The organism is Gilliamella sp. B2887, from assembly GCF_026537015.1.
GTDB lineage: Bacteria > Pseudomonadota > Gammaproteobacteria > Enterobacterales > Orbaceae > Gilliamella.
On record NZ_JAFNMX010000010.1, the window covers coordinates 1 to 57671 of the forward strand.

Below are 57671 nucleotides of genomic sequence, written 5' to 3' on the forward strand. Positions count from 1 at the left end.
TCCAATGGATTGATCAGATGGGTTAATCCTTTATCCATGTTATCCTCTTTTAGTATTTCATGCTTACGAAATATAGATTATTGTTGTTATTGTTGTTGCTATTGTTATGAACAATTATTTAACTTTACTTTGACAACAAAAGGTTGATTTTTTTATTGAGAAACATCATTCAAATCTGAAGCGAATTCGTGTTAAAAAATAACCTAAAAAAGAATATAAAATACCCTGTTTCGTGTATTTTGCAACCTTTTTTTGAAAAATACTTTAATTTTAATTTAAGAAGATAACTTACAGATATAATTAATAAATAATCAAAAAAAATAACGATTTGTCATTTAAACATTGTAAGAAAAGAATTTACATCAACGATCCATACGTGAATGAAATTTTTTATAAAAACATCTCAATTTTTATTGTTCAATGAAAAATCAGATAATTAACTTTTGTTTTTTATTTTCGAATTATTTACATTTATTGCCATATTTTTTACTAAATAGACACTTAATTACCCTGTAAATTATATAAACATTGGTATTAACGGTTTAGCTATCAATTTCAATATTTTGAAATTTTTTTTACGATTTCTTTTCAGATCAAATTTGACAAAATAAGATTAAAAATTCTATTATTTAACAACTTTCTCGTTATATGCGTCATCCCTTGCATATGATCCTCTGGTGTTGATCACCGGAGGAATTTTTTCTTCTTAACCCCTTATTTTTTAATTTTATATTCTTTTTTCATAACTTTTTACTACACAATAAGTTCCATTTTCCCGTACAGTTTTTTATTAACGTTTTAAAAATTAATTATAAAATAAGAAAGAAAGTTAGATTTTAAATTCTTTTAATGATAATTAATCCACCATAATTTGTGTGCTTTTAGTGTAAAAAAATTAACTAAAGCAAATTGAAGTTGCTAATCAGCTTTAATAGCTATATTTGCTTTATCATACTAGTTTTTAATTAAATAATTTTATTTAATATTAATCGGATATTATACAAATTTATGGTTATTACTAATCATTGTTTAGCCGAGACTTCTAATATTTAGTAAATGGATTTTTATGTAAAAATGATTTTTAATAATTGATAGGTTTTATTTTAACCTATATTGTGACGTTAACTCTATAGCAATTAAGACATAATCCTTTTATTTTTTTCAAAAAAAACAATAAATAATTTTGTCTATAAGCTCATTTGGGCTTAAAATGGAGAAGGTAAAGTAGATTACTAAAAAATTTCAACTATTCAAAATGTTAATCTTTATTTTTAATGCTATTTTTCATAAAATGCGATTATTTAGCTTACTTCTTCCTTTAAGGAACAATGATAATTTGCACTTAATGAGTTTAAACCTTTTTTAAAGATCTTTTTACGTCATGCAATTATTTACTTTATAAATATTCTTAAAATTGCACATTATTTATAGACCAATCTATTAAATTGAAGAATCTAATAAAGTAATAAATCCTCAGTAGGTTAAATAAATAGCGTTTTATTTTTGAATGAGATAAAAATACTATTTATAAAATATCTATTATTTGATTGATAGAAATAAAAAATGATTTAAATAAAATGGATACGATATTAAACACTTCGACCCCAGCAGGAATCGAACCTGCAATTAGCCCTTAGGAGGGGCTCGTTATATCCATTTAACTATGAGGTCATAGAAGCATGCATTTTAATAAATTTTAACAAACATTGCTATTCAAATCATGAAAAATTTTCTATTTTGAGTAAACATGATACAATCATGTTCATTCAATACTTTACCATTTTTATTCGATAATTCGGTAACATTATGAAAAAAAAAATAATAGGTATGATGTTTACGGTTTTGGCACTGACAAGTTGTGCAACTTATCAGCCTGAGACAAATAGTTATTCTGATCCGTTATCTGGGTTCAATAGAACTATGTTTAATGTTAATTATTATGCACTCGATCCTTACATTTTGCGACCTGCCGCAGTTGTTTGGAAAGATTATGTACCCACACCGATACGTAAAGGAGTCGTTAATTTTTCATCTAACCTTTCAGAACCCGCATCAATGGTCAATAGTGCTCTACAAGGTGAAGGTCATGAAGCAGGTAAACATTTAGCTCGATTCTTTTTAAATACCATTTTTGGTGTAGCCGGTTTATTTGATGTTGCAGGTATGGCTGATCCACAATTACAAAAAGGTTCTAAACGTAGTTTTGGTGATGTATTAGGTCATTATGATACACCTTATGGTCCCTATGTTGTGTTACCTTTCTATGGTTCTGCAACAATCCGCCAAGAAGGTGGTGATATTGTCGATACTTTATATCCGCCACTTGTTTGGTTAGATTGGGAATGGGCATTAGTCCGAAGCGTATTTGATGGTATTGAAGCTCGCGCTATGGCAATTGAGTATGAAGATTTGCTTAAAAATAGTGATGATCCTTATAACTTTATGCGTAATGCTTACTTCCAACGTAATGATTTTAATGCGTCTGGTGGTAAAGTTGATGAGCAAAAACAGCAGCAACGGCAAGAAAGCATTAATAGCATAATTAATGACATAGATTCTCAATAAGCTCAATTAATTATATTTTTAAAAGCCGCCTTGTTTGGCGGTTTTTTATGTATTTTATAAAATTTTTTTCTAATTATCATTGCAATCTTTTACTGCGAGTTTCATTTCGGGTAAATATCGCCAAAACCGACTTGGCATATGTTGGCGTTGTAATTTGAGATTCATACGTTCTTTTATAGTTATCGCATTGCAATACTTTAGCCACATTGTTTGAAACAGCACCTCATCTTCGGTGAGATAATTTTGATTAACTTGACTATTAATAATTAAATCATCTTTATCTACCAATGATACCTGTTCAATGCTATTCAAATCATAGACATAACCATATTGGCGCTTTTCATCATATATTGCCCATTTTTGATCTGCAAAACGATCTTTAAAAAAAGTGAGTACTAGAGGTAGTACATTATAAATAGGACCAATCACAGAAAAATAGATTTTTTCGCATACTTCATTTTCGTCGTCATCTGATGCTTGCTTATGCATTTTTTTCAGTGGATTTTTTATGGCATTAAAACGAATAAACTCAAGCATACGATGACGTTCGTTACTCACTTTTTTCGCAATTTCGCGCACCGTTAGTACATCGGGATCGGCAAAATCAGTTTCGATAGATTTTGTGGCTTTAAACACTTTGCAAATATATCGAAAGATAATTAAGTCACTATCTGGTAATTCAGATAACCATACATACATTAATTGTCGTAAAGCAGTTTTACTCAATTTATTGATTAATGCTACGCGCACACGTTCATACTTAAATTCTCGAAATTCGACATGATGTCTATCGGTCACCAGTAATGGTTCCACCTGTCCTGCTGCTAATAAACATTCGGGCATTTTTTTGAGTTTAAAAGCATCAAATACCGCACATAGCACACCTTCAAACGTCTTTTCGTAATAAAATGCTAACATACTCTACCACCCCATTACGAGTTGATGCGGTTGATGAATTATTTGATCTTCCAACAAAGGGGGATCTTGCAAAGACAATTTAATATATTCTGCTGATGAGCCGAGTATTTTAAATTTTTTCATATCATGACAAATAATAAAAAACTGCGCACGCTTTAACACTACACCAATCCGTTTGAGTGCATCAAATGTTAAACGGCGATGACGCCTTGCCATGACAATTAATTTGGCTGATTTAACGCCGATACCAGGTACTCTCAATATTTTTTGGTAACTATCACGATTTATATCAATTGGGAAAAACTGCGGATTACGGATCGCCCAAGACAGTTTGGGATCAATGGTTAAATCAAGGTCAGGATATCTATCGTTAACAATTTCATCAACATTGAAGTCATAAAACCGTAATAACCAATCGGCTTGATAAAGTCTATTTTCACGCACGCGTGGTACATCTTGCACAACAGGCAAACGTTTATCATAACCATTTACAGGAACAAATCCTGAATAATAAACTCGTTTCATGCTCGGTCGCTTATAAAGCTTGGCAGTGAGTTGTAATATTTGTTTGTCAGATTCATCCGTTGCACCAATAATCATTTGTGTGCTCTGCCCTGCTGGTACAAATTTAGGCGTAGATCTAAATTTTTTACGATCTTCTATATTCTCAAGCAAATTTTGATGAATTTGGCGCATAGGTTGGTAAATGCTTTTATGATCTTTATCTGGCGCAAGTAATTTGAGATTTTCTTCGGTTGGAATTTCCAAATTAACGCTCATTCTATCAACCAACAATCCAGCTTGATTAATCAGTTCATCACTGGCACCAGGGATCGCTTTCATATGAATATAGCCATTAAAATGGTGCTCACTACGTAAAATTTTCACTACGCGGATCATGCGCTCCATAGTATGATCAGGACTGCGTACAATGCCCGAACTTATAAATAACCCTTCAATATAGTTTCGGCGATAAAATTCAATGGTCAGCTCAGCCAGTTCGCGCGGAGTAAAACCTGCTCTAGGAATATCGTTACTTTGCCGGTTAATACAATAAGCACAATCAAACATGCAGTAGTTAGTTAACATAATTTTAAGTAACGATACACATCGCCCGTCGGCAGTAAATGTGTGGCAAATACCACTCTTGCTTGCACTACCAATACCCTTATTTTTATTGCGACGCGTTGATCCACTCGATGAACACGAGACATCATATTTTGCCGATTCGGCTAATATCTCAAGTTTCGCAATCATTTTTTCATTCATTTAGCATCACCATAAAACTGTGTTTATATACAGTATATCGTAACTGCATCACACTCTGCAAGTGTGTGGCTATTTAATCGGTATTAATTTGCCAAACTGAAGCCATCACTCTATCAATAACTTGAAGATTCTTAATCAATTCAATGTCGCATTCTTTTAATTAATATATTAATAATCAATTTATTAACAAAAAAATAAAGATAAAAGAATTACTCAGGTATTGTTGAGCTTACAAGTGTACGCTATAATCACATCAATTTTTGTTAGAAGCAGATAATTTAGGAGCAGAATATTGTATGAAACGCGTTGTTATAACAGGATTAGGAATTCTTTCAAGTATTGGAAATAATACCAAAGAAGTTTTAGAATCTTTAAAAATTGGCCGTAGTGGTATTACTTTTTCACAAGAAATGAAAGATAGCGGAATGCGTAGTCATATCTGCGGAAATGTTAAATTAGATACTAAAGGTCTCATTGACCGTAAAATAGTTCGCTTTATGAACGATGCTTCTATTTATGGTTATCTCGCTTTACAACAAGCTATTGAAGACGCTAAGTTAACTCCAGAACAAGTTTCTAATCCACGTACTGGTTTAATTGCAGGTTACGGTGGTTCAACTAAAACTCAATATAATGTTGTAGCTGGTATGAAAGAGAAAGGATTACGTGGCGTTGGTCCTTATGCAGTGACGAAATCAATGTCATCTGCAATTTCAGCTTGTTTAGCTACACCATTTAAAATTAAAGGTGTGAGTTATTCTATGACATCAGCTTGTGCTACGTCTGTGCACTGTATTGGTCACGCTGCTGAACTTATTCAGCTGGGCAAACAGGATATCGTTTTTGCTGGTGGTGGTGAAGAGCTTTGTTGGGAAATGTCTTGTGAATTTGACGCAATGGGTGCGTTATCAACGAAATATAACGACTGTCCAGAAAAAGCATCACGAGCTTATGATGCCAATCGTGATGGTTTTGTTATTGCTGGCGGAGCTGGTATGGTTGTTGTAGAAGAGTTAGAACATGCATTAGCGCGTGGCGCTCATATTTATGGTGAATTAGTCGGTTATGGTGCAACATCAGATGGTTATGATATGGTTGCTCCATCAGGTGAAGGTGCAATGCGTTGTATGCAACTTGCTATTCAAGATTTAGATGTGCCAGTTGATTATATCAACACTCATGGTACATCAACACCAGTAGGTGATGTAAAAGAGTTATGGGCAATCAAACAAGTATTTGGTGACAATATTCCAGCAATCTCATCAACTAAGTCTATGACGGGCCATTCATTAAGTGCAACAGGTGCGCAAGAGCTTATCTATTCATTATTGATGCTTGAACATGGCTTTATTACACCAAGTATTAATATCGATGAATTAGACGAAGCAGCAGTTGGCATGAATATTATTACAAAACCAACCGAACGTGAATTAACAACCGTTATGTCAAATAGCTTTGGCTTTGGTGGTACGAATGCCTCAATTGTGATGAAAAAATACAAAGCTTAATTGAACAATTTTTTTATCTGTAAATAAAAACCGTTCTATTAAGAACGGTTTTTTTCAAATCATTAACTAAATGAATAACTAGAGCACTTTACTTAAAAATAACTGTGTCCGTTCATTTTGTGGATTTTTGAAAATCTGATCTGGTGATCCTTGTTCTTGAATAATTCCTTGATCAATAAAAATCACTCGACTTGACATCTCTCTGGCAAAGCCCATTTCATGAGTTACAACCACCATTGTCATACCTTCTTGAGCTAATGATTTCATGACAGCTAGAACTTCACCAACCAATTCGGGATCGAGTGCAGAAGTTGGTTCATCAAATAACATTACTTTAGGATCCATCATTAAAGCTCTAGCAATGGCAACACGCTGTTGTTGACCACCTGAAAGCTGACTTGGGTAAGCATCAATCTTATCAATTAATCCGACTTTAATTAATAAACTTTCTGCTTTGGTAATAGCTTCGGATTTAGCCATTTTTTTGACATCACGAGGTGCTAAAATCAAATTATCTAACACTGTCATATGCGGAAATAGATTAAAGCGTTGAAACACCATACCCACAGATTCTCGCAAGCGATTAATAGGAATTCTTGGATCATGTACTTTAAAGCCATTCACTTCAATTTCACCTGCGGTGATATCCTCTAACCCATTAATGCAACGCAAAAAAGTACTTTTACCTGATCCTGAAGGACCGATAATAGAAATAACTTCTTTTTCCTGAAAATCGCATGTTATACCTCTTAATACATGGATATCGCCAAATTGCTTTTGTAGATTATTAATGTGAATCACTTTTGCCTAACCTTTTTTCCATATATTTAACCAGTAGGGATAATAAAAATGTCATAGACCAGTAAACTAAAGAAATGACTAGATAAGGTTCAGTATAAACTGCATTCGCCGCACCAGCCGTTCTTGCTGCATAAGCTAAATCAACCAATCCGATTGCCGAACCTAAGGAAGAATCCTTTAAAATCGCAATCGCATTATTACCTAAAGGAGGAAGCATTCGTCGAAAAGCTTGAGGTAAAATTACTTTACGCATAGTACTACTATAACTCATACCTAAAGATCGTGCAGCTTCCATTTGTCCTTTATCAATAGATTGAATGCCAGCTCTAAAGATTTCTGAAATATAGGCACCTGCATTTAAAGTTATCGCTAAAACACAAGAAATAAATGCACCATATTGCACTCGTAAATAACGCGCGGTTTCAGGCGATATTAAATAATCTGAGACCAAAACACCCTCTCGAGGGTGTAACAAAAATGGCATGATAACAAAATACATAACCATAATTTGAACAAATAAAGGGGTACCGCGAAAGGCGCTTACATAAATTTTAATTGGCCATTTCACTAATATTGATAAAGTGTATTTATAAATACCGTGCTTTACTTGAGCGACTCGACCAAGACCTAAAATTAATCCCCAAAACGTACCAAACACTACACAAACTAGAGTACAGGTAATGGTCATTATTGCGCCATCAATAAACAGAGGCAAATAATCACTAATCACTTCCCAATTAAACTGCATAAATCAAATATCCTATTGCTGTAGATTAATTAATGGGCAAAGTTGGTACATTTTCATCAAACCATTTTGCATAAATGGTAGCATAAGTACCATTAACAATAATTTTTTTAAGTCCTTCATTAATACTATTTAGTAATTTATCATTTCCTTTGGCAACAGCTATACCAAAATATTGAGCTTCGAAATTTTGATCAGCAATTAGATTGAAATCTTTTCCTGGATGCATTTTAATATAAAACTTAACTACCCCAACGTCACTAACCGCAGCATCAATCCCTTCTTCATAAAGATCTTGCAACAAAAGAGGAGTATTATCAAAACGTTTGATCGCTTTGCTATTCATTCCTAAAACTTTTGAAACAACCACATCCCCCGTACTGCCATTTACAACGCCAACCGTTTTTGTTTTTAAATCTTCCAATAAAGTAATACTAGAGTTTGCTTGGGTCACAACTACTTGTTCAGCGGGAAAGTAAGGAAACGAAAAATCGACCGATTTTTTTCGTTTATCGGTAATAGTAATACCTGAAATAATAATATCACGTTCACCATTGTTCAAACTTGCAAAAATACTATCCCAAGGTGTATTAATTAATTTGATGTTAAAATTCTCAACATCAGCAATCGCTTGAATAATATCAATATCGAAGCCTTCTAACTGACGCTGATTATTTTCATATTCAAAAGGTCGGTACGTACCACCGGCGCCTACTACATAAGTTGTTGCATTATCTGCGTAACTTAAATAACTAGAAACTAATAAAAAAGCAGATAAAATTAACGAAAAACAAGACTTAATCATGGTAATTCCTATCTATAAATAAATATGAAAAACATAATAGCTTTTAAGGGAAATAATGCAAATTAATATTTAGATTTCATTATATTATTTACTTTTTTGAGAAGTATTAAAGGATTAACGAGTAAGACAAAATTGAAAAAAGAATTCAATTTTCAATTGAAATAGAGAATTTTGTCATCTTAATAACAAAAAGCAGAGTATTGCTCTGCTTTTTTAAAAAGCATTATTTTTTGATTTTTATGGTTAAACTATAATTGAGTGTTTGTTATAAAAATATGATTTATTGTTGATAAATATTCCAAGCCGCCTGTAATCCAGCGCCTTGAATGGTTTTGAAACCAACACGATTTAATACTGCTTCAAAGGCAGTTAATGTTTGTAAAACACACTGTTTTCTAGCGTTATAACCCATAGTACCAATACGCCAAACATTACCTTTTAGAGGACCAAAAGATGCACCAATTTCAATACCAAAATCATTGAGCATTAAACTACGTACTTCTAGGTCGTTAATATTTTCTGGACGTATAACCCCAACCACATTGTTCATTTTATGTTTAATATCACCAAACAAATCAAGTCCCATTGCTTGTAAACCTGCGACCATAGCCGAACCATTAATGCGATGACGTTCAATGACATTATCCAATCCTTCTTGCAATACTATACGAGCACACTCTCTGGCTGCATAAAGCATAGAGGTAGCTTCAGTATGATGATTAATCCGTTCAGATCCCCAATAACGAATAATCATATCAAGATCAAAATAGTTCGAATATATCATTTCATCACTACCACTGCTATCCCCTTGATCTCGGATACCAAGTTCAACACATTTGCGTGCTTGAATGATTTCAACCATTTTTGGACTTAATGTTAAAGGAGCCACGCCTGGAGGTCCACTCAAGCATTTTTGCAAACTCACTGACACACCATCAAGTTGCCACTTATCGACTTCTAAATCGTTACCAACAATTGAAGCGGTTGCATCAACGTAAGAAAGTACACCATATCTACGACAAATTTCACCAATTTTATTTAATGGTTGAAGTAAAGTAGTTGAAGTATCACCTTGCACACAAAGTAACAAGCGTGGCTTAATTTTTTTTATGGCATCTTCAATTACATTAGGATCGAATACTTCTCCCCATGGCACTTCAATAGTATGCACATCTGCTCTACAACGATGAGCAATTTCACAAAGTAATAAACCAAATCGTCCAAATATTGGCACTAACACTTTATCCCTTGGACGAAGGGTTGACACAAGAACAGCTTCAATGCCAGCTCTGGCGGTGCCATCAATAACAAAAGTTTGTTCATTTTTGGTTTTAAATATGTCACGATAAAGCGCCATCGTTTGATTCATATAATCAGTCATAACAGGATCGAATTGACCAATTAAAGGCGCAGCCATTGCTCGCGTTACACGTGGATCAGCATTAATTGGACCGGGTCCCATCAGTAATCGTGCTGGTGGATTAATTTGATCATAGTTATCTAAATCTAACATGTGATTTTCCTTGAGTTAAGTCTTGTTTATTTGTTAACAATCACGTTTAGTTGTGATGAATTGTTTATCTTTTTACATCGATATTTTTTAAAAAACTACTGGCTAATGGATGGTGGAACTTAAATAAATTAACAATTTCGCTCATCACTCTTCCCATATGCGACTTTTTCCATGCTAAAGATAATGGTGAAGGTTTACGTTCATTAATCACTTGGCATTGAATTAAATCACCCGAATCCAAATACTTTTGACAAACCGAACGTGGTAAAAATCCAATCCCTAGCCCTTTTAAATGACAGGATAATTTGGTTGTAATATTAGGCACAATAATTTCAGATTGACTTGGCAATAGCCACGCAACTCGTTTATTCATATGAATTGATGTATCTTCAATATTTATAGCGGGATATTTACGTAATGTTTCATTTGATAACGGACCTTCTAGATGAGTGATCGGATGATTTTTTGCTGCAACAAAAACCCAATTAATTTCACCTAATGGAAAAATATTAATCATATTATCTAATGATTCAGTTCCTGTTGCCCCAATAGCAAGATGATATTCACCGTATAATAACGAATCCCAAACGCCCATATATACTTGTCGATTAAAGGTAAAATTAGTAAATGGAAATTTTTTTTGCAAATGGCTTAATAGCTCCGTGACCGCATCAACATCATAGAGTAAATTATTAATGGTCAGATTAATTTTGCGTTCGACGCCATTGCGTATTTGATGTAGCTCTTCAGGCATAGTAGTCAACCAAAGTAGCCATTGGCTGCAATGCTCATAGAGATGTTGACCTGCAAGAGTTAATGACACTGTTCGTGTTGTGCGTTCAAACAATTGAGTATTAAGATCCGTTTCCAATGATTTGATACGATAACTAATGGCAGCTGGAGTTTTAAATAACAATTTGGCTGCTTTGGAAAAGCTTTTACACTCAACTACTTTTGTGAAGGTTCGCATAGTTTCTGTATCTAACATTATTCAATCCTTTATAACAAAACGATCAATACCCAACCAGATCCCTAATAAAAGATCGGCTCCTGATGTGTGTCCATAATTTAAAAGATTATGAATTGCACAATGGTTATACCTATGTTGATTCAGGCGTTCAATAACATTTAAAACAGGTAATGAAAATTTACCTTGTAATGCATATTTTAAAAATGTAGCACTAATTGTTGTTGTCAATACCTCTAATGGCAAATTCTGCAATGTCGTTTTTATTCGTTGTATTTTGGGTTTAAAACGATGATCACAGAAAAGTATTGCAATTATTCCGACTATAATATCATCAAAGCTAGGAGTTAAACCCGGACCTAATCCAATAAATTGAGTAATATTTACTCTTTCCCCCAACATTAAACTATTCAACCTATTACATAAACTTATTAGTTCTGGTGCGGGGTTGTTGACAATATTTTCTCGAAGTAACCCAAATAAGCCTGTTGGATAATTTATCTGCATGAATAATTGTCTAATCGCGGTTTTATCTAATTCGGTGTGTGTTCTACTCTTTAATGTCATATTGCAGATATGAGTATTATAACTTAACAAAATATCGCCGAGTAATAAATCACCATTACTCTGTTGTCTTAGAGTTAAATGATCATTAGCTAGCATAGTTTGAATTACATTAAAATCATCGGTTTTAACAACCCAACCCATAGGTGATAAACCACTACCATATTGATGTAATGTGACTAATTGTTGCTGGTGATTGATTAAATTCACTGTATGTTCATGTAAACTAAATAGAGATAATTTTCCCTCTACATTTGGTGCATGGGCACTGATGATTAATGGTTTAAATTGCTGTAAGTGATTTTGGGTTGATGACATGAAAAACTGCCGATTTGCATCGGCAGCAAATGATGTTGCCGTAAGTGAAGTACTTATCGCTTTTGTTTGTAATTTATTCTCTGCATATTTACATTTCATAAATTAAACTTTAAGTTTTTTGGCTAATGCCTCGAGTGCTTTTTCAAAACAGGCTAATGGAGCACGTACCGTTCCTGCACCAATTTGACCCACACCGGCCTTTTTGTGGGCAATGCCAGTATTGATTAAAGGCGTGATACCCGTTTCAACAATGCGGCGAAGATCAAGACCTAAACAGCATCCTTGGAAGTTCCAAGATGGAATTTGTAACAACATATTATGGTCAAGATAGATTTCACTCATCTCTTCTGATACTTCATATGCAATATCTACGCCACCTGCGCCAACGAATCGGGTTACTCCTGGCGCAGCTACCATAGCCGCACCACCAATACCAAAAGTTTCAGTAATAGCGCTATCACCAATATCTGGATTGGCTTCATTTTGTGAATAGCCAGTGAAAAATAGACCTTGCGGAGTATTAACAGGTGCAGTAAACCACTCATCACCTAAACCACTGACCTTGATGCCAAAATCTTTACCATTACGCGTCATAGCTGTAACAATAGTCCCTTTTTGAAGATATGCTGCACTGTCCATGACCGATTTACAAAATGCCATCGCTAGATTTAAAAAGAACTGATCCGTTACACTTAAAAATTCAAATATTTTAGCCAGTTCTGTTTTATTGCGATCAAGCATAATTAATTTAGGTGACAATGTTCTTAGCAATAAAGCTGAAGCCGCAATATTACGTTGATGAAACTCATCACCCATAGTAATGGCTTGTGCCATTAAGGCTGTAAGATCAATTCCATTTTCAAACAGTTTAAGAGCATCATTTAATGCTGGTCCTAACGACTCTTTCATCCAATGGTGACGATTGAGTACTTCTTCACCATATGCACCAAAGCGCATTACTTTGCCAATACCCTCGTTCAAATTACAGTACGCTCGATTACCATGAGTGAGGTTCTCAACAACTAACATTGGCATATTGGCTGAAGTGATACCGCCCATCGGTCCAACCGCATTAACGGAATGACATGGAATGAATTCAACTCCACCATTTTCTAATAAATCCAAAGCTTGTTTTTCATCACTCGCCCATTTTTCAAACAGACAGGCGCCAATGCATGCCCCCTGCATTGGTCCTGTCATATCTTGCCAGACAATAGGAGGACCAGCATGTAATAACTTATAATTTTGTGCTAAAGTCGGTATAGCTTCTTTCGCAGCAACTACCCCAATCCAATGTGGTCTAGCGGCTTTGATTCGCTCCATAATGGCTTGGTTTGCTTCATTAATTACTTTATTCATTCGTCAAAACCTCTTAATTTAATTTTTTCAAAATAGCCGCTAATGTTGGATTTCCGCCAGCTATTGGTGTCCATTGATAATGCACAACAGGGACATTGGATGATTGAAGATCTTCTGCAAAACTACGCAATCCAGCATTGATTACGCTTATATGATTAAGCAAAGGATATGTTTTATGTGAATTTGATGATGTGATTGGTGTAATTAATTTTTTAGCTAATAATATCGCCTCGAACAGATTATCCATCACCACAATATTATTCTCTGTTAAGGTATCAATTTGCTTTCTACGGCATTGTGGATCTTGCTGTGAGCCCGTTACCGTAGCGATAGCAATTAAGGGATTATCCGCTGAGCGCGCTGCACTGGCTGCTTTATATCCGGCAATAATTGATTCAGCAGGATTTGAGTTAGCGCCATAACCAATCACTAAATCAAGTAATACTACCCCAACTGACTTTTGTTCCCCTAGTTTACTAATTTCTTGTTCACGAATAGAAGGATCAATCATTGGATGTGGTCGTCCAACAGTGTAAAAATCATCTCCAAGATCAATAATTTTATGACCGTTTTCATCGAGCAATATGCCTTTATCATGATTTTTTCTGACTGATAAATGTAACTCTTGTGCAAGTAGTATCGCAGCTTCTGAAGCCAGAGTTCCACCGGTATAAAGTCCTGAAATCGTTTTGTTAGCTACCTTATGTAATTGATGTGCAACTATTTCTACTTTGGCTAATAAACACGCTAAACGTGCTGCTTCATCTAATGTTTTGACAAAATAGATATTTTCATCTTGTGCTTTGTCGATAGTTGATCCTAAAAACAGTGCCACAATTGGCTTTTTAATCAGCTTCATGGAAGCAATAACTTTTCCCCTCACATTTTCAGCAGGAGGTTTTGAAATAAACGCAATGACTTGACTTTGCTCATCTGCCGCGAGCATCTTTAATGCGGTTAAAGCGCTTATTCCCTCTACCTCTTGCGATAAATCACGCCCGCCTAAACCAATAGCTTGTGTAATACCTTGGTTTAATAACGCAATTTGTGAGATGACTTCTTGAATACCTGTACCCGATGCACCAATTACCCCAATGTTCCCTTTGGGAATCACATTGGCAAAAGCCAATGGAGCACCAGCAATAATCGCTGTACCACAATCAGGACCCATCACAATCAAATCTTTACTAGAAGCCTTAGTTTTTAATCGAATTTCATCTGTCACAGGCACATTATCTGAAAAGATCATTACATTTTTATTATCATCAATGGCTTGTTCAGCAAGATCTGCGGCGTATTCACCAGCAATCGATATCAACACTAAATTTGCGTCAGGTAGTTTTTGAATTGCGCTAGCATAACGTCTTGCTTTGAGTAATTTACTGCTACCTTGCTGCTGAACGATATTTTTTAACGAGTTTTCAAGCTTTACACTGATTAGATCCACAACATTAATTGAATCATTATGCGTTTTAATGGCAACACAAATATCATTCGGGGAAGCCTCATTAAATATATCACTCCAAAAACCCGTTGCTGTAAGTAAGGATTTATTGGCTGGTGTCCCCATCATGACGGAAACTTCATCAACTTCGTCAAGACTACTCAGCTTTTTTGAAATTAACATTAAACTGACCGAATCTTGAAAGCTTCCTTTTTTTATGAAAGATTGAATCATGCCAATTGCCTCTCAGTTATTTAGTAATTCTTTATTTTTAAATATGCAATAAACGTAACTTGATAAATAACTTAAATAATTATTACCAATGGTATTTGTTAAACGCCGATAAATCGTTATACGTTTATCTATCAAATTTAAAATTTCACACTATTTATATATTACGAAAAAAACTGAGAATAAATAGGTTATATGTCACAAATCAATAACTTATCATACTAAAAAAATTCTTTATAAATCATTATTATAAGATATTGTTAAAAATTTTTTTATAATAGTAACTCATTAAATTAATTAAATTTTATAAAACTAAAAAAGAGTGTTTGATCACATTATTATTTGTTATTAATAGTATGTTACTTATCAAACATAACCAGAATAATTATTAATAATAGAATGATTAAAAATAGGTAGATGCTTATGAAAATCTTACATGATGATGTGGCAAATGCAGTAGAGTGGATATCCAGTTTTGGGGGACTTGAACAAGGAGGAACAACGCGTTTACTTTACACAACTCAATGGCTTGCAGCACAAAATGCATTGAAAGAACGTATGACAAATATTGGTATGCAAAGCTATTTTGATGATGTGGGTAATTTATATGGTCGCTTTGAAGGTAGTAAATTTAAAGATCAAATCATTATGTCAGGTTCGCATGTTGATACTGTTGTCAATGGTGGAAAGCTAGATGGGCAACTCGGTATTATTGCCGCCCTACTTGCCATGCAATACTTGAAAGAAAACTACGGTCAACCACTTCGTTCCTTAGAACTTATCTCAATGGCAGAAGAAGAAGGCAGTCGCTTTCCATATGTATTTTGGGGAAGTAAAAATGTTTTTGCGATTGCAAACAAAAAAGATGTGGAAAATATCACTGATGAAAAAGGAATCAAATTTATTGATGCCATGCAAGCGTGTGGATTTCAATTTAGTACTCAACCTGCACGCAGCGATATTAAAGCTTTTTTAGAAATTCATATTGAACAAGGTGGTGTACTTGAAAAAGAACAAAAAAGTATTGGCATTGTAACCAGTATTGTTGGTCAACGACGCTATAACATCAGACTTATTGGTGAAGCAAACCATGCAGGCACCACACCAATGGGTTATCGTCAAGATGCAGTGTATGCTTTTAGTTGTATCTGTTATGAATCCATTAATAAAGCGCTAAAAGTAGGCGATCCTTTAGTGCTGACTTTTGGTCATGTTGAACCAAAACCTAATGTTGTTAACGTCGTGCCTGGTGAAGTGCTATTTACTATGGATTGTCGCCATACTGATAAAACCGAATTGATTAGATTTACTGAAGAAATCGAAGCGGATATGACACGTATTGCTAAAGAGCTAGGACTTAAAATTGAGATCCACCGCTGGATGGATGAAGACCCAATACCAATGAACAACAAACTGATCCATATGTTAGAAGACATTTGCAAAAAAGAGAAGCTCAGTTATCGTGTAATGCACAGTGGTGCTGGACATGATTCACAAATTTTTGCTCCACGGGTACCTACCGCTATGCTGTTTGTACCTAGTATCAAAGGCATCAGCCACAATACCGCTGAAGATACCAAAACCGTAGACTTAGTTGAAGGTATAAAAGCGCTGACCTATGCCCTTTATAAATTAGCTTACCAAGAATAATGAGGAGTTAGCATGACAACAGTTAACACAATAGCTAAAGCAGGCGGTATTCAATATTGGCATAAAATAGTAGTTTTATTGTGTCTTGGTTGGACTGTAATGTGGATCTATCGTCCAGTCCTTACCGCTATCTTTCCGGAAGTCCAACAAACTATAGGTCCGCAATCCAATACTGAATTAGGTTTAATTGCTAGTTGCTATTTTTTTGCTTACACCGCAATGCAAATTCCAGCAGGAATGTTAGTTGATAAGTTTGGTAAAAAAGCCGTGGTTATTCCCGGTTTCTTATTATTTGCTATCGCCGCTTTAATCATCGGTAATGCGCATTCCATATTAATGATTTATGTTGGAAGTTTATTAGCTGGCTTAGGTTGTGGTTCTTATTATGGTTCAGCCTGGTCACTTTCAGCCGAAAATATCCCAGCAGAACATCGTGGATTTGCTTCGGCAATTATCAATACGGGGTCGGCCTTAGGAATGGGCATAAGTTTGTTGGCTACCAGTTTTTTAGTTAAATCATGGGGTATGCCATGGGAATACATGCTTTATATTATAGCAGCTTTAATACTTTGCTTAGTTGCAGGATTTGCTATTGTTATAAAAGAAAAACATAAATTAAAACAACAAATTATAAATAATACAATCGATAAACAAACGACAATTTCGCCCATTCAGTCTGAGAAAAAACACCGTTTCTTCAGTATTCAAATGATTTCCTCTTACATTATATACTTTGCAACATGTTATGGATACTACATGATTGTCAGTTGGTTACCAAACTTTTTGGAAACTGAACGTGGATTTACTGGTGGAAGTATTGGTTCAGCGTCATCATTGGTAGCCTTCGCAGCAATACCTGGTGCCTTAATCATCAGTAAAATATCTGATAAATTTAGAAGTAAACGTCTACTCTTCATTATCGTATTAGAACTGATTGCTGCTGCAACCTTATTGATTACCGTACAATCTACAACCATTAGTTTTTTACTTGCGGGATTAATGTTTTATGGATTATTTGGCAAACTCACTGTTGAACCGATATTGATTTCACATGTTGCCGAAACAGCGCCAAAATCCAATTACGGCACATCCTTTGGTGTCTTTAATTTTTTTGGCATGAGCTCATCAGTAATTGCACCGCCATTAACTGGTTACTTAGCCGATCTTACTGGTACTAAAATCACTGGATTTTATGTTGCCATCGGCATATTGGTCGTTGCTACACTAATCTTCATGCTGATCAATACGAAAAAAATGTCAAACAACCAATAAACATCATTACCGGCCAAATACCTATGCCGGTTAAACAAATCACTGCTTTTTATAAGTTGGGATTGCTATTACCTAAATAAAAATCAACGAAACATTCAATAAAAAATAGTCAAAAAATCGTCATTTTACAAGGAGAATGAAAATGGGGTATATCAATAACAACACTGGTTATCCAAAAGATTTACTTGCCTCCAGAGCCATTATTAAACGCCATAATTACGCATTAATACCGCCTGATGGATTAGTCAAAAATATCATTCCAGGATTTGAAAACTGTGACATTACCATCCTATCCACGCCAAAATTAGGGGCATCGTTTGTGGATTATCTTGTCACTATGCATCAAGATGGCAAAAATCAACAAGGTTTTGGCGGTAAAGATATTGAAGTTTTTGTTTATGTGATTAGTGGTGAAGTGACAGTAAAAGCCGGTGATCAAACCTATAATCTTAAAACAACTGGCTATGTATACTGTCCTGCAGGAGTTAAACTGTATTTGCAAAATAACGTCCCATTGTCACGACTATTTTTGTATAAACGCCGTTATATATCGCTCGTAGGTCATCAAGCACATATAGTAAGCAACCATGCTCAAAAGCTAGATTACGTCTGTTACGAAGATATGGATAACGTATTTGTGCAAGACCTACTACCTAAAGAGCTCGGTTTTGACATGAACTTCCATATATTAACTTTTAAACCAGGCGCGAGTCATGGGTACATTGAAACACATGTTCAAGAGCACGGTGCATATTTACTTAGTGGTGAGGGTATATATTTGCTTGATAATGAGTGGATACCAGTCAAAAAGGATGATTATATTTTTATGGGTGCTTATGCACTGCAAGCTTGCTACTCTGTTGGCAAAGAGCCATTAAGTTACATCTATTCTAAGGATTGCCATCGAGATATAGAAATATAAATACAAAACTAGCAACCATAAAAAATGATTAAGGAAACAAAATGGAACTTATTGTCATTGCTTTAGGCGGTAATGCCATTGCTAAACGCAAACAACTCTTAACAGTAGATCATCAATATGAAAATATAGATGCAACAACGAAAATTATTGCCAAACTTGCTGGTAGATATCGATTGGTAATTGTACATGGCAATGGACCACAAGTAGGATTATTGGCTCTACAAAATCAGGCTTATACTCAAATAACTGCCTACCCGTTGGATATTTTAGTTGCCCAGACACAAGGCATGTTAGGTTATATGATAGGGCGCAGCTTACAACAATATAAAAGAGTTAATAAAGTTGTGACACTATTAACACAAGTTGAAGTCGATGTGCACGATCCCTCATTTAAGCATCCAACTAAGTACATAGGCCCCGTCTATCAACCCGATTTGAAGCAAAAATTGGAAGCACAATATGGTTGGACATTTAAGAAAGATGGACAATATATTCGTCGAGTTGTCCCATCACCGAAACCGAAGACAATACTTGAAATTGATACCATACAAAAATTACTAACCGATGATACCATTGTGATATGTAACGGTGGTGGAGGTATTCCAGTAATAAAAGACGAAAAGGGTTATAAAGGCATTGAAGCAGTGATAGATAAAGATTATTCAGCTGCAAAACTTGCAACACAACTCAAGGCCGATCATCTGATGATCTTAACCGATGCCGATGCAGTTTATGAAAATTGGGGAACACCTGCCCAAACTGCGTTACGTCATGTCACCCCTAAACAACTAAAACCACTCGCTGTTGACGATGGTGCGATGGGTCCCAAAATAAAATCTGTAATTGAATTTGTCGAAAAGACAGGAAGCAGGGCTTATATTGGCACTTTGACCGATATTGAAGCGTTATTAGATACCAGTAAAGGCACTATTGTCAGCCCATCAAATCAACAATGTAATGAGTAAATAAACATATTGATAAAAGACAGGAGTTTTACTATGAGAGTTGATAGACAAACCTTACACAATTTAATCGCGAAAAAACTGCATAAAGCAGGTTTAACAAATGAACATGCTAATATTGCTGCCGATGCCCTATCCTTTGCTGATGCGCGTGGTATCCATTCACATGGTGCGGTACGAGTTGAATATTACGCCGAACGTATCGCCAAAGGTGGTATGACTCCTAATCCTAATGTCACTTACAAAGAAACTGGGCCTGCCAGTGGGATATTAGATTTTGACAATGGTTGCGGTTTGGTGGCCGCTAAAGTTGGCATGGACAAAGCAATAGCAATGGCGAAAAAAAATGGCATTGCAGTGGTAGGTATTCGTCGTATGTCACACAGTGGTTCACTTTGTTATTTTACTGAAATGGCCGCTGAAGAAAACCTAATTGCGATATCAATGTGCCAATCTGATCCGATGGCTGTACCTTATGGTGGTGCAGAAGAGTTTTTTGGTACTAATCCTATCGCCTTTGCTGCACCAACTGCCGACGATCGCCTTGTTTCCTTCGACATGGCTACCACAGTACAAGCTTGGGGAAAAATACTTTATGCTCGCTCCAAAGGTGTTCCGATTCCGCCAACCTGGGCTGTAGACGAACAGGGAGAACCAACAACCGATCCCCATAAAGTCAACGCTTTGTTACCAATAGCAGATGCTAAAGGTTATGGGTTAATGATGATGGTCGATATATTGTCAGGCATTTTATTGGGCCTTCCATTTGGTAAAAACGTATCATCAATGTATGCCAATTTATCCAAAGGACGCGATCTTGGGCATTTGCATATTGTGATCAATCCCGATTATTTTATCGGTATTGAAGCATTCAAAAAGAATATGTCAGCAATGCTTAACCAACTTAAACAGGTCAAACCAGCTAAAGGAAACAGTGAAATCTTTTTCCCTGGTGAACGAGGCAAAAAACGCGAAGCGAATTACTTAAAAAATGGTATCGATATTGTAGATGAAATCTACAACTACTTAATGAGTGATACTATCCACTACAATCGGTATGATCATAAAAATAAGTTTGCAGAATAAAATATTCCCCCGTGTAAGTAAACAAGGGGGGGGGATGAACATTGCCCCTTCAATAATTTTTATTTAATAATCCCTGTATGAACAGGGAACCTATAGCTTCAATTACTATTCTTTTCGTCTAAACGGTTTATCCCTGTACATACAAGGAACACAAAAAAACTGCGTGATATTATAGTATAAGTGATGAATTGATGTACATACCGATAACATAAACTGTGTTAATTTAAAACATAGAAAAGTCTACTGTTAATATAAAGCGGCAATTTTTTAATAATGTAAAATGAAAATCAATTTGTTGGAATCAAGCCCTTTCGGGCTTTTTTATGGGTGAGGCATTGTAAATTGTTTGGCGTCATCTTTAATGCTATCCGTTACTATTTTGATGATAGCATTCATATCATCTGGGTTATTTTCTAATTTTTTTTCATCTAATCTATTAGGATTCTGAATATCAAATTCTTTAAAACTCAGATAAATCGCTTCAAAAAAATCTTTTGGAACGTCCCCTTCTTTTAGTTGGCTGATATTATTCATTATCCTTTCAAGAAAGTTTTGAAGATAACTGTCAGTAGTGACGCAATTTTCTAACGACGGAAATTTGTTGTCTTTTATACCTAAACAAATTAAGTCTAATTCACTTCCCTTAATAATACTCTGCATATCATCTTTATTTTTCAATTTGATAACAACAAATTCAGATGGATCCTCATCACTTGCAATAATATATGGGTTACCATTTAAATCCGTTTTAACATCTGATGCTTCTGCTATGATATTAACTAACTTCTGATCGTATGTTTTTTCGTAGTTAATCAGGTCATTACTGAATTCTTCATTTAAAGCTGATACAGATACAGTTGGTATTTTTTCACCAATAATTGATTCACCGTCTGTTTTAAAAACAGCAATATCTTCATTTATAAGCAACTCAGTTAATCTTTTTGCATTATCATTGGCAAAAGCATTGAAACTCATTAGAGTGAATATTGAGATAGCAATTAAATTTTTCATTCCTTACTTCCATTTATTATCGAACCAAAACAGATGAAAAAATAATTAAATTTTTTCATACCTTAAATCTTATTTTTTGTAATAGTATTTTATTTAGATGCGTTGAGCAATAAAAAACCGCCAAAGCGGTGAGATGAATTAATTATGAGTCCATCTGAACAGACACACTTCGGCTAAATTATGCAATTAAAACATCATTTAATCGTTCATTAACTATCAAACAATTTTTAATAGTGTTACTTCTCATTGTTAGTGAAATAACCCTGTATTAACGATCTTTATTGCTTCCACTATTGATATTTTGGGTGGCATTCTTATGTAACTTTGTTAAGAAATTTTTTATATGCAAACTAATACACAAGTCTGTTATGCTAAATTTATTAGTTAATATTAAAAGTAAACGGTTATACTGGATCTACAGTATATTTTCCTTTATAACCGTAAAGTTAATTAAAATTATTTATTGATTTTTTACTGAAACGTAAGGTTAACCTGAAAGTTATTTAACAAAATAAACTATCTATCATCGATTAATTAAAAACCATAATTGGTTGAGCAATATTGCTGTTATTTGCATTTAGCTTATTGTACCTTGCAAATTTTTATTTTCTAGTTTACTTTACCTATACAAATTATAAATAATTAGAGACTAAACATGCAGATATCATTTAAAGAACAACAACAAAGAATCAGCTTTGTTAAACAATTTTTTGCCGAGAAGTTGGCTGAAAACTTATCATTAATTGAAGTACAAGCCCCCCTACTAAGTAAAGTTGGTGATGGTGTACAAGATAACCTATCTGGCACTGAAAATGCAGTGCAAGTTAGGGTAAAAACAATCAATAATGCCCAATTTGAAGTGGTACATTCACTCGCTAAATGGAAACGTAAAATTTTAAGTAATCATCATTTTACCATAGGAGAAGGCTTATATGCTAATATGAAAGCACTACGTCCTGATGAAGATTGTCTTTCACCTATTCATTCCGTTTATGTAGATCAGTGGGATTGGGAGAAAGTAATCCGACCAGAAGATCGTACTTTAACCTATTTAAAAAGGACTGTTGAAAAAATTTATTCGGCTATTAAAGCGACCGAAAAAGCAGTATCGGAAAAATATCATCTCTCCCGATTTTTACCTGAATCAATAACGTTTATGGACAGTGAGCAACTTTTAAAACGTTATCCAAATTTATCACCTAAAGAGCGTGAAAACTCCATAACTAAAGAGCTTGGTGCCGTGTTCTTAATTGGTATTGGAGGTAAATTATCAAATAACGAAAAACATGATGTGCGCGCACCGGATTATGATGATTGGAGTACGGATAATGAAATGGGTTCTAAAGGATTAAATGGTGATATTTTAGTTTGGAATCCAGTTTTGAATAGTGCATTTGAAATTTCATCTATGGGTATTCGTGTCGATTCAGAAACATTAAAACGTCAATTGAAAATCACTGGTGACGAGAATCGTTTGCAATTTGCTTGGCACCAAGCCTTAGTCAATGGCGAACTATTACAAACCATTGGTGGCGGAATTGGTCAATCTCGTCTAGTTATGTTGCTTTTACAACAAAAACATATCGGTCAAGTGCAAGCGAGCGTTTGGGATGAATCAACCAAACAAAATTATACAGAACTTCTTTAGTTTGCAATCAACATACTTTACCTTAAATGGTAAAGTATGCTTATTACTAAAAGCTCTTATCCAACCCCATTTGCCAAAAATCAGCTTCAAGTTGAGTAGCATGTTTAAATAGTGTCTTTAACTGTTCTAAGCGGTTTGTATCTATATTTAATAAGCGCTGATCAATCCAAGCAATTTCATTTTGCATTGCTTGTTGAAACTCCTTACTAACATACATTTTGATCCAACTGGAATATGGATTATTTTTCGCATTATACCAATGTTGTTTTTTTAACCAATTGGCAATCATGCCATAACCGATTAAACAAGGAGCCAATACAATGTGTAAGTCTAAAATATCACCTTTTAATCCAACATCAAGCACATACTGTGTATATGCCATATTTGCTCTGGCTTCTGTTAACGTGTTGAGTTCATTTTCAGTTATTCGCCATCTTTTACAATATTCGATATGAAAATCAAGTTCAACTTCAACGATGGTTTTTAAACTATTTAAAGATTGCTTCATTTCAGCAAGATCATGACTTTTATACACAGCAAGCCCCCAAGCTCTAGAAAAATTGAATAAAAATAGATAGTCCTGTTTTAAATAATGTTGAAAACAAGTGATATCTAATGTTCCTTTGCCTAATCGTTGGATAAACTCATGTTGAATATAATGATCCCAATCGGCTTGACATGATTTAATAAGTGAGTAAAACGATGACATAACAGCTCCTTTCTAACAACTCAGTTACTAACGAGTAAAACAGACTTGCACAAAAAGCGTCTTTTAAACTCCCTTAGTCGGTATTAATCAAATCAGGTGCTACGGATAGAGTTTCGGACTATAGCACCATAGATAAATAAAACATTCGGAATAATGAGAAACGTTTACATGAGTAATAATTTATTAAGAAATTTTACTCTTTATTTGTTCTTCTATTTTTTGACTAAAAATGAATCTTTATTTTTATCATTGCCGTTCAGCAGGTTTATTAGAAATCTTTGCAGAGTTAACTTATTGCACTTATTCTATTAACGTCTATATCGATTATTTGAATCAATTTAAGGTTCCTGATTTTTGATAGTTGGTGGGGGGGCAGCTTCTTGTTGAGCTGAGGTATCAGATTGAGTATTTTGGTCTTGTGTAGTTGGTGTTTGTTCGATTGATTCAGTAGTTAAGGAGATATCTTCAAAACGCACATAGACAATTTTTTGTTGACCACCATCACAAGATCCAACAATTTTACCTTCATTTTGTTGATCTGCTTGATCTACTGGTATAAGTTTTAATTGAAATTTAGAAGGAGCAACACCATTATTTTTTATTTTTTCTGCTATATTGGCACTAATGTTCTCACAATTAGATGCTATAGACATCGCGGGTAAACCTAATGAAAGAACCAAAACTAACTTTTTCATTTCCTTTCCTTTAAATATACAACTACTAATATTATAAAATTATTGGTGAATCTGTCTATTTGTGTTAAACATAATTGTTTATAAAAGCAAATAAAGATAAGCCTAATATAAAAAAATGAAATAGCGTTTACAAGTGTTGAATTTCCAATAATTTCAATCTATTCACAATCCAAGAACGAATATCGTTTAACTCATCTTCCGATAAATTATTCACAAAATCCCTTTTTTCGTGCAATTTTTTACGATCATCTTGAGTTAATACTACGCCTTTTAAATTTAACAATACCTCTTTACGATATACGGAGTAGATGAATTCTCTAATCAGGTCATCTGAAAAATTTATCTCAGTCATAATATTCATTCCTTTTGTCTTGTCATTACCTACTTAACAACGATTCGCTTAAATTAGCCAGTCTTTAAGGTTAATATCATCAACTTCTTCGAATAACAAGTTCCATCAATCCTAAAATTTAAATCCTTATCAAAGTATTATTAGCACTTTTACTATAATAGTATATTAAACTCTTTACAATGGACAAATATTAATCATTAATAAAATTTTTTTAATGATATATCCCCAAAATTATTCACTATACTATTTGATAAGTATTTAACAAACCTGTTGATAACTCTTTATCATATTGATTTATAATATTATTTTTTAAAGGCCAAATAGTGACCACTTAAATTTTCAATTACATATCAGGTGAAAAAGCAAGTATTTTTTTCTTATTTTTTTTAAAGAGTCAATCTTTTTATCCTAAAAATTGCAATAAAAAAGCAACAACCACATATTAATATTGATTGTTGATTATAATTATTCTTATTCAAAGTGGTGAAAAATACCATAAAGGCAACAAGAATTCTCAATAGTTAATATTTAAATTAATCAATCCATATCCTTATTGTAATACTTAAATTTGTAGTAAACAGTTAATTGCAACGATTTAATTATTTTTCACTTACTGGGATTGATATGATAAACCTTTTAATTCACGAAAAAAGCAACAAATAAGCGACAATCAATACAAATATTGATTGTCATATTACCTCACCAGAATTTATAACGCGGTTAAAAATGCAATAAAGCCAAATATTACACCAGGAGAATTAGCAATAGCAATTGGCCAATCTTTCTTTTCCCGTAATAATCCATAAAATACCCACAGTAAACAGTTGATCGCAGCAGCTAAGGGTTGCGTAGGATTAGATTTTAATCCATGAAGATTGTCAATAATTTGCGGGATATAAGAAATATACATACATAACGAAGCTGCCGTTGCGATAATACCTAAATAATGGAAAGCTTTTTCTGATAGTTTCAAAATTGTCCCCTTTTTAATTTTCTAAAGATTTTGAAATGATTATAGTCAGGTATAGTATTGCCTGCAATTACACGATCTCGGTCAAAAGAGCTCATTATCGCTAAAACAAATTAACGGGATAATCAGATGAGATTGCATCATCTGTAGAATATTTTAATTATTCATTAAGTTATAAAATGCATTGTGTGGTTTATCGGTTTGTACGATCAAAACCACACAAATCAATTTATTTCAACGATTGGTGATAGTTGTAAAATTAACAATAATTAGTTTAGTTTAGTTTGTTTCGTTTCATAACCTAAAAATACAATACTGATAATTGCTACTAAGATCGATAAACTAAAAAGCCCAAAAATCTGACTAATTGATACATTATTTGCCATTAATAAACCTACCATTAACGGACCTAAAATACCGCCGATACGACCAATTGATGCCGCTATTCCAGCACCCGTCGCACGAATATTGGTTGTGTATTGTTCTGGCGTATAAGCGTACATCGCTCCCCATGCACCTAAATTAAAGAACGAAAGTAATGCACCAAAAACGAATAACTGATGTGCAGATTCGGAAACGCCAAACAGATAAGCGCTTATTAATGTACCAAGTAAATAGGTAACTAATACCCATTTGCGCCCGAAACGTTCAATCAGCCACGCAACGGTGAAATAACCAGGTAACTGAGCAAGAGTCATTAATAAAATATATTTAAAGCTTTTGACCATACCAAACCCTTTTATCATCATAACGCTTGGCAACCATAAAAACATGCCATAGTAAGAAAAGACTACGCAAAACCAAACAATCCATAGCATTAATGTTTGACGAAGGAATTTTGTAGATAACAATGACCGCATTTTATTCAAAATGGAATCTTTTTTGGCATCAGAATTTAACTGTATATAGGTTGGTGAATCAGGTAAGTTAAATCGTAAATAAAGGGCATAAAAAGCAGGAGCAGCACAAATTATCATCGCTCCTCGCCAGCCAACGGTTGGAAGAGGAATAAGAAAATAAGCAATCAATGCCGCAAGTACCCAACCAATAGCCCAAAAACTTTCCAATAAAACAACTACCCTACCGCGTACTTCTGGTGCCACACTTTCACTTACCAGAGTGGATGCAACAGGCAATTCGCCACCTAATCCCATACCAATAAAAAATCGTAATATAAGTAAGCTACCAAGTCCCCATGCAAAGGCACTTAATCCACTGGCAATACTAAACATGAGTAAGGTGAACAAAAAGGCCGATTTTCGCCCTTTTTGATCAGCATAAATACCAAATACAAATGCCCCAACCGCCATGCCGATAGAGTTAACACTGCCGATCCAACCTAATTGAGCAGGGGAAAGCCCCCAATCTTGCTTTAACGCGGCTAAAATAAAAGATAATAACCCAATATCCATTGCATCAAACAGCCAACCTGTGCCAGCAACAAATAACAGTTTATTAATCGATAATGATGATACTTTGAAATTTTCCATGATAATTAACAGATAAAATAATTTGAATTTGCTCATCAAATCAAATTCTGAATAAAATGTCCATAACTCAATCTGACTTTACCTAAGCTATCCCCAAAATCTGAACCTTGTGCAACTATCATACCTTGTGATAACAGTTGATTTAAAAACATTAATTCTTGAACCGGATTTGTCACCGGTAAATTGGCATATAAATGAAATCCACCTAATGACACTTGATAAGTTATCTCACCATTGAATTTCGAGTTTAACCAATCTATTAATTGCTCTGATCGGCATTTTAATTTATGGCGTAACAATTGTTGATGGGCTAGATAATGGTTTTGCAAATATTGTTCTGCCAATAACTGAGGTAAAATACTTAATCCTGAATCTATATGTTGGCGGATTTTAGCTAGGTTTTCAATAACGGTTCTAGGAGCAATCATCCATCCAATTCGAATATTTCGACCGATATATTTAGATAATGAGCCTAAATAAATGACCTGATCACTATTATCAAATTTTTTAATCGGCGAAATCGCTAAATTATTCTTAAAGGCTAAATTACTATAGGCATCATCTTCGACAATACCAATACATTGTGAACGACAAAAATCAAGTATTCTCTTTTTTCGTTTATCACTCATAACAAATCCCATTGGATTTTGAAATACAGGATTTAAAAACAACCATTTAACTTGATGTTGTTCGACTACTTTTGTTAAACTTTCAAGCACTATGCCTTGATGATCACATTCTATACCATATAATCGTAATCCGGCCGCTTGAAATAATGGTAAAGAATAAAAGTATGAAGGAGATTCTATGCCTATCGCATCTCCTGGTTTCAGTAAACCCTGCGTAATTAAAAATAATGATTGCTGAGTACCTGAAGTAATTAGGATCTCATCACGATTAACTTTCATAGCAAAACAGGTTTTCATGTAGTTTGCAATCTGTTCTTTGAGAGAAGGTAAACCCAACTGCATCAAATCACTCTGTTTTTCGTGCATAATTAATTCTTGCGACGAAATGTTGGGTAAATGTAATTTAGGGATTAAATCTGTGGGTAAATCTCCATTAGCAAGATCATATATTTGATTTTTGCTGTTTCGTATTTTGTCAATTTTTTGCTGATACAGTGTTTGTTTGTTTTGATAAAAATGCCTAGGTAAACGCCAATTAATTGTCGAGTAAACTTGTACCCCCCATTTCTGATTATTTATATAAGTACCGCTACCTCGTTTACGAATTAATACACCGCGTTCAGTTAAAAGGTTCAACGCATGTACAATTGTTGAGCGATTAACCTGCAATTGTTTAGCCAGTTCTCGCTCCGAAAGTAATTTCTCACCAGAAATTAAAATCCCCTGTTCAATATAATATTCAATGAGTTGAATAACTTTTTTGAATAATGGACCTTTAAAAGGTTCAAGTTTTTGTTTATGCCACATATTTTGCTCTTTTTGTATCGTGGTGATAAATTTAATTTTTTGAAACGATTATTAATTGTGTTTTTTCTACTGCCATTATGATTTTTATAAGGTTATTTTTTGACGAAGTAAAATGCCTTTTCATATAAAAAAATTTTATTTCGAACAAAGAAACCGATAAGTTGGCTCAAGCGTATAATTCTTTTATTGATGATATAAACTTTGTTGCGATCTGCATTGCAAAACGAAATTATCGTTTTGAGACAAAAGTTATTTAAGTAATGTTTAAAAATGCATTCCAACTGCCTGATTTAAACCGAACACAAAAATAAAATTGGATGGGTTAATTATAGTCCAATTGGCCGTTTATTCCACTCTTATCTTTATGAATAATAAAAACCAACTCACAAACTTTATTATTCAGAACTTTACTAGGAGCAAATATGAATCAAGTGACAGGTACCCAAACGGTTAAACGTGGCATGGCTCGAATGCAAAAAGGAGGGGTAATTATGGATGTTGTTAATGCCGAACAAGCCAAAATTGCCGAGCAAGCAGGAGCTGTTGCTGTAATGGCTTTAGAACGAGTACCATCAGACATACGAGCATCTGGAGGTGTTGCCCGAATGGCGGATCCAACGATAGTAGAGCAGGTAATGAAGGCAGTGACGATTCCTGTCATGGCAAAAGCACGTATTGGGCATATTGTTGAAGCTAGGATGTTAGAATCATTAGGCGTCGATTATATTGATGAAAGTGAAGTATTAACCCCTGCCGATGAACAATATCATTTGCTTAAAAGCCATTTTTCCGTGCCATTTGTTTGTGGTTGTCGTGATTTAGGCGAAGCATTGCGCCGCATTGGTGAAGGAGCATCAATGTTACGAACCAAAGGCGAGCCCGGTACGGGTAATATTGTTGAAGCGGTGCGCCATATGCGTAAAGTTAATGAGCAACTTCGAATAGTTATCAGTAAATCGAACGATGAATTGATGACTTTTGCTAAAGAAATTGGTGCACCCTTTGAGCTTGTCGAACAGATCAAACAACTTGAGAAATTACCAGTTGTCAATTTTGCTGCTGGAGGCATAGCAACTCCTGCCGATGCAGCACTGATGATGCAACTAGGGGCTGATGGCGTATTTGTTGGTTCCGGTATTTTTAAATCACAAAATCCTGAAAAATTTGCTAAAGCAATTGTGCAAGCGACAACCTATTTTGATGATTACCCACGTTTGGTAGAATTATCAAAAGGCTTAGGTGAAGCAATGAAAGGAATAGACATCAGTAAACTTACCGAATCGGAACGTATGCAAGAACGAGGTTGGTAATGACAAAATCGAAAATATCCAATCATTTAAAAAAAATTGGTGTGCTCAATTTACAAGGAGCAGTGAGTGAACACATCACTATGCTAAACAGTTTAGATAACGTGCAAGCGATAGCAGTGAAAAATCCTGAGCAATTAGCTAAACTAAACGGTTTGATTATTCCTGGTGGAGAATCAACTACAATTAGCCGTTTGATAAAACAAAATGGACTGTTTGAGCCCATTAAACAATTTGTTCAACAAGGTAAAGGTATTTTAGGAACATGTGCTGGATTAGTATTATGTGGAAAAACGACCACCCATAATGAAATCGAACAGCTTTCGTTAATCGATATTAATGTTGAACGTAATGGTTTTGGTCGACAAATTAGCAGCTTTGAAACACGGTTAGATGTTAAGTTAATCGGCAAAAAAATTCCAGCAGTTTTTATTCGTGCTCCTTATATTGCCAAAGCAAGTAAACAAGTGGAACAACTTGCTTTTATTGATGGGCGTTGTGTAATGGCTAAGCAAGGTAAAATTTTGGTTTGTGCATTTCATCCTGAATTAACACAAGACAATCGCATTACGCAATATTTTGTAAACAGCTGTTAATAAATCTTAGTAAGATTGAGCATTAATTTAATTCTAACTGAGCATTACCCAGTAAACTAACAGAAAGTTATAATCTGTTAGTTTTGAGTTAAATTTTGTGTCTGTTTAATGTTGGGTAAGGGTATCTGATAATTGAGATTATTTTTAGAAGCAAATTGCTGTTTTACTTGTTGCATGAATACTAAATATCAGAATACTTTCTATCATTCTATTTTTTAAATACAACCCAAATAAGCATGAAAAACTCCTGTAAAACTTGATGAGATAGAAGTTTAACATGTTTAAATTTAAGCCATTGACTTTTTATTACTGAGCTACTATCAACTAGAATTCACTTTCGTTGCCAATGCGTTTTATGGGCAAAACCTAAAAGATTGTTCGTCATTTTTATCTGTTGCAGCTGTAAAGACCAAATTGGTGCCTTCATCATTCTGGCAAAGGGAAATGCACGATAGTATTGTCTATAAGCATCTTTAGCTTGCTCACCTTGTAACTGTTTTGCTTGTGCCAGAAATTGGATCCCTTGAATCTGAGCAATTGTTTTAGGTTCAACTGTAATAGTGCCTGCTACATTCGGGTGCATTAACATCGCCTTAGCATGCTCTGTTTTTAATTCAGTTAAAAAATACAAATTAAACGGCACCTCATCCAATACATAAAACACATTACACGCCCATGGTGAATTATCTGGTGTTATGACACTCAGTGTTAATATATGGTTAATTTTGATAAATTTAAGAATTTTAGGATCGATTAACATACGTTATTCTGGCTTGATATTTAAGTGCATATCTTCACCCCAGCGTGGTAGTGACGGGATATCGATATCAAATAGATCAAGGGCTCGTGCTACACTGTGGGTGATCATATCATCAATACTGTCAATATGTTGATAAAGTGCTGGTACAGGTGGAAAGATCACTCCCCCCATTAGAGTGACCATCTCCATGTTTTTTATATGGCCTAAATGAAGGGGGGATTCCCTTATCATTACTACCAAACGGCGACGTTCTTTTAGTACGACATCTGCCGCACGAGTTAATAAATTATCCGATAAACTCTGGGCTATTGCAGCTAAAGATCGCATTGAGCAAGGTGCAACGAGCATGCCCATAGTCTTGAAGGAACCACTAGCAATAGCTGCACCAACATTATTGAAGGAATAAACTTTGTCCGCCAATGATTCAATTTGAGTCAAACTCATAGTAGGTATTTCGTAAGAGCGCGTTAATTGTGCAGCTTTTGAAATTACTAGATGTGTTTCAATATCCAATGGTTTTAAAAGCTCTAAAGCTTTAATGCCATAAGCAAAACCCGTTGCGCCACTGATACCAATTACTAGTCGTTTTACTGTCATATTTATTCCTATTTTATTTAAAATCAAGCCAAACTTTTATATCAACTTATTGAAAACGCACTCATTCCAATTCTGTTTTTCAATAAAGGAGAACGTGCAATCAAAACAACGATAAATACCCTCTAATTTTGTCATAGGGTCAGAGACAATATCAGTTGTCACCAGTCTATGAAAAATTGTGTTAGTTGATTAATCACATATCGTAAATCATAAAAATTCTCTTGGATTTACCATAATAATATCAATCATTTCAAACACGATAAAATCAGATAACTCTTGATAATTATTCAAGCTGCATTTAACGTTTATAAATTTCAAAAATTGATTTTAAATAATTAAATATAAATAATCATACCGATATAAGAGGTCGCTATCAAGTGAGCATCTACGTAGATAATTGATTTTGAACCTTAATGAGATAATTTATTGTATCGAATCAATGTTATATGCATTTTTTTTGTTAAAAAAATAGCAAGATTTGCCAATAAATAACGATGCGTTCATGAGCATGAAAATAATCGATTTATGAAGTAATAAACAATTATATTTCAACTAACTTCCCTGTTAGTTGTGTTCCACAAATTTATTCTTTCGCCAGTGGTGTTTCAATCACTTTGGTTTCTTGATTACTTTGTATGGACTTAATTTGTGCTTCATATTGCTCAACAGCTTTTTTACTTGATAATAAACTGTAAACTAAGGTGAATTCGGTACTTTGCCCTGGTTCTAATTGGCGGACACGTTTTTGTTCACGCTCAATCGTAACTGGATAAGCAAAACTGGTTCCAGGTTCTAATCCTGTTACATATCCTTGTTTTAGAGTATCAGTATTTTTCCACAAGGTAAAAACAGGTAATTGATTGGTATTAAACGATATACCAGCGCCTTTATCCCCCCCTTTGTTAGTAATCATTACTTGAGTCTGTCCTTGATCATCGGCATAAGGATAAATATTAAAGACCATTTCATCAAAGTTTTTAGTTGGACCTAAATACGTTTGCCATGTTTTTAAGCCTTCTTTGGCGTAATCATTAAAGGGGGAAATTTCTTTTACTGGTGCAACAAATCGAGCGCCCTCTTCAAGAATCGGTGTGCCATAATTGCTGTGATAAATAATTTGATAATCACGAGCATAATCGCCCTTATTGGTAACCACATCATGAACAGTGAAATCTTTATTACCTGGCATGTAACTCAGCGATACCCAAGTTTCAAAATTACTTTTTTTGAAAGTATTTTCTTTAATTAATCCTTTTACTGATATGGTATAGGGTGCTTTGTCTAATACATTAACAATCAATTTTGATACTGGAGTATTTTGTGCTCGTCCATGAAGTGTATACATCATGCCATCGGCTTGCACTGCATGACCAGTCCACTCAAAACCACAACGTACCATCAATTCGTTAAAACCATCTAACCAACCTAATCCACCGCGACTTTCCAAATTTAGGTATTTAGGATTGACAACTTCATCTACGGGTGAATCCCATCCCAGACGGATGCCATCACCAACGACAGATAAAATACCTAATCCACGGCTTGGAATTAATTTGATTGTAAGGTTGTCACTAGCAATGGTTAAAAGTTCAGTACCATCTTGTTTACCACCTTGAAGCACAGTGTTTTTGACAGTAAATTTATGCGCTTTTATACCTAAATCTTGACTCGAAATTGACCAGTTACCTTTAGCAAGACCCTTATCAACATCCGTTAATATGAATTCTTTAGCATCGGCACTGTAACTAGCTAAACTAAGTATCGCAGCTAATGAAACTAATTGAACTCTCATGATAATTCCTCTTATGATTAAGAAAACAACACTGAATCGTTTCAGTCAATATGACATAAATCATCAGAAATCGACAAAGAAAAATCATTAAAATGAGAGGTCATTCACACTTTTACAAAATCAAATAATAAAAACAGCAAATTGATTAGTTTGATTGAATAAGTGTGAAATATTGTGAAAATTATTGTTTAGGTCTAATCTGTCCAGCTTTCCAATGTTTGCGACAAACTGAATGAAACTCACTGTCCCCTAAATGAATTGAATTACCAAACTTAACAATTTGCCCATCTTTTCCTTCAAGCAAATTCATGGTTGCTTTTTTTCCACACCAGCAAACTGTTTTTAGTTCTCTAAAATTGTCGGCAATTTCTAATAATGTTTTTGAACCTTCAAATAAATGTCCCATATAATCCGTTTTTAAACCAAAAAACATCATCGGTATACCGTATTCATCACACACATCAGATAGTTTCCAGATAGTGCTTTGAGATAAAAATTGGCTTTCATCAATGAGTATGCAAGCGTAATTATTTTTCTTTATTAATTCAATGATTTCATCAACACTATTGTCATCAAGTTGTAATGCTTTTTTACGCAAACCTAAACGTGAAACAATTTCAACTGCCGAATCACGAGTATCGACCGAAGATTTAAGCAATAAAGTCTGCATATTATTACTTAAGTAATTATGGTCAATTTGTAATAATTCAGTAGATTTACCTGCATTCATTACGGCATAAATATAGTATATTTTCGACAAAATAAGACTCTCAAGGATAAAATTAATGGATAACAGAGATAGTTTTGATTGAAAAAAGGTAAGTTGCATAACTTACCTTTTTAATGGTTAAAGCTTAATTATTTCGCTTTACCTTGGTTAGCAACAGCTGCTTGTTTTGCTGCGATTTCATCAGCATTACCTAAGTAATAATGTTTGATAACTTTCATGTTGTCATCAAATTCATACACTAATGGTACACCAGTTGGGATATTTAATTCAATAATATCATCGTCACTGATATTGTCTAAATGTTTAACTAAAGCACGAAGAGAGTTACCATGAGCAGCGATGATTACCCGTTCACCTTTAGCAACGCGCGGTGCAATTGTTGATTCCCAATAAGGAAGTACACGTTTGATTGTCAACGCTAGACTCTCAGTCAATGGTAATTCTGATTCAGGTAATTGGCTATAACGTGAATCATGTCCAGGAAAGCGCTCATCCGATTTTTCAAGTGCAGGAGGCGTAATTGCAAAACCACGGCGCCATAATTTTACTTGCTCATCACCATATTTAGCCGCAGTTTCAGCTTTATTTAGACCTTGTAGTGCACCATAATGACGTTCATTTAATTTCCAACATTTTTCAACAGGTAACCAAGCTTGATCAACTTCATCTAACACATGCCATAAAGTGTGAATTGCACGTTTTAAAACAGAAGTATAAGCATAATCAAATTGGAAACCTTCTTGTTTCAATAATTTACCTGCTTCAGCTGCTTCTTTATTACCTTTATCAGATAAATCAACATCAGTCCAACCACAAAAACGGTTTTCTTGATTCCAAACACTTTCTCCATGTCGAATAAGAACTAATTTTTTTACTGCCATGAGTCTAACTCCTTTGTTACGTAGAATAAAACTGTTTAACTTAAATAATCTTTATAATACTTGTAAATTCGATATATTAACTGTTTTACAGTTAATAATGATTAATTTTTTGATAGATATTTTAAAGGATCAACGGATTTTGCTTTATAACGAATTTCAAAATGCAATCTCACTGACGAAGTTCCCGTGGCGCCCATTGTCGCAATCTGCTCTCCAGCTCTAACCGCTTGTTGCTCTTTCACCAAAATCGACTGGTTGTGTGCATATGCCGTTAAGTAATCATCATTATGTTTTATAATAATTAAATTACCATAACCTGGTAAAGCATTACCTGAATAAACCACGCGACCATCTGCGGCAGCCATTACTTTATTCCCTAATCCGCCAGCAATATCTATCCCTTTGCTAGAATTAGAAAATTTTTCAATAATTTTGCCTTTTGCCGGCCATTGCCATGAAATATTTGCAACTTTAGAAACAGACTTTCCAGTATCTGACGAATTGGTTGTTATGTTATTTGTACTACTATTAACTGGTTCAGTAACAGTTTCAACGGTCTGAACAACATTAGGCGTTGTTTGATTTTTACCCGATGTGGTAGTGGTAGTGGTAGTGGTAGTAGTTAAGATAGGTGTAGTTTTAATTACTGTTGATGTAGACTGAGGATTGGCAGCTACCACTTGTTGAGTCGTTTGATTGCTGGTTACTTTTTGTGTGACAACAGTTGTTCCCCCACTTACATCCAATACCTGTCCAACTACAACGGAATAAGGTTTCTTAATATTATTTTTAGCCGCTAAAGAACGATAATCATTCCCCGTTACCCATGCAATATAATATAATGTGTCACCTCGACTTACAGTATAAGTATCACCTTGATAACCACCTTTAGGAATTTCATCATAATTACGGTTATATGAAACACGTTCGTTAGTTACAACAACACCATTATTACTGTTTGTATTATTAACATGATTATTCGCATCATTACTATTGGAGCTTGACGTCATTACTGAGTCAGGTGCCGGTTTTGAATGAGCATTTGATGATACTGAAGGTGCAGAAATCCCGCTTCCAGTAGAAATATTAACAGGAGGTTTAGAATAACCTGTTTCTGATGAATTACTAGGAAAATCCGAAATATCTTCAATTTGAGCAGGATTGGATTGTGTACAGGCAGTAATGACCAAGCTTAAACAAGTTAGCGTAAGAATCTTTTTCAAAGCAGTACCTTTCATTCGTTAATATTGTTTTAAGAGCATAATCTATCATTTTTAATATATAAAGCTATTATATCGGGTCCTTGTTATGCTAGCTATAATAAAATAGTTAAAGATACAATTTAAATCAACTACGATCCATCGAATTTCTACTAAATTCGCACAAATATACCCTCTGTTCTCGATTATCAATGGGTTGTTCGACAAATAGTCAACATTTAATCAGCAACATCTTTATTTATTATCACTATTATAACAAATAGCAGAAAATAGAATTTATTTTTGAAAGTGGTGAGTATATACAATAAAATACTTGTTCGTACAGTAGATTTATTCTATTTTCTATGAAATTTTAATGTGACTCAAATTAATGACTTTATATATTGTTGCTACACCCATTGGAAATTTAGATGATATTACCCTTAGAGCAATTGATACACTGAAAGGTGTTGATCTGATCGCTGCTGAAGATACCCGCCATAGCGGTTTATTATTACAACATTTAGGTATTAAGGCGAAACTTTTCTCCCTGCATGATCATAATGAACAAGAAAAAGTACATATTCTGATTGAAAAACTTCAATCAGGTCTTTCAATTGCATTGATTTCAGATGCTGGAACGCCATTAATCAATGATCCTGGCTATCATTTAGTGAAAACTTGCCGTGAAAATGATATAAAAGTAGTTCCGATTCCTGGAGCTTGTGCTGCGATTGCAGCACTGTCGGTAGCTGGATTACCGTCCGATAAGTTTATTTATGAAGGATTCTTACCTGCTAAAAGTAAAGCACGACAAGATAGCTTAGCTTCATTAATTACTGAACCTCGCACTCTGATTTTTTATGAATCGACCCACCGCTTATTAGACACACTGAAAGATATGCAAACTATTTTTGGTGCCGATAAGCAAATTGTTTTAGCTAAGGAACTTACCAAAACATGGGAAACCATTGTTAGCTTTCCTGTCAATGAACTCATTAACTGGTTAAATCAAGATCCTTCTCGTCAAAAAGGTGAATTTGTCTTAATTGTCGCTGGCTATACAGAAGTTAATAATGATATTGATCCGAAAGCCATCAATACCCTCAAATTATTACAAAAAGAGCTACCATTAAAAAAAGCAGCGGCTATTACTGCTGAAATTTATGGTCTAAAAAAGAATCAACTCTATCAAATTGGTTTGAATTTTGAAGATTAATTTAACAAGTTAAATAATGCTCTTCAGGTATAACAAATTTAAGCAGAGTAACGAGTTAAAAAATACATCACTATCTAATGCATATCTATAACCAATATGTCAATAAGAACATTGGCATAAATAGCATGATTTAGTATATAATTACCCCTTATATTCAAGACATTTTTAATTAAAGGTAACAACTAGTATGGGATTTAAATGTGGTATCGTCGGACTACCAAATGTCGGCAAGTCAACTCTTTTTAACGCACTAACCAAAGCAGGCATTGAAGCAGCTAACTTTCCATTTTGTACTATCGAACCCAATACGGGTGTAGTACCAATGCCCGATCCACGTTTAGATGAGCTGGCTAAAATTGTTAAACCTCAACGCACCTTACCGACAACTATGGAATTTGTTGATATTGCAGGATTAGTAAAGGGAGCTTCAAAAGGCGAAGGTTTAGGTAATCAATTTTTAGCTAATATTCGTGAAACTGAAGCCATTGGTCATGTTGTTCGTTGTTTTGAAAATGAAAATATTATTCATGTTGCGGGTAAAATTGATCCGGCTGAAGATATTGAAATCATAAATACAGAACTTGCATTAGCCGATTTAGAAGCCTGCGAACGAGCAATGACACGTTTACAAAAACGTGCTAAAGGTGGAGATAAAGATGCTAAGTTTGAACTCGAAATTCTTGAAAAATGCTTACCCCATTTAGAGCATGGAAAAAAACTGTTGCTTTTGGATTTGAGTAAAGAAGAGCTTGATGCAGTTAAATACTTGAGCTTTTTAACTTTAAAACCGACCATGTACATTGCTAATGTTAATGAAGATGGATTTGAAAATAATCCTTATTTAGAGAAAGTAAAAGCAATAGCAGCTCAAGAAAAGTCTGTTGTTGTTCCTGTATGTGCAGCAATTGAAGCGGAACTTGCCGAGCTTGATGATGCTGATCGTGATGAATTCATGAATGATTTGGGTTTAACTGAACCTGGCTTAAATCGCGTTATCCGAGCTGGTTATAGCTTACTGAATTTGCAGACTTATTTTACCGCGGGTGTGAAAGAAGTTCGTGCATGGACAATCTCCGTAGGTGATACAGCCCCACAAGCAGCGGGTAAAATTCATACCGACTTTGAAAAAGGCTTTATTCGGGCACAAACCATTGCTTTTGATGATTTTATCAAATATGGTGGTGAACAAGGTGCTAAAGAAGCAGGAAAAATGCGTTCTGAAGGTAAAGACTATATCGTACAAGATGGCGATATTATGAACTTTTTATTTAATGTATAGTCATCTATCTTACGTCGCCTTTTGGCGACGTTGTGACATTGAGTTATCATTAAGATTGAATATAATAAAGTTTTTTACTTAAACGTATACCTAACCTGAAACTTCTTGTCAAAATAACGGATTATTTACATAAGGAAAGCACACATCAATGTTACTCAACTACAAACAAGCTAAACTAAATATGTTACAAACCGCTACTGAAGCGCAACCACTGACTTTTCAGAATGTTTCCTTGTTTGACGCTTTAGACAGAATAACAGCCACACCCATAATTTCGCCAATTAATGTACCAGAATTTGATAATTCAGCAATGGATGGGTACGCAGTCAGACTATCGGATCTACAGCAATCAAAAATTTTACCAGTAGCTAGTGCTATTTTTGCGGGTGATGATATTGGTCATTTACAATGGCCCGAAGGTACTTGTTTACGTATCATGACTGGTGCCCCTGTACCTATTGAAGCGGATGCAGTTGTAATGCAAGAACATACAAAACAATCTGATTTAGGAATCTGTTTTTTAAAAGAAATCAAATCTGGTGACAATATTCGTCGATGTGGTGAAGATGTAAAAAAAGATTCAATAACGGTTACTCAAGGTACCAAATTAACACTACCTACACTTTCAACACTGGCAATGCTGGGTATTAGCGAAGTGACCATTTTTAACAAATTGAAAGTGGCTATCTTTTCTACAGGTAATGAACTCACGCCAATTGGCATGCCTCTATCAGGCAAAGGTAAAATTTATGATAGCAATCGTTTCACATTAAAATTATTATTAACAAAACTTAACTGTGAGATTATTGATCTTGGTATTATTCCTGATGATCCGATCCGAATTAAACAAGCTTTAGTGACGGCATCAAATCAAGCAAATCTTGTAATAACTAGTGGTGGCGTTTCGGTAGGCGATGCTGATTTTACCAAAACAGCATTAGAAGATTTAGGGCATATCAATTTTTGGAAGATTGCTATGAAACCAGGTAAACCTTTTGCTTTTGGACAAATTGGCAATGCGTTGTTTTGTGGTTTACCTGGCAATCCAGTATCAACCTTGGTGACTTTTTATCAACTCGTTCAACCGTTAATTTTAGCGCTTTCTGGGCTTACAACATCTAATACTGATTTTAGCTTCAAAGTAAAAGCCGCAAACAATCTTAAAAAAAGTATTGGTCGGTTAGATTTTCAACGTGGTAAATTACAAATTGATGATCAAGGAGAATTAGAAGTTATTAGTACTGGTCAACAAGGATCACATATTACAAAGTCGTTCAATCAGGCTAACTGTTTTATTATTCTTGAACAAGAACGCGGTGATGTAAATAAAGGTGAGTTGGTGACGATTGAACTATTTAATACATTGCTTAAGTAATTTCGTAAATTTAATATAGAAGTTTAATTTGTAACACATAAATCACACACTATTTCAATAGGGTGTGATTTATGTTAAAAAGTAATCAGAAAAGAGCAACTAAAATAGCACCAACTGCAATCATTACTACCCCCACGCCAGATAAGAAACTGATCTTTTCACCAAATAAAATTGCAGCAAAAACTACTGCAAAAACCACACTTAATTTATCGATTGGTGCAACTTGCGATACTTTACCTTCTTTAATTGCCATAAAATAAAATAACCAAGATAACGCACCAGCAATACCACTAAGTGCAATAATGAATAATGCTTTTTTATCATTGAAAAAGGTATTAATTAGATTGAGTTTTCCTTGTACCACAACCACACCAACCAAAAAAATCGCCATAACAACAGCGCGAATTGCTGTGGCTGTATTGGCATCGAGTTGCTGTAAACCAATTTTACCTAAGATCGCCACACCAGCTGCGGTAATGGCTGAAAGTAAAGCATAAATAAGCCATGCACTCATATTAATACTTATCGACTTGGAAAAGGAACTGCTGATTATTTGAATTATTTTCACATTGTTGTGATTTACGCATCATACCTTGGCAATCTTCTAAAACGCCATGTGCCTTTGACCAATGATACTTTCTCCCTTGATCATTCTTACCTCCACATCCTACTAAAATTAAACTTAAGATGATACAAGTCAATCCAAACGTTGCTAATTTCATACCTCCTCCCTATTTTCTTGCAAAGAATAACAGACTAAATATGGTTTAAAATCCAAACCTTTTTAAGTTATTTTAATCCAGAATCATAATGATTAATAGCTAAACTGCCACCTATTTTTAAAAGATGAAAGTACCGATCAGCCCGATGTTCATACAATTGTTGCGCAGGCTCATCTAATGATTCATCAGATAATTCAAATGTTCCCCAGTGAATGGCAACCGCTTCATGACAATTGAGTTCATCATACAACTGCACAGCTTGTATAGGATCGATATGTTGTGATTGCAACAATCTACGCGGCGAATAAGCACCAATTGGAATTAAGGCCAGATCAATACAAGTAAAACGTTGACCTATCTCTTTTAAACTTGGTGAATAGCCAGTATCTCCCATAAAATAAACCGTTTTAGTTTTATTAACAATATTGACATTTGACTGCATTACCCAACCACACCATAATGATGTGTTAATATCAAAAAGACCTCGGTTACTCCAATGTCTAGCGGGAGTTGCAGTAAATGTGAGATTATCAAATGTCATTGATTCATACCAATTAAGTTCAATAACCTGCTTAGCACCCCATTTATTAAGTTTTTCTTTCAATCCCAAAGGAATAACCAAGATGAGATTAGGAAATCGCTTAACCAATTGATGAATACTATAATTATCCAAATGGTCATAGTGATTATGCGATATCAAAACAAAATCAATATTAGGTAGTTGATCAATCGTGAGGGCTGGAGGAGTATGTCTTTTGGGTCCTGAAATTCGTAATGGTGAGGCTCTCTTAGAAAAAATAGGATCGGTTAAAATCATCTTATTATTCAAACGAATTAAATTCGTTGAATGACCTATCCACCATACCCTATCGTTGGGTAGAGTAAGATCAATAGCCTCACACCAAGTCTGACTGAAAGCTTGATACCCTCCTTTTGGCTCTGGCACTTTTCGTCTATGATACCACAACCATGTTTTAATAAAATTGATGTTAAATGGTTCAATATTATCAAATTTTTTAATTAAACGGTGTGCTTTATTATTATCAGCACCTTGCTTGTTTACCATTTATTAAAACCCCGATTAACTAGCGGATCGTTCAATTACTACCGCAACATTGCACGCATTAGCAATCGCATTAGGTTTTGAAACTTTCACTTTTAACCATTGTACAGCAAACTTTTGTATAACTAATTCTGCTGTACGTTCTGCAACGCATTCTATAAGCTCAAATTGAGTCGATTGAATAAAACTGGTTATCGCTTGACTTACCAAAAAATAATCCAAACACAGTGAAACATCATCACTTTCACCCGCAGGTTTATTGTCCCATGACATTTCAATATCAAGTATTAACTTTTGTTTTATGGTCTTTTCCCATTCATAAACACCAATGGTTGTCAGGACGGTAAGACCTTCAACGATTACTTTGTCTTTGCTATTAATTTTCATAGTTAATTCCAATTGCTGATCTGCATTAAATAGAGATTACCGAATCTTGATAAATTACGCTATAATTTATTGCAACATATAAGAAGAAATTAGTAATTATGACTCGAATATTTCAACCTTTTCACATAAATCAAAACAGCCTTATTACTTTAAATGATGATGCGTTTAATCATCTTATACGGGTACTAAGAATGAAAATAGGTGAAGAAATCATCTTATTTGATGGTTCGAATCACATCACCCCTGCTATTATTCATGAAATAAATAAAAAATCAGTTACAGTAAAAACGACAAAAACAGTTTTAGATAATCGTGAATCTCTTTTGAACATTCATTTAGGACAAGTGATTTCGCGTGGCGAAAAAATGGAATTTACCATTCAAAAATCCGTGGAATTAGGCGTTAACACTATTACTCCCCTATTATCTGAACGTTGTGGTGTTAAGTTAGACGAAGAAAGAATGAATAAAAAAGTCCAACAATGGCAAAAAATCGTGATTTCAGCCTGTGAGCAATGTGGTCGTAATGTGATACCCGTCATCAACCCTGTAATGAAACTCGAAAATTGGTGCGCAAGTTTAACAAGTCCGTTAAGGTTAAATTTACACCCAAAAGCGCAACATGGTGTTAAGCAATTACCTTATGATCAACATAATATTAGTTTATTAATTGGTCCTGAGGGTGGTTTGACTGATGCTGAAATCAATATGACACATCGATTTGATTTTACTGATATACTACTTGGTCCACGTATATTACGCACGGAAACTGCAGCTCTTACAGCAATTACAGCCTTACAAGTGTATTTAGGTGATTTAGGTTAATGAATTAATAATAAGATAATAAATCTGTATTTGCATCTAGACCAGTTACGAGTATGATAGTTAGCAATGTTCTCATAATAGTGGGTAACACTATATCATAATATGTTTCAAATATACTTTTAAACTTGTATAACTTAAATATATGTTATCATCATAAATGTCGATAAAACTAATAAAGTCAGTAAGGAGTTACCATGATTAAGCTTGGTATAGTAATGGATCCCATTAGTCATATTAAAATTAAAAAAGACACAAGTTTTGCTATGCTACATGAAGCACAAAAACGCGGATACCAACTTTTTTATATGGAAATGAATGATCTTTTTTTACGTAATGGCGAAGCTTACGCAACGACAAAGACATTAAAGGTTTATAACGACCATTCCCATTGGTTTGATTTTACCGAAGAGCAAACAATACCATTGAGTGATCTTGATGTTATTTTGATGCGTAAAGATCCACCCTTTGATACCGAATTTATATATGCAACGTATATTCTTGAACGAGCTGAAGCAAAAGGTGTATTAGTGGTTAATAAACCACAAAGTTTACGAGATTGTAATGAAAAACTCTTTACGGCTTGGTTTGCGCAATTTACGCCTGAAACATTGGTCACTCGGCAAACTCAACATATCAAAGCGTTTCATCAACAATATTCTGATATTATTTTAAAACCACTGGACGGTATGGGAGGATCTTCAATTTTTAGAATCAAGCAAGGCGATCCAAACGTATCTGTTATTATTGAAACATTAACTGAACACAATACACGTTATTGTATGGCGCAAACTTATATACCAGCTATAACAAATGGGGATAAACGGGTTTTAATTGTTGATGGTGAACCTGTACCTTTTTGTCTAGCAAGAATACCACAAAAAGGTGAAACACGAGGTAACCTAGCGGCAGGTGGTCATGGTGAAGTGAGAGCATTAAACGAAAGTGATTGGCATATTGCTAAAAGTGTTGCTCCTACTCTAAAAGAAAAAGGATTATTATTTGTAGGTTTGGACATTATCGGTGATAAACTCACTGAAATTAATGTTACTAGCCCAACCTGTGTTCGTGAAATTGAAGCAGAAAATCCAAATCTTTCAATTACTGGCATGCTTATGGATGCCATTGAACGTCGATTAAATAAGTTGAGTTAAAAATGATAAGAGAATTTAAAAGTACTGATTTAGATAAAGTCATGGCAATATGGTTACAAGGTAATGAACAAGCACATAACTTTATTGATAGTAATTTTTTCAAACAAAATTTTGATATTGTAAAAATGTTGATCCCAATGTCAACCGTGTATGTTCAAGATCTTGATGGAGTTAAAGGCTTTATTGGTATAACTGAAAATTATATTTCAGGGTTATTTGTTGAACAAAATTATCGTCAACAAGGTACAGGTAAAGCTTTGGTTAATAAAGCTAAACAACGCTATAATCAACTTTTTGTTCACGTCTATAAAAAAATACTGATGCAATTAACTTTTTTCTTTCACAAAACTTTGAAATCATATCAGAATCAATCAATGAAGAAAGCAATGAATCAGAATTATTATTACGTTGCGATATTGAGCATAATGTTAAAATTGGTAAATGTGCTTTATAAACAATTGAAGATGTGAGCATATGAATTTAAAAAATCATTTTATTATCGCTATGCCGAACATGAACGATGTATTATTTAGTCGTTCTGTTGTATATATTTGTGAGCATAACCGTGATGGTGCCATGGGCATTATTATCAATAAACCCATTATTGAACTGAATATTTCAACGATACTAACCCGTCTTGAAATTACTGCATCAAGAAATTGTGCCGAACTTGAATATCCTGTATTTGCAGGGGGGCCGATTGCAGAAGAACAAGGCTTTATATTACACACACCACAAACGGGTTTTTCATCGAGTATTCAAATTTCTGATGATGTCATGATAACCACATCTCTGGATTTGTTAAAATCCATTGGTACCAGTCAACAACCTAAAGATCTTTTATTGGCATTGGGTTATTCCAGTTGGCAACCGTTGCAACTTGAAGATGAAGTTGCTAGAAATGATTGGTTGGTTGCTGATGCTGACGCTAAAATTATTTTTGAAATTCCTTTTGAAAATCGCTGGGAAAAAGCAGCCGAATCATTGGGCGTCAATATGAACACTATTTCACACCAAATGGGTAATGCATAACCGATGGCAACAGTAATTGCATTTGATTTTGGCACCTTTAGTATTGGTGCCGCCATTGGTCAGGATGTGACTAGAACAGCTAATCCTCTTTGTTCATTTAAAGCTCGTGACGGCATACCTAATTGGCAACATATTGAAAAAATTCTAAATGAGTGGCAACCTGATTTATTAGTCGTAGGTCTACCGTTAAACATGGATGGAACAGAACAGCCATTAACGGCAAGAGCCCGTAAGTTTGCTAATCGATTACATGGACGCTTTGGTTATCAAGTTCATCTGCAAGATGAACGGTTATCAACAGTTGAAGCGAAATCACGTATTTTTGCTTCTCGTGGTTATCGTGCTCTTGAAAAAGGTCATGTTGATGCTACCTCTGCTGTTATTATTTTAGAAAGTTGGTTTGATAACAATTAGCAAACTGAATTAATTTTTTATTTATTAAATAATTCATCGCCAACAAATTTCAACCTTGCTAAAATAACTAGCAATTTTTCTACTGTAAGGATTGCTCGCTGTGTCAAACAATAAATCTCTCAGTTATAAAGATGCTGGTGTCGATATCGATGCTGGCAATGAACTGGTCAATCGCATTAAATCGGTTGTAAAAGAAACTAAACGCCCAGAAGTATTGGGTGGACTAGGTGGTTTTGGTGCACTGTGTGCTATTCCACAAAAATACAAAGAACCCATTTTAGTATCTGGTACAGATGGTGTTGGTACTAAATTACGTCTTGCAATGGATTTGAACCGCCATGAATCAATTGGTATTGATTTGGTAGCAATGTGTGTTAATGACCTTATTGTTCAAGGGGCTGAACCTTTATTTTTCCTTGACTATTATGCAACGGGAAAACTTAATGTTGATGTTGCTACAACAGTTGTTACAGGCATTGCAGAGGGTTGTAAACAATCGGGGTGTGCATTAGTCGGTGGAGAAACAGCGGAAATGCCAGGCATGTATCATGGCAATGACTATGATTTAGCAGGATTTTGTGTCGGTGTCGTTGAAAAATTGCAAATGATTGATGGTACTAAAGTTCAAGACGGTGATGCATTAATTGCATTAGCATCAAGTGGCATACACTCCAATGGCTATTCACTAGTACGAAAAATTATTGAAGTGAGTGGTGTTAACCCAGTCATTGAACAACTTGAGGGAAAACCACTTGCTGATCATCTGCTTGCACCAACTAAAATTTACGTCAAATCTGTTCTTGATTTAATTGCTCAGATTGAAGATGTTCATGCAATTGTTCATATTACTGGTGGTGGTTTTTGGGAAAACATTCCGCGCGTACTACCCGATGGCACTCAAGCAATAATAAACGAAGCGAGTTGGCAATGGCCACCAATATTTGATTGGTTACAAAAAACCGGTAATATCAGTCGTCATGAAATGTACCGCACTTTTAACTGTGGCGTAGGTTTAATTATTGCTTTGCCAAATTCACTAGTAGAGAAAGCAATCTCTATACTTAAGCAGCATGGTGAAAAAGCATGGTTATTAGGTGAAATTAAATACTCAACATCAACTGACCGCGTTGTGATCAAGTAAGATAACTTTATGATATTATTCTAAAAGTTAACCTCTAGGGTAATATCATTTTTAACAAATTTAATGGGATAAATATTAAAGATTATTGACTTATTATCAATCATTAAATCACTGGATATCTTTATCATACTATGCATTCACCATAACTATTTGTCTATCTGAAAATCTGTTTTTTTGTGTATCCTATTAATATCTCAACAAAAAACTGGACCAATCAGTAATTCAAAAACTTCAACTCAAAATTTAATATAAAAATAACTAAAAGCTATCTTACTTTCTGATACAATAGTTGAAATTTATAATAATTAAGTAATGTCGTAACACTATAAATTACAAGGTTTTTTAATGATCATATCAGATGCTAATAGCGCGGTATCCTCCGTCGCTTATCGTGCAAACGAAGTCATTGCCATTTATCCAATTACTCCTAGTTCTTCAATGGCCGAGCAAGCCAGCACATGGGCAGAATTTGATAAGCCCAATGTATTTGGTGATATTCCAAGAGTCGTTGAAATGCAATCCGAAGCAGGTGCAATTGCAACTGTACATGGTGCATTAATGACTGGTGCATTAGCAACATCGTTTACATCATCACAAGGATTATTGTTGATGATTCCTTCTCTGTATAAAATAGCAGGTGAACTTACACCATTTGTCTTACATGTTGCTGCACGTACAGTTGCGACGCATGCTTTGTCAATTTTTGGTGATCATTCTGATGTTATGTCCATTCGACAAACTGGTTTTGCTATGCTTTGTTCTAGCTCCGTCCAAGAAGCACAAGATTTAGCATTAATCTCACAAATTGCCAGTTTTAATAGCCGAATTCCATTTGTCCATTTTTTTGACGGTTTCCGAACATCACATGAAGTTAATAAGATTTATCCTCTTTCAGATGAAGACATTCATAATCTTTTGCCGCATGAAGCAATTAAAGCCTATCGTTCACAAGCACTGACACCTGATAAACCGGTGATCCGAGGTACGTCTGCTAATCCTGATACTTATTTTCAATGTCGAGAAGCAATTAACAGTTATTATGATAATGCCTATCAGCACGTTGTTGATGCTATGACGACTTTTGAAAAACAAACAGGTCGAAAATATCAACCTTTTGAGTATTATGGTGCCAGTGATGCTGAGCGAATCATTATAATTATGGGCTCAGGCGCGAGTACCAGTAAAGAAGTTGTTGATCATCTTCTTAAAGAAAATCAAAAAGTCGGCATAGTGATTGTTCGATTGTTTCGTCCATTTTCAGCTCAACATTTACTTGCTGTCATTCCCAATAGTGTTAAAAAAATTGCGGTATTGGATAGAACTAAAGAACCAGGTGCTCAAGCAGAACCTTTATACTTAGATGTTATGACAGCTTTTGCTGAGAGCTTATCTCGTGGAGAACGTAACCTAATGCCAAAGATTGTAGGAGGACGTTACGGATTATCCTCTAAAGAGTTTGATCCCCGCTGTGTACTTGGCATTTTTAACGAGCTTGATTTAGATAAACCAAGACCTCGATTTACCGTGGGCATATATGATGATATTACAGGCCTATCATTACCACTACCAGATAAGTCTATTCCACAAAAATCTGCTCTAGAAGCACTGTTTTACGGTCTCGGTAGTGATGGAACGGTTTCTGCAACCAAAAATAATATTAAAATAATTGGGGATAGTTCACCTTTTTATGTACAAGGTTTTTTTGTTTATGATTCCAAAAAAGCAGGTGGATTAACAACATCTCACTTACGAGTAAGCTTAGATCCAATTGATTCACCTTATTTGATTACCAGCGCACATTTTATTGGTTGTCATCAAGACCAATTTATAGATAAATATCAGATTGTCGATAAACTCAAAGATGATGGTATTTTCTTACTTAATACCCCTTATAATAAAGACGAAATTTGGCATCGTTTACCTAAAGAAGTTCAGGTGCAATTAATTAAGAAAAGAGCCCATTTTTATATAATTAATGCCGCTAAAATTGCGCGTGAATGTAACTTAGGAGCAAGAATTAATACTGTCATGCAGGCGGCTTTTTTTCATCTATCTGATATATTTAAAAATGATTTTAGCATCGCACAATTAAAAGAAGTCATTGCCAAAAGTTACAGTAGTAAAGGTCAAGAATTAGTTGAAAATAACTGGAAAGCATTAGATTTGGCCATCACTTCGCTTGAACAAATCCCATTAAGTTGTGTGGATCAAAGTAGTCCATCAATGCCACCAATTGTACCAAACAATGCGCCAGACTTTGTAAAAACCGTTACCGCAACTATGTTAGCAGGTTTAGGTGATAATTTACCTGTTTCGGCATTTCCACCTGATGGCATTTGGCCAACTGGCACCACAAAATGGGAAAAACGCAATATTGCTGAGGAAATTCCAATTTGGAAATCAGAGTTGTGTACTCAATGCAATCATTGTGTAGTTGCCTGTCCACATGCCGCCATTCGAGCCAAAGTGGTCGAGCCTGATGCAATACTTAATGCCCCTGATACATTAGACTCGCTGGAAGTTAAAGCTCGTGATATGAAAGGTCAACGTTATGTATTGCAAGTAGCTCCGGAAGATTGTACTGGCTGTAACTTATGTGTTGAGGTGTGTCCATCTCGTGATCGTAGTAACTTTGATATAAAAGCAATTAATATGCAATCTCGGATTGATAACCTTGAAACACAGCGAGTTAATTATGAGTTCTTTTCTCAATTACCGGATCGTGACATCAAATCACTCGAACGTATAGATATACGAACATCTCAATTAATTACACCATTATTTGAATATTCGGGAGCTTGCGCTGGTTGTGGTGAAACATCTTATATAAAATTATTAACACAACTTTATGGCGATCATCTAGCTATTGCCAATGCAACGGGCTGCTCCTCTATCTATGGTGGTAATTTACCGTCAACGCCTTATACTACCGATCGTTCTGGTCGCGGACCTGCATGGGCTAATTCATTATTTGAAGACAATGCTGAATTTGCTTTAGGTTACCGCATTACTTATAACCAACATAGAAAACGTGCTTTACGTCTACTTGATCATCTAGCTGGTGAGATTTCTCCAGAAATTGCAATCACCTTGCAATCTTCAGATGCAACCATCGCTGAAAAAAGAATGCAGGTTGACTTATTACGAGAGCAATTAAAACATATTGATTCCGTCGAAGCCAAAGAGTTATTAGACGATGCCAATTATCTGATTGATAAATCTGTGTGGGCAATTGGTGGAGATGGTTGGGCTTATGACATCGGTTTTGGTGGACTTGACCATGTGATGAGTTTAACCGATAACATCAATATTTTAGTACTAGATACTCAGTGTTACTCTAATACTGGTGGCCAACAGTCCAAAGCAACACCTATGGGCGCTGTATCTAAATTTGCTGATTTGGGTAAACATAAAGCACGGAAAGATTTAGGCGTCAGTGTTATGATGTATGGGCATGTCTATGTAGCTCAAGTCGCTTTAGGATCTCAGCTTAACCAAACATTAAAGGCCTTACAAGAAGCCGAAGCTTATGATGGTCCATCACTTGTCATTGCTTATAGTCCTTGTGAAGAACATGGTTATGATCTAGCAAAATCCCACGAACAGATGAAAGATCTAGTGAAATCAGGGTTCTGGCCTCTGTATCGCTACGATCCTCGCCGCGCTGCTGAAGGAAAACCGGGATTAATTTTAGATTCAAAATCACCAAATAGTGAAGCGCTATCGAGCATTTTACTTAAAGAACAAAGATTCCGACGTTTAGAAACCTTAGAACCTCAGGTCGCTAATATGCTACACACACGCTCGACAAAAATGGTTGAATCAAAATATAGGTTTTTACAAATGCTAGCAAGTTATTCGGATATTGAAACTCCACCTGATAGTTAATTAAGTATTAATGGTGCCTTTTTATAAACTAATGAATAAACCAGTTATTACCTAAAAAATGATAACTGGTTTTTCTATGCACTTTTTGTGCAATAAAGCATCATAGTTGTGCATTTTTTAACAAACATCGATTGCGAATTTTCTTCTTTTATCATTTCATACCTATAAATCAATGAAACTAATCTATTTTTTTAATTGGTATCATTTTTGCATTGATAATAATCGACTACATAAGGATCAATTAAACATGAGGTGAATCATGGTGTCTAATATAAATATCAATAGAAGAAAACTATTAACGTTTTCAAGTGCAGCAATAGCGGGATTGTCTATTAATCAATTTTTATCTAAAGCTTATGCACAACAAGTACAAAACACGATTTCATATACACTACCAATGATTGATAAGGTAGTTATGCCCGATGCAAACAATCCAGTCAGGCTTAATTTTAATGAAAATGCTCTTGGTATGTCACCTAATGCCAAACAAGCGGCAATCAACGCTGTTCCTAAAGCTAATCGCTATGCTAAAGCAGAAATACCATTACTTAATATAAGATTAGCTAAACACCATAATGTCAATGAATCTCAAATCTTATTAACAGATGGTTCATCAGAAGGGATTCGTAGTGCTATTGCCGCCTATGTAAAGCCTGATACGCAATTGGTCATACCAGAACTTACGTATAGTGATGGAGAACACTTCGCTAAAATTTTTAATTTGCATATCAGCAAAGTACCAAGTTTACCGGATTGGCAAATCGATTTAAGAGGCTTACAAAAAGCTGTGGAGAATTATAAAGGCTCATCGATTGTTTATTTAGTTAATCCTAATAATCCGACTTCGACTGTTTTAGCAACTGATGCCATAGAATCATGGATAAAAAACAAGCCTAAAAATACTATTTTTATTGTTGATGAGGCTTATGCTGAGTTTGTTAACGATCCAGCCTACAAATCAGTCGATCATCTCATTGCAGAAGGTTGTGAAAATATCATATTACTCAAAACTTTTTCAAAAATTCATGCTATGGCAGGTTTACGTGTAGGTTATGCTGTTAGTTCCGTCGAAAATATTAAACATATTACCCAATATGTGGCTGGTGAAAAACTTAACTACTGTGGTGTTTGTGCAGCATTAGCCTCAATGGATGATCAGACATTTTTAACTTATTCAAAAAAAGCTGTTGATGTTTCTCGTCAGATCATGGAAAACGTCTTATCCGATCTAGGTTTGTATTACTTAAAATCTGAAACCAATTTTATGTTCCATAAAAGTCCAATTGATTTAAAAGCATATCGGGACTTAATGAAAAGTAACTTTATTTTGATTGGAAGAGATTTTGAACCGGCTAAGCAATGGTGTCGTATTTCACTCGGAACACCTGGAGAAATGCTATATGTAGCGAATATTATGCGGGGATTGAAAGAAAAAGGTAAAATTTAACTCTTAATTGATTTTAAGAAATAGTGTTGTTAACAAAAATCAAGCTCTCTAAATTAAATAATCTTTAGAGAGCCTATCATTATCAATACATTGAATAAAATAAGGCAAGCAGCTTTCTATTTAACTGCCAATTACTCGACGAGTCATCCAGTAACGTTTTTTCCAGTAATCATCATTCAGATTTGAATAAGTAACGCCTTTTGATGTTGAAGCATGTAAAAATTTACCATCCGCATAATAGATACCAACATGTAAACCACTACGACTGCGGCCTGTTTTGAAAAAGACTAAATCACCCGCTTGAGGTTTAGTCACTTTATAACCCAATTGAGCCTGCTCAGCCGCGCTTCTTGGTACTTTTTTAGAAAGTTTATTTTTGAAAAAATTAACAACTAAACCTGAACAATCACTACCATCTAAAGTCGTACCACCATAACGGTATGGGGTGTTATGCCATTTTTTATAATGGGAATCAATTTTGGCTAACATTACCGCATTTTTTTTAGCTGCTTTTGCTGATGTAGGTCCAGAACTGGTATTCACAGTAGCTGTCGTACTACTGCTGCAACCGAATAACATAAACATAGAAAGCAGTAATGTGATAAAAAAACGTTTTTTTACACTAAAAAAGGTGTTCGGCAACATTTTCAATTGTCGATTGTCTTTTTTTGTCATTTCTTTTTGTTCCTTTATTTAACGTCGACCAATGCGAATAACGCCTTGCTACTTTCAAACTTTTAGGTAAAATCCCTTTTTTCCATTCTTTAGTCTCTAGTTTAGACAATTTAATAGGGCAAGTGTTCGCATGGCTGCGATGATTTAAACTCTCTTTTAGACTAACAAGTCGTAACGAAAGATAACAAATAATAATATCATCAACACTTAATTTATTATAACCAGAAAGCTGATAACGCATTCTGGAGCCATAATGCTTAGCTGTTTGCACTAAACTACCTAAAGCACCACCAATTAGCGTTGCAGAACCAAGCGTAATGCCACCAGTAACGAAATCAATACTTGCACCAATTGTAGCACCTGACACAAAACCTTTCGTCAAATGCATGCCCATTGTTGTTAGGGCATCTATATTAAATAGATCGGCATTATAACGACCTTTTAACAAAGGTAAACACTCTTCACTTTCTAAAGCAGAGTTAAACTGATAAAGTTTTAACAGATCATTGATTGCCAACTGTTCTCGCGCTCTTACTTGATTTTGCATATCAACAATAGCTTGTTTATCATCAGATTTGGTCATTTTGTAGAAAGCAGTGACATCAACTAAAGCTTCAGCAATTATCAAATTAGCTTTTTTATTGCGAGTTTCATGCATTTGCGTAATTTTATTCAGCCATTGATCTAAAATCCATTTTGCTGGCTCAATTAGCAAAGATAAACTTTTATACAATCGCTCTTCGCCATCAATTGGCGGTACGATTGCATCGAACTTTATGATAGCATGAATACCAAGTCGAGAAAGTAATTTTTTCCATTTATTTTCATTCTGTTGTCCACTGGCGGTAAAATTTAACACCGCTAATATCGGTTTAGCACCACTGGCTAATATTGCTAATTCATCATGATATTTATCTAAAATTGGCTCACGCACATCGATTACATAAATTGCTGCATCACTTTTTAATAATTGTCTGATTACTTTAGCTTCTTGATCAAAGGTATTTTCAGCTTCTGGACTCTGCAAAAAAAACGTTAATTTATCTATACCATCAATTTTATTATTCGCTGGTGTTAATTGATGAATGTAATCATACAGTGCCAAACTATCTTCTAAACCAGGTGTGTCATAAAAGATAATAGTGTTTTGATTATCTACAGGCAAGGTAATTGCTTCGACATGTCTTGTTGTGCCAGGTTTATCGGATACATCACCAAAGTTACTATTACGAATTAAAGTGCGTAATAAGGATGTTTTCCCTACATTTGCATGCCCAACCACAGCTAATTTTAATGTCGTTAACATGTTAATATTCCTCATCTAACCACGCTGGTAAAGCTGTTTGTAACGATAACGCTTGCCAATTATAAAATTGTTTACCGTGATTTATAAACCAGATGCGACTTTGTTGCGATTTATTTATCAGTTGATTGATTAAATTTAACATTCCTCTATCAGGTGTCCTATCGGTATCAATAGCTATCAATAACTTCTTTGCTGGAGATAATTGTAAATAGTCAAGAATTTTACGACGTTGCTCACGCGTATTTAAAAAACCTAAAAAAGTCACCGAAATGGGTGGATTCCACTCATCTAGCACATCAATGGCTACCAAGAAAGCACCATCCCCTTCTTTCGCGAAATTTGGCGTTGCGTGTTTAAATTTTACGTTATCTTTCTTATCTTCATCTTCGACATGAAACTTGATAGGTTGTAAATCATCAGCTAATAATTGAAAATCGGGATGTTGAATATTGAATTTAATTTGTCGACAACTTATTAACCAATTAAAACCACAAATTATCATACATAAAAATCGAATTGCTAAACCATAAACAATGAAAACACCGAGCAACCAAATCGCCCAAGCAGAACGTATTTCTCCTGCATTTTGAGCATGTTCACTTAATTTAATCACATCATCATCAGGAATGATAAAACCGATTTTAGAGGGTAACCAACCTAAATAATGAGTCAGGTTGATAATCGTATCAAAACTAAGTAAGGTTGTTTTCCATTCGAAGCTATAATGTTTTGTTGAAAACAAGGCAATAAGTACAATTAACGTACTGCTTAATATTACGGTCCAAAATAGATTGAGTACAAATCCAATTAGCCAACGGATACGTCCTCCAAATAACTCAACAAAAGCTGGAATCAGTTGTTGAACGGTTTTTTTTTGAGAGAACTTTTTTGCTAACCCTAACCACCAATAAATTAAAAAACTACCAGTAAAATTACTAAATAAAAAAGATGAAGCTAACCAAACAAAAAACGTTATTAAGTGAAGACCTAGTAAACTAAAAAGCGCCCAATACAAATTTATTGGATTTTGACTAAGAGTACTAAAAGCCAACGATGCACCACAAATGATAGATAGAAAAACAAATATGAAAAATGAAAGGTTAATTGCTCTTAATAGATTTTTTTGTGCTGCATATAAACCATTTTGTTTTGATAGCATGACCGCACGCATAACGATACGATTAATCAGTGACGTTTGAGTCACTCTTACTTGTCGATTGATATCTTGATCAGCAAATCGCCCAGATTCTTTTTCAATTAAATGAATAGTCTGAGCAATCCACAACGATTTTAACTCTTCTCGCATTATAGTTAATTTTCACAATTAAATTAATGAAATATAAAACAAACGCAAGATAAGCCGCGTTTATAAATAGCGTGAATTATTGGGTGATTTCACCTATTTTAGTTAATAAAGTTTGGATACGTTGCTGCCAAACTTGCTGATCTTGTTTGAGTTTTTCATTTTCTTCGCGTAATGCTTTCATTTCGTCTGAACTGTCATTGATCAACTGTTCCAATTCTTGATTACCTTGTTTTAAAGTAGCAATTTCTTTTTGCAATGTTGTAATAGTATTAACCGTATGCTGAATTTTATTTTCTAACTGATTTAATATTTCTAATGTCATATTTTTCCTCAAGCTCATATTATTTATGTATAATACTTATCATTATAACGAATTCATTCTAAAATCAACACCTTTTTAAAACTTAAGTTGGAGAAAATTATGCGAAAACCTCTCGTTATGGGTAACTGGAAACTCAATGGTAGTATTGATATGGCTAAAAATTTAGTTGAAGGTTTAAGAAAAGAGCTATCGACAGAAGCAGCATGTGATATTGCTATTGCCCCGCCAGTCGTTTATCTAGACTTTGTAAAACATCAACTAGGCGGTTCTAATATTATTTTAGGTGCTCAAGATGTAGATATTAACCTTTCTGGTGCTTACACTGGTGAAGTTTCAGCGGCAATGTTAAAAGATGTGGGTGTAACTCATGTAATTATCGGTCATTCAGAACGTCGTACTTACCATAAAGAATCAGATGAGTTTATTGCCAAAAAATTTGGTATCTTAAAAGAATCTGGTTTAGTACCTGTACTTTGCATCGGTGAAACAGAAGCCGAAAATGAAGCCGGTCAAACTCAATCGGTATGTGCGCGTCAAATTGATGCTGTTATAAATACGTTAGGTGTTGAAGCATTTAACGGAGCAGTGATTGCTTATGAACCAGTTTGGGCTATTGGTACCGGCAAATCTGCTACACCAGCCCAAGCTCAAGCTGTTCACAAATTCCTCCGTGATCATATCGCAAAACACGATGCAAAAGTTGCTGAACAAGTCATTATTCAATATGGTGGTTCAGTTAATGATAAAAATGCAGCTGAGTTATTTACACAACCTGATATTGATGGGGCTTTAGTCGGAGGTGCATCACTTAAAGCAGATGCTTTTGCAGCGATTGTACGAGCGGCAGAACAGGCTAAAAAATAAATTATCGACGCCTGAAAAGGCGTCTTTTTAAGACAAAATTATAATTCATGTAGTAACAAAAAATAACTATTTTGCTTGAATGCTATAACGTGAAGGCCAAATTGTTTCAACAGAAACTTGTAAATATTCAGCAATAATTCGTTCATACTTAGGGCAATGTCGATATAATGCATTTCTCAAAGTA

Annotated in this window: 54 protein-coding genes and 1 tRNA gene (1 of these 55 running past the window's edge); 22 read left to right on the top strand and 33 right to left on the bottom strand. The window is 34.6% G+C overall.

Annotated elements, in window-relative coordinates; all coding sequences use genetic code 11:
• Positions 1–1599: 1599 nt before the first annotated feature.
• Positions 1600–1671, bottom strand: a tRNA-Arg gene (locus J3U13_RS08430).
• A 135-nt stretch (positions 1672–1806) separates the two neighbouring features.
• Here J3U13_RS08430 and J3U13_RS08435 point away from each other — a divergent pair.
• A complete protein-coding gene (locus J3U13_RS08435) occupies positions 1807–2565 on the top strand; it encodes an MlaA family lipoprotein (protein WP_267341420.1) in 759 nt (252 codons plus the stop codon).
• 69 nt (positions 2566–2634) lie between these two features.
• Here J3U13_RS08435 and J3U13_RS08440 read toward each other — a convergent pair whose 3' ends face one another.
• Together J3U13_RS08440 and J3U13_RS08445 are read right to left on the bottom strand one after the other, a co-directional pair.
• The gene (locus J3U13_RS08440) at positions 2635–3483 is read right to left on the bottom strand and encodes a TIGR03915 family putative DNA repair protein (RefSeq protein ID WP_267341422.1); all 849 of its coding nucleotides are present in this window, start codon (positions 3481–3483) and stop codon (positions 2635–2637) included.
• Positions 3484–3486: 3 nt separating this feature from the next.
• Complete coding sequence (locus J3U13_RS08445) at positions 3487–4752, bottom strand: putative DNA modification/repair radical SAM protein (protein ID WP_267341423.1); 1266 nt, start codon at positions 4750–4752, stop codon at positions 3487–3489.
• Positions 4753–5048: 296 nt separating this feature from the next.
• Between J3U13_RS08445 and fabB the strand changes: the two genes are divergently transcribed.
• On the top strand, positions 5049–6260 hold the full coding sequence (gene fabB, locus J3U13_RS08450) for a beta-ketoacyl-ACP synthase I (protein ID WP_267341425.1): 1212 nt from the start codon (positions 5049–5051) through the stop codon (positions 6258–6260).
• 78 nt (positions 6261–6338) lie between these two features.
• Here the strand turns inward: fabB and J3U13_RS08455 are convergent, their stop codons facing one another.
• From J3U13_RS08455 to fdrA, 8 genes are all read right to left on the bottom strand, one after another.
• Positions 6339–7061 (bottom strand): amino acid ABC transporter ATP-binding protein, encoded by a 723-nt coding sequence (locus J3U13_RS08455; RefSeq protein WP_267341427.1) that lies wholly within the window; start codon positions 7059–7061, stop codon positions 6339–6341.
• On the bottom strand, positions 7048–7809 hold the full coding sequence (locus J3U13_RS08460) for an amino acid ABC transporter permease (protein ID WP_267341429.1): 762 nt from the start codon (positions 7807–7809) through the stop codon (positions 7048–7050). Before J3U13_RS08460 ends, J3U13_RS08455 begins: the two co-directional genes overlap by 14 nt.
• Before the next feature lie 25 nt (positions 7810–7834).
• Complete coding sequence (locus J3U13_RS08465; protein WP_267341431.1) at positions 7835–8611, bottom strand: basic amino acid ABC transporter substrate-binding protein; 777 nt, start codon at positions 8609–8611, stop codon at positions 7835–7837.
• A gap of 280 nt (positions 8612–8891) precedes the next feature.
• Positions 8892–10124: a pyridoxal-phosphate-dependent aminotransferase family protein gene (locus tag J3U13_RS08470; protein ID WP_267341433.1), complete on the bottom strand. Its 1233-nt coding sequence runs from the start codon at positions 10122–10124 to the stop codon at positions 8892–8894.
• A gap of 64 nt (positions 10125–10188) precedes the next feature.
• On the bottom strand, positions 10189–11112 hold the full coding sequence (gene allS, locus J3U13_RS08475; protein ID WP_267341435.1) for an HTH-type transcriptional activator AllS: 924 nt from the start codon (positions 11110–11112) through the stop codon (positions 10189–10191).
• Between the two features lie 3 nt (positions 11113–11115).
• Entirely contained in the window at positions 11116–12072 is a 957-nt protein-coding gene (locus tag J3U13_RS08480) for a DUF2877 domain-containing protein (RefSeq protein WP_267341437.1), read from the bottom strand.
• Between the two features lie 3 nt (positions 12073–12075).
• Positions 12076–13332, bottom strand: coding sequence for a DUF1116 domain-containing protein (locus J3U13_RS08485; protein ID WP_267341438.1), 1257 nt, complete (start codon positions 13330–13332; stop codon positions 12076–12078).
• A gap of 13 nt (positions 13333–13345) precedes the next feature.
• Positions 13346–15010 (bottom strand): acyl-CoA synthetase FdrA, encoded by a 1665-nt coding sequence (gene fdrA / locus J3U13_RS08490; protein WP_267341440.1) that lies wholly within the window; start codon positions 15008–15010, stop codon positions 13346–13348.
• Positions 15011–15430: 420 nt separating this feature from the next.
• On the opposite strand from fdrA, the gene allC reads away from it, so the two are divergent.
• The 5 genes from allC to allD all read left to right on the top strand — a co-directional run bounded on the left by allC (position 15431) and on the right by allD (position 20899).
• Positions 15431–16657 (top strand): allantoate deiminase, encoded by a 1227-nt coding sequence (gene allC / locus J3U13_RS08495; RefSeq protein ID WP_267341442.1) that lies wholly within the window; start codon positions 15431–15433, stop codon positions 16655–16657.
• A 12-nt stretch (positions 16658–16669) separates the two neighbouring features.
• The gene (locus J3U13_RS08500; protein WP_267341444.1) at positions 16670–17929 is read left to right on the top strand and encodes an MFS transporter; all 1260 of its coding nucleotides are present in this window, start codon (positions 16670–16672) and stop codon (positions 17927–17929) included.
• Between the two features lie 142 nt (positions 17930–18071).
• A complete protein-coding gene (gene allE / locus J3U13_RS08505; RefSeq protein WP_267341446.1) occupies positions 18072–18851 on the top strand; it encodes a (S)-ureidoglycine aminohydrolase in 780 nt (259 codons plus the stop codon).
• Between the two features lie 41 nt (positions 18852–18892).
• Positions 18893–19816 carry a carbamate kinase gene (locus J3U13_RS08510; protein ID WP_267341447.1) on the top strand — a complete coding sequence of 308 codons (924 nt, stop codon included), beginning with the start codon at positions 18893–18895 and terminating at the stop codon, positions 19814–19816.
• Between the two features lie 33 nt (positions 19817–19849).
• On the top strand, positions 19850–20899 hold the full coding sequence (allD, locus tag J3U13_RS08515; RefSeq protein WP_267341449.1) for an ureidoglycolate dehydrogenase: 1050 nt from the start codon (positions 19850–19852) through the stop codon (positions 20897–20899).
• Positions 20900–21220: 321 nt separating this feature from the next.
• On the opposite strand, the gene J3U13_RS08520 is transcribed toward allD, so the two are convergent.
• A complete protein-coding gene (locus J3U13_RS08520; protein ID WP_267341451.1) occupies positions 21221–21910 on the bottom strand; it encodes an OB-fold protein in 690 nt (229 codons plus the stop codon).
• Positions 21911–22565: 655 nt separating this feature from the next.
• Here J3U13_RS08520 and asnA point away from each other — a divergent pair.
• The gene (gene asnA / locus J3U13_RS08525; protein ID WP_267341452.1) at positions 22566–23558 is read left to right on the top strand and encodes an aspartate--ammonia ligase; all 993 of its coding nucleotides are present in this window, start codon (positions 22566–22568) and stop codon (positions 23556–23558) included.
• A gap of 46 nt (positions 23559–23604) precedes the next feature.
• On the opposite strand, the gene tenA is transcribed toward asnA, so the two are convergent.
• From tenA to J3U13_RS08555, 6 genes are all read right to left on the bottom strand, one after another.
• Positions 23605–24267, bottom strand: coding sequence for a thiaminase II (tenA, locus tag J3U13_RS08530; RefSeq protein ID WP_267341453.1), 663 nt, complete (start codon positions 24265–24267; stop codon positions 23605–23607).
• Positions 24268–24605: 338 nt separating this feature from the next.
• Positions 24606–24962 (bottom strand): DUF1161 domain-containing protein, encoded by a 357-nt coding sequence (locus tag J3U13_RS08535; RefSeq protein ID WP_267341455.1) that lies wholly within the window; start codon positions 24960–24962, stop codon positions 24606–24608.
• A gap of 127 nt (positions 24963–25089) precedes the next feature.
• Positions 25090–25314 (bottom strand): hypothetical protein, encoded by a 225-nt coding sequence (locus tag J3U13_RS08540; RefSeq protein WP_267341457.1) that lies wholly within the window; start codon positions 25312–25314, stop codon positions 25090–25092.
• A 709-nt stretch (positions 25315–26023) separates the two neighbouring features.
• Positions 26024–26287, bottom strand: a complete 264-nt coding sequence (locus J3U13_RS08545; protein WP_267341458.1) for a SemiSWEET family transporter — start codon at positions 26285–26287, stop codon at positions 26024–26026.
• 266 nt (positions 26288–26553) lie between these two features.
• On the bottom strand, positions 26554–27774 hold the full coding sequence (locus J3U13_RS08550) for an MFS transporter (protein WP_267341459.1): 1221 nt from the start codon (positions 27772–27774) through the stop codon (positions 26554–26556).
• 35 nt (positions 27775–27809) lie between these two features.
• Positions 27810–29210, bottom strand: a complete 1401-nt coding sequence (locus J3U13_RS08555) for a PLP-dependent aminotransferase family protein (protein ID WP_267341461.1) — start codon at positions 29208–29210, stop codon at positions 27810–27812.
• A 422-nt stretch (positions 29211–29632) separates the two neighbouring features.
• Between J3U13_RS08555 and pdxS the strand changes: the two genes are divergently transcribed.
• Positions 29633–30520, top strand: a complete 888-nt coding sequence (gene pdxS / locus J3U13_RS08560; RefSeq protein ID WP_267341463.1) for a pyridoxal 5'-phosphate synthase lyase subunit PdxS — start codon at positions 29633–29635, stop codon at positions 30518–30520.
• Entirely contained in the window at positions 30520–31113 is a 594-nt protein-coding gene (gene pdxT, locus J3U13_RS08565) for a pyridoxal 5'-phosphate synthase glutaminase subunit PdxT (protein ID WP_267341465.1), read from the top strand. Before pdxS ends, pdxT begins: the two co-directional genes overlap by 1 nt.
• 331 nt (positions 31114–31444) lie before the next feature.
• Here pdxT and J3U13_RS08570 read toward each other — a convergent pair whose 3' ends face one another.
• From J3U13_RS08570 to nlpD, 6 genes are all read right to left on the bottom strand, one after another.
• Positions 31445–31873, bottom strand: coding sequence for a pyridoxamine 5'-phosphate oxidase family protein (locus J3U13_RS08570; protein ID WP_267341467.1), 429 nt, complete (start codon positions 31871–31873; stop codon positions 31445–31447).
• A 3-nt stretch (positions 31874–31876) separates the two neighbouring features.
• The gene (locus J3U13_RS08575) at positions 31877–32470 is read right to left on the bottom strand and encodes a UbiX family flavin prenyltransferase (RefSeq protein ID WP_267341469.1); all 594 of its coding nucleotides are present in this window, start codon (positions 32468–32470) and stop codon (positions 31877–31879) included.
• Between the two features lie 583 nt (positions 32471–33053).
• Entirely contained in the window at positions 33054–34262 is a 1209-nt protein-coding gene (locus tag J3U13_RS08580) for an aldose 1-epimerase family protein (protein WP_267341471.1), read from the bottom strand.
• 181 nt (positions 34263–34443) lie between these two features.
• Positions 34444–35022, bottom strand: a complete 579-nt coding sequence (locus tag J3U13_RS08585; protein WP_267341473.1) for a thymidine kinase — start codon at positions 35020–35022, stop codon at positions 34444–34446.
• A 98-nt stretch (positions 35023–35120) separates the two neighbouring features.
• On the bottom strand, positions 35121–35873 hold the full coding sequence (gene gpmA / locus J3U13_RS08590) for a 2,3-diphosphoglycerate-dependent phosphoglycerate mutase (RefSeq protein ID WP_267341475.1): 753 nt from the start codon (positions 35871–35873) through the stop codon (positions 35121–35123).
• 101 nt (positions 35874–35974) lie between these two features.
• Positions 35975–37096: a murein hydrolase activator NlpD gene (gene nlpD, locus J3U13_RS08595; protein WP_267341477.1), complete on the bottom strand. Its 1122-nt coding sequence runs from the start codon at positions 37094–37096 to the stop codon at positions 35975–35977.
• Between the two features lie 367 nt (positions 37097–37463).
• Here nlpD and rsmI point away from each other — a divergent pair, with 367 nt between their 5' ends.
• The 3 genes from rsmI (at position 37464) to moeA (ending at position 40945) form a co-directional block, all read left to right on the top strand.
• A complete protein-coding gene (gene rsmI, locus J3U13_RS08600; RefSeq protein ID WP_267341478.1) occupies positions 37464–38291 on the top strand; it encodes a 16S rRNA (cytidine(1402)-2'-O)-methyltransferase in 828 nt (275 codons plus the stop codon).
• Positions 38292–38478: 187 nt separating this feature from the next.
• Entirely contained in the window at positions 38479–39570 is a 1092-nt protein-coding gene (gene ychF, locus J3U13_RS08605) for a redox-regulated ATPase YchF (protein ID WP_267341480.1), read from the top strand.
• Positions 39571–39718: 148 nt separating this feature from the next.
• Positions 39719–40945, top strand: a complete 1227-nt coding sequence (gene moeA / locus J3U13_RS08610) for a molybdopterin molybdotransferase MoeA (protein WP_267341482.1) — start codon at positions 39719–39721, stop codon at positions 40943–40945.
• Between the two features lie 85 nt (positions 40946–41030).
• Here the strand turns inward: moeA and J3U13_RS08615 are convergent, their stop codons facing one another.
• The 4 genes from J3U13_RS08615 to folB all read right to left on the bottom strand — a co-directional run bounded on the left by J3U13_RS08615 (position 41031) and on the right by folB (position 43117).
• Positions 41031–41459: an EamA family transporter gene (locus tag J3U13_RS08615; RefSeq protein ID WP_267341483.1), complete on the bottom strand. Its 429-nt coding sequence runs from the start codon at positions 41457–41459 to the stop codon at positions 41031–41033.
• Between the two features lies 1 nt (position 41460).
• Entirely contained in the window at positions 41461–41667 is a 207-nt protein-coding gene (locus J3U13_RS08620) for a hypothetical protein (RefSeq protein WP_267341485.1), read from the bottom strand.
• A 67-nt stretch (positions 41668–41734) separates the two neighbouring features.
• On the bottom strand, positions 41735–42733 hold the full coding sequence (locus J3U13_RS08625; RefSeq protein ID WP_267341487.1) for an MBL fold metallo-hydrolase: 999 nt from the start codon (positions 42731–42733) through the stop codon (positions 41735–41737).
• A gap of 15 nt (positions 42734–42748) precedes the next feature.
• On the bottom strand, positions 42749–43117 hold the full coding sequence (gene folB / locus J3U13_RS08630) for a dihydroneopterin aldolase (protein WP_267341488.1): 369 nt from the start codon (positions 43115–43117) through the stop codon (positions 42749–42751).
• A gap of 98 nt (positions 43118–43215) precedes the next feature.
• Here folB and rsmE point away from each other — a divergent pair, with 98 nt between their 5' ends.
• The 8 genes from rsmE (at position 43216) to J3U13_RS08670 (ending at position 53014) form a co-directional block, all read left to right on the top strand.
• Positions 43216–43941 (top strand): 16S rRNA (uracil(1498)-N(3))-methyltransferase, encoded by a 726-nt coding sequence (gene rsmE, locus J3U13_RS08635; protein ID WP_267341489.1) that lies wholly within the window; start codon positions 43216–43218, stop codon positions 43939–43941.
• Positions 43942–44135: 194 nt separating this feature from the next.
• Positions 44136–45092, top strand: coding sequence for a glutathione synthase (gene gshB, locus J3U13_RS08640; RefSeq protein ID WP_267341490.1), 957 nt, complete (start codon positions 44136–44138; stop codon positions 45090–45092).
• A gap of 2 nt (positions 45093–45094) precedes the next feature.
• Positions 45095–45562: a GNAT family N-acetyltransferase gene (locus J3U13_RS08645; protein ID WP_267341491.1), complete on the top strand. Its 468-nt coding sequence runs from the start codon at positions 45095–45097 to the stop codon at positions 45560–45562.
• 4 nt (positions 45563–45566) lie between these two features.
• On the top strand, positions 45567–46124 hold the full coding sequence (locus J3U13_RS08650) for a YqgE/AlgH family protein (protein ID WP_267341492.1): 558 nt from the start codon (positions 45567–45569) through the stop codon (positions 46122–46124).
• Between the two features lie 3 nt (positions 46125–46127).
• Positions 46128–46538: a Holliday junction resolvase RuvX gene (gene ruvX / locus J3U13_RS08655; RefSeq protein ID WP_267341493.1), complete on the top strand. Its 411-nt coding sequence runs from the start codon at positions 46128–46130 to the stop codon at positions 46536–46538.
• A 100-nt stretch (positions 46539–46638) separates the two neighbouring features.
• Positions 46639–47679, top strand: a complete 1041-nt coding sequence (gene purM / locus J3U13_RS08660; protein WP_267341494.1) for a phosphoribosylformylglycinamidine cyclo-ligase — start codon at positions 46639–46641, stop codon at positions 47677–47679.
• 345 nt (positions 47680–48024) lie between these two features.
• Positions 48025–51567, top strand: coding sequence for a pyruvate:ferredoxin (flavodoxin) oxidoreductase (gene nifJ / locus J3U13_RS08665; protein WP_267341495.1), 3543 nt, complete (start codon positions 48025–48027; stop codon positions 51565–51567).
• Positions 51568–51826: 259 nt separating this feature from the next.
• On the top strand, positions 51827–53014 hold the full coding sequence (locus J3U13_RS08670; protein WP_416380585.1) for a pyridoxal phosphate-dependent aminotransferase: 1188 nt from the start codon (positions 51827–51829) through the stop codon (positions 53012–53014).
• Between the two features lie 120 nt (positions 53015–53134).
• Here the strand turns inward: J3U13_RS08670 and J3U13_RS08675 are convergent, their stop codons facing one another.
• From J3U13_RS08675 to zapB, 4 genes are all read right to left on the bottom strand, one after another.
• Positions 53135–53689 carry a C40 family peptidase gene (locus J3U13_RS08675; RefSeq protein ID WP_267341497.1) on the bottom strand — a complete coding sequence of 185 codons (555 nt, stop codon included), beginning with the start codon at positions 53687–53689 and terminating at the stop codon, positions 53135–53137.
• The gene (locus J3U13_RS08680; RefSeq protein ID WP_267341499.1) at positions 53637–54995 is read right to left on the bottom strand and encodes a DUF3482 domain-containing protein; all 1359 of its coding nucleotides are present in this window, start codon (positions 54993–54995) and stop codon (positions 53637–53639) included. Before J3U13_RS08680 ends, J3U13_RS08675 begins: the two co-directional genes overlap by 53 nt.
• A gap of 1 nt (position 54996) precedes the next feature.
• Positions 54997–56301 carry a DUF2868 domain-containing protein gene (locus tag J3U13_RS08685; RefSeq protein ID WP_267341501.1) on the bottom strand — a complete coding sequence of 435 codons (1305 nt, stop codon included), beginning with the start codon at positions 56299–56301 and terminating at the stop codon, positions 54997–54999.
• Positions 56302–56377: 76 nt separating this feature from the next.
• Positions 56378–56623 carry a cell division protein ZapB gene (gene zapB / locus J3U13_RS08690; RefSeq protein WP_267341502.1) on the bottom strand — a complete coding sequence of 82 codons (246 nt, stop codon included), beginning with the start codon at positions 56621–56623 and terminating at the stop codon, positions 56378–56380.
• Positions 56624–56722: 99 nt separating this feature from the next.
• Between zapB and tpiA the strand changes: the two genes are divergently transcribed.
• Positions 56723–57487 carry a triose-phosphate isomerase gene (gene tpiA / locus J3U13_RS08695; RefSeq protein WP_267341503.1) on the top strand — a complete coding sequence of 255 codons (765 nt, stop codon included), beginning with the start codon at positions 56723–56725 and terminating at the stop codon, positions 57485–57487.
• 66 nt (positions 57488–57553) lie between these two features.
• On the opposite strand, the gene J3U13_RS08700 is transcribed toward tpiA, so the two are convergent.
• A protein-coding gene (locus tag J3U13_RS08700) for a helix-turn-helix domain-containing protein (protein ID WP_038517432.1) crosses the window boundary here: on the bottom strand, positions 57554–57671 show its 3' portion. Its footprint extends 107 nt past the window's final position; only the last 118 of its 225 coding nucleotides appear in the window; the start codon falls outside the window, past its right edge — the gene reads right to left on this strand; it ends in the stop codon at positions 57554–57556.

Excerpts from the sequence above, each read along its gene's own strand:
- J3U13_RS08470 (WP_267341433.1), bottom strand. The coding sequence starts at position 10,124 with ATGTTAGATTTAGATAACTATGATCAAATTAATCCACCAGCACGATTA.
- ruvX (WP_267341493.1), top strand. The coding sequence starts at position 46,128 with ATGGCAACAGTAATTGCATTTGATTTTGGCACCTTTAGTATTGGTGCC.
- J3U13_RS08650 (WP_267341492.1), top strand. The coding sequence starts at position 45,567 with ATGAATTTAAAAAATCATTTTATTATCGCTATGCCGAACATGAACGAT.
- allD (WP_267341449.1), top strand. The coding sequence starts at position 19,850 with ATGAGAGTTGATAGACAAACCTTACACAATTTAATCGCGAAAAAACTG.
- J3U13_RS08510 (WP_267341447.1), top strand. The coding sequence starts at position 18,893 with ATGGAACTTATTGTCATTGCTTTAGGCGGTAATGCCATTGCTAAACGC.
- allS (WP_267341435.1), bottom strand. The coding sequence starts at position 11,112 with ATGTTAGATACAGAAACTATGCGAACCTTCACAAAAGTAGTTGAGTGT.
- J3U13_RS08580 (WP_267341471.1), bottom strand. The coding sequence starts at position 34,262 with ATGAGAGTTCAATTAGTTTCATTAGCTGCGATACTTAGTTTAGCTAGT.
- asnA (WP_267341452.1), top strand. The coding sequence starts at position 22,566 with ATGCAGATATCATTTAAAGAACAACAACAAAGAATCAGCTTTGTTAAA.
- J3U13_RS08550 (WP_267341459.1), bottom strand. The coding sequence starts at position 27,774 with ATGGAAAATTTCAAAGTATCATCATTATCGATTAATAAACTGTTATTT.
- J3U13_RS08645 (WP_267341491.1), top strand. The coding sequence starts at position 45,095 with ATGATAAGAGAATTTAAAAGTACTGATTTAGATAAAGTCATGGCAATA.
- zapB (WP_267341502.1), bottom strand. The coding sequence starts at position 56,623 with ATGACATTAGAAATATTAAATCAGTTAGAAAATAAAATTCAGCATACG.
- tpiA (WP_267341503.1), top strand. The coding sequence starts at position 56,723 with ATGCGAAAACCTCTCGTTATGGGTAACTGGAAACTCAATGGTAGTATT.
- fabB (WP_267341425.1), top strand. The coding sequence starts at position 5,049 with ATGAAACGCGTTGTTATAACAGGATTAGGAATTCTTTCAAGTATTGGA.
- J3U13_RS08625 (WP_267341487.1), bottom strand. The coding sequence starts at position 42,733 with ATGGTAAACAAGCAAGGTGCTGATAATAATAAAGCACACCGTTTAATT.
- J3U13_RS08575 (WP_267341469.1), bottom strand. The coding sequence starts at position 32,470 with ATGACAGTAAAACGACTAGTAATTGGTATCAGTGGCGCAACGGGTTTT.
- J3U13_RS08570 (WP_267341467.1), bottom strand. The coding sequence starts at position 31,873 with ATGTTAATCGATCCTAAAATTCTTAAATTTATCAAAATTAACCATATA.
- nifJ (WP_267341495.1), top strand. The coding sequence starts at position 48,025 with ATGATCATATCAGATGCTAATAGCGCGGTATCCTCCGTCGCTTATCGT.
- rsmE (WP_267341489.1), top strand. The coding sequence starts at position 43,216 with ATGACTCGAATATTTCAACCTTTTCACATAAATCAAAACAGCCTTATT.
- J3U13_RS08615 (WP_267341483.1), bottom strand. The coding sequence starts at position 41,459 with ATGAGTGCATGGCTTATTTATGCTTTACTTTCAGCCATTACCGCAGCT.
- allE (WP_267341446.1), top strand. The coding sequence starts at position 18,072 with ATGGGGTATATCAATAACAACACTGGTTATCCAAAAGATTTACTTGCC.
- rsmI (WP_267341478.1), top strand. The coding sequence starts at position 37,464 with ATGACTTTATATATTGTTGCTACACCCATTGGAAATTTAGATGATATT.
- J3U13_RS08520 (WP_267341451.1), bottom strand. The coding sequence starts at position 21,910 with ATGAAAAATTTAATTGCTATCTCAATATTCACTCTAATGAGTTTCAAT.
- moeA (WP_267341482.1), top strand. The coding sequence starts at position 39,719 with ATGTTACTCAACTACAAACAAGCTAAACTAAATATGTTACAAACCGCT.
- J3U13_RS08440 (WP_267341422.1), bottom strand. The coding sequence starts at position 3,483 with ATGTTAGCATTTTATTACGAAAAGACGTTTGAAGGTGTGCTATGTGCG.
- gpmA (WP_267341475.1), bottom strand. The coding sequence starts at position 35,873 with ATGGCAGTAAAAAAATTAGTTCTTATTCGACATGGAGAAAGTGTTTGG.
- J3U13_RS08435 (WP_267341420.1), top strand. The coding sequence starts at position 1,807 with ATGAAAAAAAAAATAATAGGTATGATGTTTACGGTTTTGGCACTGACA.
- J3U13_RS08670 (WP_416380585.1), top strand. The coding sequence starts at position 51,827 with ATGGTGTCTAATATAAATATCAATAGAAGAAAACTATTAACGTTTTCA.
- gshB (WP_267341490.1), top strand. The coding sequence starts at position 44,136 with ATGATTAAGCTTGGTATAGTAATGGATCCCATTAGTCATATTAAAATT.
- J3U13_RS08460 (WP_267341429.1), bottom strand. The coding sequence starts at position 7,809 with ATGCAGTTTAATTGGGAAGTGATTAGTGATTATTTGCCTCTGTTTATT.
- J3U13_RS08685 (WP_267341501.1), bottom strand. The coding sequence starts at position 56,301 with ATGCGAGAAGAGTTAAAATCGTTGTGGATTGCTCAGACTATTCATTTA.
- J3U13_RS08535 (WP_267341455.1), bottom strand. The coding sequence starts at position 24,962 with ATGAAAAAGTTAGTTTTGGTTCTTTCATTAGGTTTACCCGCGATGTCT.
- J3U13_RS08680 (WP_267341499.1), bottom strand. The coding sequence starts at position 54,995 with ATGTTAACGACATTAAAATTAGCTGTGGTTGGGCATGCAAATGTAGGG.
- J3U13_RS08500 (WP_267341444.1), top strand. The coding sequence starts at position 16,670 with ATGACAACAGTTAACACAATAGCTAAAGCAGGCGGTATTCAATATTGG.
- J3U13_RS08480 (WP_267341437.1), bottom strand. The coding sequence starts at position 12,072 with ATGAAATGTAAATATGCAGAGAATAAATTACAAACAAAAGCGATAAGT.
- tenA (WP_267341453.1), bottom strand. The coding sequence starts at position 24,267 with ATGTCATCGTTTTACTCACTTATTAAATCATGTCAAGCCGATTGGGAT.
- J3U13_RS08620 (WP_267341485.1), bottom strand. The coding sequence starts at position 41,667 with ATGAAATTAGCAACGTTTGGATTGACTTGTATCATCTTAAGTTTAATT.
- fdrA (WP_267341440.1), bottom strand. The coding sequence starts at position 15,010 with ATGATTCAATCTTTCATAAAAAAAGGAAGCTTTCAAGATTCGGTCAGT.
- allC (WP_267341442.1), top strand. The coding sequence starts at position 15,431 with ATGAAAATCTTACATGATGATGTGGCAAATGCAGTAGAGTGGATATCC.
- J3U13_RS08675 (WP_267341497.1), bottom strand. The coding sequence starts at position 53,689 with ATGACAAAAAAAGACAATCGACAATTGAAAATGTTGCCGAACACCTTT.
- J3U13_RS08540 (WP_267341457.1), bottom strand. The coding sequence starts at position 25,314 with ATGACTGAGATAAATTTTTCAGATGACCTGATTAGAGAATTCATCTAC.
- pdxS (WP_267341463.1), top strand. The coding sequence starts at position 29,633 with ATGAATCAAGTGACAGGTACCCAAACGGTTAAACGTGGCATGGCTCGA.
- J3U13_RS08445 (WP_267341423.1), bottom strand. The coding sequence starts at position 4,752 with ATGAATGAAAAAATGATTGCGAAACTTGAGATATTAGCCGAATCGGCA.
- pdxT (WP_267341465.1), top strand. The coding sequence starts at position 30,520 with ATGACAAAATCGAAAATATCCAATCATTTAAAAAAAATTGGTGTGCTC.
- ychF (WP_267341480.1), top strand. The coding sequence starts at position 38,479 with ATGGGATTTAAATGTGGTATCGTCGGACTACCAAATGTCGGCAAGTCA.
- J3U13_RS08485 (WP_267341438.1), bottom strand. The coding sequence starts at position 13,332 with ATGAATAAAGTAATTAATGAAGCAAACCAAGCCATTATGGAGCGAATC.
- J3U13_RS08555 (WP_267341461.1), bottom strand. The coding sequence starts at position 29,210 with ATGTGGCATAAACAAAAACTTGAACCTTTTAAAGGTCCATTATTCAAA.
- folB (WP_267341488.1), bottom strand. The coding sequence starts at position 43,117 with ATGAAAATTAATAGCAAAGACAAAGTAATCGTTGAAGGTCTTACCGTC.
- J3U13_RS08465 (WP_267341431.1), bottom strand. The coding sequence starts at position 8,611 with ATGATTAAGTCTTGTTTTTCGTTAATTTTATCTGCTTTTTTATTAGTT.